The 54,638-nt window shown below is 67.0% G+C and carries 60 protein-coding genes (1 of these 60 running past the window's edge); 45 read left to right on the forward strand and 15 right to left on the reverse strand.

The annotated features are described in order from the left end of the window. The 32 genes from tuf to ASD69_RS00155 all read left to right on the forward strand — a co-directional run. On the forward strand, positions 1-1,187 hold a 1,187-nt coding region (gene tuf / locus ASD69_RS00005; RefSeq protein ID WP_235567117.1), incomplete at both ends, for an elongation factor Tu. A gap of 6 nt (positions 1,188-1,193) precedes the next feature. Next, positions 1,194-1,289, forward strand: coding sequence for a hypothetical protein (locus ASD69_RS20965; RefSeq protein ID WP_255357227.1), 96 nt, complete (start codon positions 1,194-1,196; stop codon positions 1,287-1,289). Between the two features lie 569 nt (positions 1,290-1,858). Continuing rightward, on the forward strand, positions 1,859-2,170 hold the full coding sequence (rpsJ, locus tag ASD69_RS00010) for a 30S ribosomal protein S10 (protein WP_022968186.1): 312 nt from the start codon (positions 1,859-1,861) through the stop codon (positions 2,168-2,170). A gap of 11 nt (positions 2,171-2,181) precedes the next feature. Next, positions 2,182-2,838: a 50S ribosomal protein L3 gene (gene rplC / locus ASD69_RS00015; RefSeq protein WP_056172304.1), complete on the forward strand. Its 657-nt coding sequence runs from the start codon at positions 2,182-2,184 to the stop codon at positions 2,836-2,838. 2 nt (positions 2,839-2,840) lie between these two features. Then, positions 2,841-3,446 (forward strand): 50S ribosomal protein L4, encoded by a 606-nt coding sequence (gene rplD, locus ASD69_RS00020; protein ID WP_055902318.1) that lies wholly within the window; start codon positions 2,841-2,843, stop codon positions 3,444-3,446. Further along, positions 3,443-3,739 carry a 50S ribosomal protein L23 gene (gene rplW / locus ASD69_RS00025; protein ID WP_056172307.1) on the forward strand — a complete coding sequence of 99 codons (297 nt, stop codon included), beginning with the start codon at positions 3,443-3,445 and terminating at the stop codon, positions 3,737-3,739. Before rplD ends, rplW begins: the two co-directional genes overlap by 4 nt. 10 nt (positions 3,740-3,749) lie before the next feature. Beyond that, a complete protein-coding gene (gene rplB / locus ASD69_RS00030) occupies positions 3,750-4,577 on the forward strand; it encodes a 50S ribosomal protein L2 (RefSeq protein WP_055902324.1) in 828 nt (275 codons plus the stop codon). A gap of 6 nt (positions 4,578-4,583) precedes the next feature. Beyond that, a complete protein-coding gene (gene rpsS, locus ASD69_RS00035; protein ID WP_056172311.1) occupies positions 4,584-4,853 on the forward strand; it encodes a 30S ribosomal protein S19 in 270 nt (89 codons plus the stop codon). A 10-nt stretch (positions 4,854-4,863) separates the two neighbouring features. Continuing rightward, positions 4,864-5,199 (forward strand): 50S ribosomal protein L22, encoded by a 336-nt coding sequence (gene rplV, locus ASD69_RS00040; RefSeq protein ID WP_056176302.1) that lies wholly within the window; start codon positions 4,864-4,866, stop codon positions 5,197-5,199. 14 nt (positions 5,200-5,213) lie between these two features. Further along, positions 5,214-5,957 carry a 30S ribosomal protein S3 gene (gene rpsC / locus ASD69_RS00045; protein ID WP_056172314.1) on the forward strand — a complete coding sequence of 248 codons (744 nt, stop codon included), beginning with the start codon at positions 5,214-5,216 and terminating at the stop codon, positions 5,955-5,957. A 6-nt stretch (positions 5,958-5,963) separates the two neighbouring features. Beyond that, a complete protein-coding gene (gene rplP, locus ASD69_RS00050) occupies positions 5,964-6,377 on the forward strand; it encodes a 50S ribosomal protein L16 (protein WP_055902334.1) in 414 nt (137 codons plus the stop codon). Continuing rightward, the gene (gene rpmC, locus ASD69_RS00055) at positions 6,377-6,562 is read left to right on the forward strand and encodes a 50S ribosomal protein L29 (RefSeq protein ID WP_056172318.1); all 186 of its coding nucleotides are present in this window, start codon (positions 6,377-6,379) and stop codon (positions 6,560-6,562) included. The genes rplP and rpmC overlap by 1 nt, the downstream gene beginning before the upstream one ends. 11 nt (positions 6,563-6,573) lie before the next feature. Beyond that, positions 6,574-6,843: a 30S ribosomal protein S17 gene (gene rpsQ, locus ASD69_RS00060; RefSeq protein WP_055902341.1), complete on the forward strand. Its 270-nt coding sequence runs from the start codon at positions 6,574-6,576 to the stop codon at positions 6,841-6,843. 14 nt (positions 6,844-6,857) lie between these two features. Beyond that, positions 6,858-7,226 carry a 50S ribosomal protein L14 gene (gene rplN / locus ASD69_RS00065; protein WP_056172322.1) on the forward strand — a complete coding sequence of 123 codons (369 nt, stop codon included), beginning with the start codon at positions 6,858-6,860 and terminating at the stop codon, positions 7,224-7,226. A gap of 16 nt (positions 7,227-7,242) precedes the next feature. Further along, entirely contained in the window at positions 7,243-7,557 is a 315-nt protein-coding gene (rplX, locus tag ASD69_RS00070) for a 50S ribosomal protein L24 (RefSeq protein ID WP_056172324.1), read from the forward strand. Positions 7,558-7,568: 11 nt separating this feature from the next. Beyond that, complete coding sequence (gene rplE / locus ASD69_RS00075; protein WP_056172328.1) at positions 7,569-8,111, forward strand: 50S ribosomal protein L5; 543 nt, start codon at positions 7,569-7,571, stop codon at positions 8,109-8,111. 15 nt (positions 8,112-8,126) lie between these two features. Next, the gene (gene rpsN / locus ASD69_RS00080) at positions 8,127-8,432 is read left to right on the forward strand and encodes a 30S ribosomal protein S14 (RefSeq protein ID WP_056172331.1); all 306 of its coding nucleotides are present in this window, start codon (positions 8,127-8,129) and stop codon (positions 8,430-8,432) included. 135 nt (positions 8,433-8,567) lie between these two features. Further along, positions 8,568-8,966, forward strand: coding sequence for a 30S ribosomal protein S8 (gene rpsH, locus ASD69_RS00085; protein ID WP_056172334.1), 399 nt, complete (start codon positions 8,568-8,570; stop codon positions 8,964-8,966). A gap of 13 nt (positions 8,967-8,979) precedes the next feature. Further along, entirely contained in the window at positions 8,980-9,507 is a 528-nt protein-coding gene (rplF, locus tag ASD69_RS00090; RefSeq protein WP_056172337.1) for a 50S ribosomal protein L6, read from the forward strand. Between the two features lie 59 nt (positions 9,508-9,566). Beyond that, entirely contained in the window at positions 9,567-9,920 is a 354-nt protein-coding gene (gene rplR / locus ASD69_RS00095) for a 50S ribosomal protein L18 (protein ID WP_056172342.1), read from the forward strand. Between the two features lie 163 nt (positions 9,921-10,083). Further along, entirely contained in the window at positions 10,084-10,626 is a 543-nt protein-coding gene (gene rpsE / locus ASD69_RS00100; protein ID WP_055902361.1) for a 30S ribosomal protein S5, read from the forward strand. Then, positions 10,619-10,825: a 50S ribosomal protein L30 gene (rpmD, locus tag ASD69_RS00105; RefSeq protein WP_036111762.1), complete on the forward strand. Its 207-nt coding sequence runs from the start codon at positions 10,619-10,621 to the stop codon at positions 10,823-10,825. Before rpsE ends, rpmD begins: the two co-directional genes overlap by 8 nt. A 10-nt stretch (positions 10,826-10,835) precedes the next feature. Further along, positions 10,836-11,273 carry a 50S ribosomal protein L15 gene (rplO, locus tag ASD69_RS00110; protein WP_056172345.1) on the forward strand — a complete coding sequence of 146 codons (438 nt, stop codon included), beginning with the start codon at positions 10,836-10,838 and terminating at the stop codon, positions 11,271-11,273. 7 nt (positions 11,274-11,280) lie between these two features. Further along, positions 11,281-12,642: a preprotein translocase subunit SecY gene (gene secY, locus ASD69_RS00115; protein ID WP_056172348.1), complete on the forward strand. Its 1,362-nt coding sequence runs from the start codon at positions 11,281-11,283 to the stop codon at positions 12,640-12,642. 232 nt (positions 12,643-12,874) lie between these two features. Next, on the forward strand, positions 12,875-13,231 hold the full coding sequence (gene rpsM, locus ASD69_RS00120) for a 30S ribosomal protein S13 (protein WP_056172351.1): 357 nt from the start codon (positions 12,875-12,877) through the stop codon (positions 13,229-13,231). A 10-nt stretch (positions 13,232-13,241) separates the two neighbouring features. Continuing rightward, positions 13,242-13,634 (forward strand): 30S ribosomal protein S11, encoded by a 393-nt coding sequence (gene rpsK / locus ASD69_RS00125; protein ID WP_055902370.1) that lies wholly within the window; start codon positions 13,242-13,244, stop codon positions 13,632-13,634. 14 nt (positions 13,635-13,648) lie between these two features. Then, the gene (gene rpsD, locus ASD69_RS00130) at positions 13,649-14,278 is read left to right on the forward strand and encodes a 30S ribosomal protein S4 (protein ID WP_055902372.1); all 630 of its coding nucleotides are present in this window, start codon (positions 13,649-13,651) and stop codon (positions 14,276-14,278) included. A gap of 50 nt (positions 14,279-14,328) precedes the next feature. Continuing rightward, positions 14,329-15,327, forward strand: a complete 999-nt coding sequence (gene rpoA, locus ASD69_RS00135; RefSeq protein ID WP_055902375.1) for a DNA-directed RNA polymerase subunit alpha — start codon at positions 14,329-14,331, stop codon at positions 15,325-15,327. Between the two features lie 290 nt (positions 15,328-15,617). Next, on the forward strand, positions 15,618-15,989 hold the full coding sequence (gene rplQ / locus ASD69_RS00140) for a 50S ribosomal protein L17 (RefSeq protein WP_056172353.1): 372 nt from the start codon (positions 15,618-15,620) through the stop codon (positions 15,987-15,989). A 235-nt stretch (positions 15,990-16,224) separates the two neighbouring features. Then, complete coding sequence (locus tag ASD69_RS00145; RefSeq protein WP_056172355.1) at positions 16,225-16,740, forward strand: disulfide bond formation protein B; 516 nt, start codon at positions 16,225-16,227, stop codon at positions 16,738-16,740. A 61-nt stretch (positions 16,741-16,801) separates the two neighbouring features. Further along, positions 16,802-18,190 (forward strand): 3-deoxy-7-phosphoheptulonate synthase class II, encoded by a 1,389-nt coding sequence (locus ASD69_RS00150; RefSeq protein WP_056172358.1) that lies wholly within the window; start codon positions 16,802-16,804, stop codon positions 18,188-18,190. Between the two features lie 85 nt (positions 18,191-18,275). Then, on the forward strand, positions 18,276-18,731 hold the full coding sequence (locus ASD69_RS00155) for a hypothetical protein (RefSeq protein WP_056172362.1): 456 nt from the start codon (positions 18,276-18,278) through the stop codon (positions 18,729-18,731). 219 nt (positions 18,732-18,950) lie between these two features. Here ASD69_RS00155 and ASD69_RS00160 read toward each other — a convergent pair whose 3' ends face one another. The 3 genes from ASD69_RS00160 to typA form a co-directional block, all read right to left on the reverse strand. Then, positions 18,951-20,597: an amidase gene (locus ASD69_RS00160; protein ID WP_082576181.1), complete on the reverse strand. Its 1,647-nt coding sequence runs from the start codon at positions 20,595-20,597 to the stop codon at positions 18,951-18,953. Positions 20,598-20,663: 66 nt separating this feature from the next. Beyond that, on the reverse strand, positions 20,664-21,134 hold the full coding sequence (locus tag ASD69_RS00165) for a DUF2127 domain-containing protein (RefSeq protein WP_056172365.1): 471 nt from the start codon (positions 21,132-21,134) through the stop codon (positions 20,664-20,666). A gap of 34 nt (positions 21,135-21,168) precedes the next feature. Further along, complete coding sequence (gene typA / locus ASD69_RS00170; RefSeq protein WP_056172367.1) at positions 21,169-22,998, reverse strand: translational GTPase TypA; 1,830 nt, start codon at positions 22,996-22,998, stop codon at positions 21,169-21,171. Between the two features lie 188 nt (positions 22,999-23,186). Here typA and ASD69_RS00175 point away from each other — a divergent pair, with 188 nt between their 5' ends. The 5 genes from ASD69_RS00175 (at position 23,187) to ASD69_RS00195 (ending at position 27,567) form a co-directional block, all read left to right on the forward strand. Next, entirely contained in the window at positions 23,187-23,681 is a 495-nt protein-coding gene (locus ASD69_RS00175; RefSeq protein ID WP_056172370.1) for a peptidylprolyl isomerase, read from the forward strand. Positions 23,682-24,096: 415 nt separating this feature from the next. After that, complete coding sequence (locus ASD69_RS00180) at positions 24,097-25,302, forward strand: aminotransferase class I/II-fold pyridoxal phosphate-dependent enzyme (protein ID WP_056172373.1); 1,206 nt, start codon at positions 24,097-24,099, stop codon at positions 25,300-25,302. A gap of 45 nt (positions 25,303-25,347) precedes the next feature. Beyond that, positions 25,348-25,737 carry a glutaredoxin domain-containing protein gene (locus ASD69_RS00185; RefSeq protein WP_056172376.1) on the forward strand — a complete coding sequence of 130 codons (390 nt, stop codon included), beginning with the start codon at positions 25,348-25,350 and terminating at the stop codon, positions 25,735-25,737. A 44-nt stretch (positions 25,738-25,781) separates the two neighbouring features. Beyond that, the gene (locus ASD69_RS00190) at positions 25,782-26,768 is read left to right on the forward strand and encodes a malate dehydrogenase (RefSeq protein WP_056172379.1); all 987 of its coding nucleotides are present in this window, start codon (positions 25,782-25,784) and stop codon (positions 26,766-26,768) included. A gap of 133 nt (positions 26,769-26,901) precedes the next feature. Then, the gene (locus ASD69_RS00195) at positions 26,902-27,567 is read left to right on the forward strand and encodes a response regulator transcription factor (protein WP_056172382.1); all 666 of its coding nucleotides are present in this window, start codon (positions 26,902-26,904) and stop codon (positions 27,565-27,567) included. 239 nt (positions 27,568-27,806) lie between these two features. Here ASD69_RS00195 and ASD69_RS00200 read toward each other — a convergent pair whose 3' ends face one another. The 4 genes from ASD69_RS00200 to ASD69_RS00215 form a co-directional block, all read right to left on the reverse strand. Further along, a complete protein-coding gene (locus ASD69_RS00200) occupies positions 27,807-30,374 on the reverse strand; it encodes a hybrid sensor histidine kinase/response regulator (protein WP_082576342.1) in 2,568 nt (855 codons plus the stop codon). A gap of 132 nt (positions 30,375-30,506) precedes the next feature. After that, positions 30,507-31,697 carry a porin gene (locus tag ASD69_RS00205; protein ID WP_056172388.1) on the reverse strand — a complete coding sequence of 397 codons (1,191 nt, stop codon included), beginning with the start codon at positions 31,695-31,697 and terminating at the stop codon, positions 30,507-30,509. 127 nt (positions 31,698-31,824) lie between these two features. After that, positions 31,825-33,156 (reverse strand): dicarboxylate/amino acid:cation symporter, encoded by a 1,332-nt coding sequence (locus tag ASD69_RS00210; RefSeq protein WP_056172390.1) that lies wholly within the window; start codon positions 33,154-33,156, stop codon positions 31,825-31,827. Between the two features lie 27 nt (positions 33,157-33,183). Beyond that, complete coding sequence (locus ASD69_RS00215; protein ID WP_056176309.1) at positions 33,184-34,512, reverse strand: MFS transporter; 1,329 nt, start codon at positions 34,510-34,512, stop codon at positions 33,184-33,186. A gap of 346 nt (positions 34,513-34,858) precedes the next feature. Here ASD69_RS00215 and prpE point away from each other — a divergent pair, with 346 nt between their 5' ends. The 5 genes from prpE (at position 34,859) to ASD69_RS00240 (ending at position 40,916) form a co-directional block, all read left to right on the forward strand. Next, positions 34,859-36,748 (forward strand): propionate--CoA ligase, encoded by a 1,890-nt coding sequence (prpE, locus tag ASD69_RS00220; RefSeq protein ID WP_056172395.1) that lies wholly within the window; start codon positions 34,859-34,861, stop codon positions 36,746-36,748. A 127-nt stretch (positions 36,749-36,875) separates the two neighbouring features. Beyond that, on the forward strand, positions 36,876-37,958 hold the full coding sequence (locus tag ASD69_RS00225) for a suppressor of fused domain protein (RefSeq protein ID WP_056172398.1): 1,083 nt from the start codon (positions 36,876-36,878) through the stop codon (positions 37,956-37,958). 131 nt (positions 37,959-38,089) lie between these two features. Next, positions 38,090-38,971: a methylisocitrate lyase gene (gene prpB, locus ASD69_RS00230; RefSeq protein WP_056172401.1), complete on the forward strand. Its 882-nt coding sequence runs from the start codon at positions 38,090-38,092 to the stop codon at positions 38,969-38,971. A gap of 12 nt (positions 38,972-38,983) precedes the next feature. After that, entirely contained in the window at positions 38,984-40,138 is a 1,155-nt protein-coding gene (prpC, locus tag ASD69_RS00235; protein WP_056172405.1) for a 2-methylcitrate synthase, read from the forward strand. A 241-nt stretch (positions 40,139-40,379) separates the two neighbouring features. Further along, positions 40,380-40,916 carry a hypothetical protein gene (locus tag ASD69_RS00240; protein WP_056172407.1) on the forward strand — a complete coding sequence of 179 codons (537 nt, stop codon included), beginning with the start codon at positions 40,380-40,382 and terminating at the stop codon, positions 40,914-40,916. 783 nt (positions 40,917-41,699) lie between these two features. On the opposite strand, the gene ASD69_RS00245 is transcribed toward ASD69_RS00240, so the two are convergent. The 3 genes from ASD69_RS00245 to ASD69_RS00255 all read right to left on the reverse strand — a co-directional run bounded on the left by ASD69_RS00245 (position 41,700) and on the right by ASD69_RS00255 (position 45,390). Continuing rightward, complete coding sequence (locus ASD69_RS00245) at positions 41,700-42,311, reverse strand: glutathione S-transferase N-terminal domain-containing protein (protein ID WP_056172410.1); 612 nt, start codon at positions 42,309-42,311, stop codon at positions 41,700-41,702. 178 nt (positions 42,312-42,489) lie between these two features. Further along, complete coding sequence (locus ASD69_RS00250) at positions 42,490-42,948, reverse strand: cell wall hydrolase (RefSeq protein ID WP_056172412.1); 459 nt, start codon at positions 42,946-42,948, stop codon at positions 42,490-42,492. Positions 42,949-43,323: 375 nt separating this feature from the next. Continuing rightward, positions 43,324-45,390 (reverse strand): NADPH-dependent 2,4-dienoyl-CoA reductase, encoded by a 2,067-nt coding sequence (locus ASD69_RS00255; RefSeq protein ID WP_056172415.1) that lies wholly within the window; start codon positions 45,388-45,390, stop codon positions 43,324-43,326. Between ASD69_RS00255 and ASD69_RS21595 the strand changes: the two genes are divergently transcribed. From ASD69_RS21595 to ASD69_RS00265, 3 genes are all read left to right on the forward strand, one after another. Beyond that, positions 45,389-45,706: a hypothetical protein gene (locus ASD69_RS21595; protein ID WP_157498854.1), complete on the forward strand. Its 318-nt coding sequence runs from the start codon at positions 45,389-45,391 to the stop codon at positions 45,704-45,706. The genes ASD69_RS00255 and ASD69_RS21595 overlap by 2 nt on opposite strands. A gap of 232 nt (positions 45,707-45,938) precedes the next feature. Beyond that, a complete protein-coding gene (gene fusA, locus ASD69_RS00260; protein ID WP_056172417.1) occupies positions 45,939-47,975 on the forward strand; it encodes an elongation factor G in 2,037 nt (678 codons plus the stop codon). Between the two features lie 421 nt (positions 47,976-48,396). Then, a complete protein-coding gene (locus ASD69_RS00265) occupies positions 48,397-50,190 on the forward strand; it encodes a patatin-like phospholipase family protein (protein WP_056172420.1) in 1,794 nt (597 codons plus the stop codon). Between the two features lie 104 nt (positions 50,191-50,294). Here ASD69_RS00265 and ASD69_RS00270 read toward each other — a convergent pair whose 3' ends face one another. From ASD69_RS00270 to ASD69_RS00290, 5 genes are all read right to left on the reverse strand, one after another. Continuing rightward, the gene (locus tag ASD69_RS00270; protein WP_056172423.1) at positions 50,295-50,927 is read right to left on the reverse strand and encodes a LysE family translocator; all 633 of its coding nucleotides are present in this window, start codon (positions 50,925-50,927) and stop codon (positions 50,295-50,297) included. Positions 50,928-50,946: 19 nt separating this feature from the next. Beyond that, entirely contained in the window at positions 50,947-51,966 is a 1,020-nt protein-coding gene (locus ASD69_RS00275) for a zinc-binding alcohol dehydrogenase family protein (protein WP_056172426.1), read from the reverse strand. 43 nt (positions 51,967-52,009) lie between these two features. After that, positions 52,010-52,804 carry an SDR family oxidoreductase gene (locus ASD69_RS00280; protein ID WP_056172429.1) on the reverse strand — a complete coding sequence of 265 codons (795 nt, stop codon included), beginning with the start codon at positions 52,802-52,804 and terminating at the stop codon, positions 52,010-52,012. 59 nt (positions 52,805-52,863) lie between these two features. Continuing rightward, positions 52,864-53,895: an aldo/keto reductase gene (locus ASD69_RS00285; RefSeq protein WP_056172431.1), complete on the reverse strand. Its 1,032-nt coding sequence runs from the start codon at positions 53,893-53,895 to the stop codon at positions 52,864-52,866. Positions 53,896-53,960: 65 nt separating this feature from the next. Next, positions 53,961-54,638 carry the 3' portion of an MFS transporter gene (locus ASD69_RS00290; RefSeq protein WP_056176312.1) on the reverse strand. 513 nt of this gene lie beyond the right edge of the window, so only the last 678 of its 1,191 coding nucleotides appear in the window; its start codon lies off the right edge, out of view; the stop codon is at positions 53,961-53,963.

Raw genomic sequence — 54,638 nt, forward strand, 5'->3', positions numbered from 1 at the left:
GGCTAAGGGTAAATTCGAGCGCACCAAGCCGCACGTGAACGTGGGCACCATCGGCCACGTGGACCACGGCAAGACCACGCTGACCGCAGCGCTGACCAAGGTGGGCGCGGAGCGTTTCGGCGGCGAGTTCAAGGCGTACGACGCGATCGACGCGGCGCCGGAAGAGAAGGCGCGCGGCATCACGATTTCGACGGCGCACGTCGAGTACGAATCGGCGAAYCGCCACTACGCGCACGTGGATTGCCCGGGCCACGCCGACTACGTGAAGAACATGATCACGGGTGCGGCGCAGATGGACGGCGCGATTCTGGTGTGCTCGGCCGCTGACGGCCCGATGCCGCAGACCCGCGAGCACATYCTGCTGTCGCGTCAGGTCGGCGTGCCGTACATCGTCGTGTTCCTGAACAAGGCCGACATGGTGGACGACGCCGAGCTGCTCGAGCTGGTCGAGATGGAAGTTCGCGAGCTGCTGACCAAGTACGAGTTCCCGGGCGACGACACCCCGATCATCCACGGTTCGGCCCGTCTGGCGCTGGAAGGCGACCAGTCGGAGATCGGCGTGCCGTCGATCCTGCGTCTGGTGGAYGCGCTGGACACGTTCATTCCGCAGCCGGAGCGYGCGATCGACAAGCCGTTCCTGATGCCGGTGGAAGACGTGTTCTCGATCTCGGGCCGCGGCACCGTGGTGACCGGTCGTATCGAGCGCGGCATCATCAAGGTGGGCGACGAAATCGAAATCGTCGGTATCCGTCCGACCCAGAAGACCACGGTCACGGGCGTSGAGATGTTCCGCAAGCTGCTGGACCAGGGTCAGGCGGGCGACAAYGCCGGTCTGCTGCTGCGCGGCACCAAGCGTGACGACGTCGAGCGCGGCCAGGTGCTGGCCAAGCCGGGTTCGATCACCCCGCACACCGAGTTCGAAGCCGAAGTCTACGTGCTGTCGAAGGACGAAGGCGGCCGTCACACCCCGTTCTTCAAGGGTTACCGTCCGCAGTTCTACTTCCGCACGACCGACATCACCGGCGCGGTGACGCTGCCGGACGGCGTGGAGATGGTCATGCCGGGCGACAACATCAAGATGGTCGTGTCGCTGATCAACCCGGTGGCGATGGACGACGGCCTGCGCTTCGCGATCCGCGAAGGCGGTCGTACGGTCGGCGCCGGCGTGGTGGCGAAGATCATCAAGTNCGCTGATCAACCCGGTGGCGATGGACGACGGCCTGCGCTTCGCGATCCGCGAAGGCGGTCGTACGGTCGGCGCCGGCGTGGTGGCGAAGATCATCAAGTGACCCTTTGACCCGGGCGCCTCTGGCGCCCGGCCTTGTCAAAGGGTCATTCCCGCGAAGGCGGGAATCCAGGTCGCCCGCGTAGTTTGGGCCCTGGCAGATCCAGTCTCACCGCAACATGCAACACAGGAGCCGGGGTTCGCGCCCCGGTTCCGGGTCCTCCGGGCCGGCCCTTTCGGGGCGCCGACCCGGGCATCCGCCGCCGATCGGGCGGGGCGCTTGCGTCCCTCCCGGCAATACGGTTAGAATGCTCGACCACCGCGCCAGGTCTGTTAATTCAGGCCGGCACGACCAGCGAAATGAGGAGCAGGACGCACCTCGTATTCGCCAGACAGGGATATGTCGCACGGCAGCGCTCCGTACGTTCCGGGCCCTCGAGGCTTCCAAGGAACGCACACGGGGCCCTTCGTGCGTTCTGCTCAGTCTGGGCGGATCGGGAAACCGGTCTGCCTTAGTTTTTTCCAGGCAAGGAAGCTCCGGGGCGAGGGTGCTGCTCTGGAGTGTTTGCGTTTTCGTGGGGTTCGGCACACCCAGAAGCCGGCCCGTCGCTCTTTCAACCAAGGAATTCCGTCATGGCGGACCAAAAGATCCGGATTCGGCTGAAGGCGTACGATCATCGTTTGATCGACCGCTCGGCCAGCGAGATCGTCGAGACGGCTAAGCGGACCGGCGCGCAAGTGCGCGGCCCGATCCCGCTGCCGACCAAGATCGAGCGTTACACCGTTCTGGTTTCCCCGCACGTCGATAAGGACGCGCGCGACCAGTACGAGACCCGCACGCACAAGCGCGTGCTCGACATCGTCGACCCCAACGACAAGACCGTGGACGCGCTGATGAAGCTCGAACTCGCGGCTGGCGTCGACGTGCAGATCAAGCTGACCTGAGGCAAGCCACCATGACCGCGAAGAAATATTCGTTGGGCATCGTCGGCCGTAAGGCCGGCATGAGCCGCGTCTTCCTCGCCGACGGTAAGTCGGTGCCGGTGACGCTGATCGAAGCCACTCCGAACCGTATCACCCAGATCAAGACCACCGACACCGACGGCTACAGCGCCGTGCAGGTGACGGTCGGCGTGCGCCGCGCTGCGCTCGTCAACAAGCCGGAAGCCGGTCACCTCGCCAAGGCGAAGGTCGAAGCCGGTCGCGGCCTGTGGGAGCTGCGCGTGGAAGCCGACCAGATCGGCGCTTTCGAAGTGGGCGGCGAGATCAAGGCCGACATCTTCTCCGAAGGCCAGATCGTCGACGTCCAGGGCATCACCAAGGGCAAGGGCTTCCAGGGCACCATCAAGCGCTGGAATTTCCGCATGGGCGACGCGACGCACGGTAACTCGCTGTCGCACCGCTCGCCGGGTTCGATCGGCCAGCGCCAGACGCCGGGCCGCGTTTTCCCGGGCAAGAAGATGTCCGGTCACATGGGCGCCGTCCAGCAGAGCACGCAGGGCCTGGAAGTGGTCAAGGTCGACGCCGAGCGCGGCCTGATCGCCATCAAGGGCGCCGTGCCGGGCGCGCCGGGCGGCGACGTGATCGTCCGTCCGACGAGCAAGGGAGCATAACGATGGAACTTGCCATCAACGGTAGCGACAAGAAGCTGTCGGTTTCCGACGCCATCTTCGATCGCGAATTCAGCGAAGACCTGGTCCACCAGGTCGTTGTGGCCTACCGCAACGCGGGCCGCGCCGGCACCAAGGCGCAGAAGACGCGTTCGGAAGTCAACGGCACCACCAAGAAGTCGAAGAAGCAGAAGGGCGGCGGTGCGCGTCACGGCGCGCTGACGGCTCCGATCTTCGTCGGCGGCGGCGTGACCTTCGCGGCCAAGCCGCGCAGCTTCGCGCAGAAGGTCAACCGCAAGATGTACCGCGCAGCGATGGCTGCGATCCTGTCGGAGTTGAACCGTCAGGGCCGCATCACCGTCGTCGAGACGCTGGACATCGACTCGCCGAAGACCTCGGGCATGGTCGCCAAGCTGAAGTCGCTCGAAATGGGCCGTCGTCCGCTGCTCGTCACCGAGGAAGCCTCCGAGAACCTGTACCTCTCGGCGCGCAACCTGCCTTACGTTGAAGTCCGCGACGTTCAGGGACTCGATCCGGTCGCCCTCGTCGGCGCCGATTCGATCGTGTTCACGACCGATGCGGTCAAGAAGATCGAGGAGTGGCTGGCATGAACGACGCCAAGCTCTACAGCATCATCCGTGCGCCGCGCGTGTCCGAAAAGACCGCGCGTCTGCAGGAAGTTTCCAACCAATACGTCTTCGAAGTCGCGACGGACGCTACCAAGGCCGACATCAAGGTCGCCGTGGAAAAGCTGTTCGACGTGAAGGTCGAGGCGGTGAATGTGGTCAACGTGAAGGGCAAGAACAAGGCCTTCAAGTTCCGCATGGGCCGTCGCGCCGACTGGCGTAAGGCGTACGTGAAGCTGGCCGCTGGCCAGTCGATCGACGTGATTGCCAAGCCCTGAGGAAAGACCCATGGCATTGATGACTTTCAAGCCCACTTCCCCCGGCCGCCGTAGCGCGGTCCGCGTGGTGACGCCGGGCCTGCATAAGGGCGCGCCGCACGCGGCGTTGGTCGAGAAGCAGAGCAAGAGCGGCGGCCGTAACCACCACGGTCGCATCACCACCCGTCATATCGGCGGTGGCCACAAGCAGCATTACCGCATCATCGACTTCAAGCGCGACAAGGTCGGCATCCCCGCCCGCGTCGAGCGGATCGAATACGATCCGAACCGCACCGCGCACATCGCGCTGCTGTGCTACGTCGATGGCGAGCGTCGTTACATCATCGCCCCCAAGGGCCTGAAGGACGGCGACCAGGTGATCGCGGGCCGCGACGCCCCGATCCGCGTCGGCAACACGCTGCCGCTGAGCAACATCCCGGTCGGCACCACCGTGTGCTGCGTCGAGATGAAGCCGGGCAAGGGCGCCCAGCTGGCCCGCGCGGCCGGCGCCAGCGCCTACCTGGTGGCTCGCGAGCAGGGCTACGCCACGCTGCGTCTTCGCTCCGGCGAAATGCGCAAGGTGCCGTCGGAATGCGGCGCCACGATCGGCGAAGTCGGCAACGACGAGCACAGCCTCGAGAAGCTCGGCAAGGCCGGCGCCAAGCGCTGGCGCGGTATCAAGCCGACCGTCCGCGGCGCGGCCATGAACCCGGTCGACCATCCGCACGGCGGTGGTGAGGCCAAGGCTGGCCAGGGCAACCCGCATCCGGTCACGCCGTGGGGCGTGCCGACCAAGGGTTACAAGACGCGTAAGAACAAGCGTACGCAGCAGTTCATCGTTCGCGATCGCAGGAGCTAATCGGCCATGGCACGTTCACTCAAAAAGGGTCCGTTCGTCGACCACCATCTCGCAAAGAAGGTGGAGACCGCGGGCAACAACAAGAAGCCGATCAAGACCTGGTCGCGTCGCTCGATGGTGCTGCCGGAGATGGTGGGTTTCACCATCGCGGTGCACAACGGCAAGAACCACATCCCGGTGTTGGTCAACGAGAATATGGTTGGCCACAAGCTTGGCGAATTCGCCCTGACCCGTACGTTTAAGGGTCACGGCGGCGACAAGAAGTCGGGCAAGTAAGGAGATGACCATGGAAGCGAAAGCCATCCTGCGCACCGCGCGCATCTCCCCGCAGAAGGCCCGCCTGGTCGCCGACCAGGTGCGCGGTCTGTCCGCCGAACGCGCCGTCAACCTGCTGAAGTTCTCGGATAAGAAGGCAGCTGCACTGATCCGCAAGGTCGTGGAGTCCGCCATCGCCAACGCCGAGAACAACCAGGGCGCCGACGTCGACGAGCTCAAGGTCAAGACCATCATGGTGGACGAGGGTCCCGCACTGAAGCGCTTCATGGCGCGTGCGAAGGGCCGCGGCACCCGCATCCTCAAGCGCACCAGCCACATTACTGTGGTTGTGGGCGCGGGCAAGTAAGGCGGAGTCAGACAATGGGTCATAAAGTTCATCCGACCGGTATCCGCCTTGGTATCTCCAAGGACTGGAACTCCAAGTGGTTCGCCGGCAAGAAGCAGTACGCCGAGTACCTGGCCGCCGATCTCAAGGTCCGCGAGATGCTTCGCAAGAAGCTCGCGCAGGCCGGTATCTCGAAGATCTTCATCGAGCGTCCGGCCAACAACGCCCGCGTCACGATCCACACCGCCCGTCCGGGCGTGGTGATCGGCAAGCGCGGCGAGGACATCGAGAAGCTGCGTAAGGAAGTCAGCGCGCTGATGGGCGTTCCGGCGCACATCAACGTGACCGAGGTCCGCAAGCCGGAACTCGACGCGCAGCTGGTCGCCGAGTCGATCGCTCAGCAGCTCGAGCGCCGCATCATGTTCCGTCGCGCGATGAAGCGCGCCGTGGGCAACGCGATGCGCCTGGGTGCCCTGGGCATCAAGGTCAACGTCGCCGGCCGTCTCAACGGCGCCGAGATCGCGCGTTCGGAGTGGTACCGCGAAGGCCGCGTGCCTCTGCACACCCTGCGCGCCGACATCGACTACGGCTTCGCTGAAGCCAAGACGACGTACGGCATCATCGGCATCAAAGTCTGGGTCTACCGCGGCGAAATCTTCGATTTCTCGCAGGTCGGCCAGGAAAAGCAGGACGATTCGCCGCGCAGCGATCGTGGTGACCGCGGCGACCGCGGCGACCGTAACGACCGTCCGGGCCGTCCTGCCCGCGAACAGAGGTAATCCGCCATGTTGCAACCCAAGCGAACCAAGTACCGCAAGGTACACAAGGGCCGCAATGAGGGCCTGAGCTGGAACGGCAATGCCGTCAGCTTCGGCGAATACGGCCTCAAGGCGACCGCACACGGCCAGCTGACCGCGCGTCAGATCGAAGCGGCTCGCCGCTCGATCAGCCGCTACGTCAAGCGCGGCGGCAAGATGTGGATCCGCGTGTTCCCGGACAAGCCGATCACCAAGAAGCCGATCGAAGTCCGAATGGGCTCCGGTAAGGGCAACGTCGAGTACTGGGTCGCTCAGATCCAGCCCGGTCGCATGATTTACGAGATCGAAGGTGTCGCAGAGGACGTCGCGCGCGAAGCGTTCCGTCTGGCGGCCGCCAAGCTCTCGGTGACCACCACTTTCGTTACCCGGACGGTGCGCTAATGGAACTCAAGCAACTGCGCGAGAAGTCGGCTGACGAGCTCAAGGCTCATCTGGTCGACCTGCACAAGGAGAGCTTCGCCCTCCGCATGCAGAAGGCCACCGGTCAGCTCGCTAAGACTCATGAGGCCCGCCGTGTTCGCCGCGAGATCGCTCGCGTGAACATGCTGCTGGGTCAGAAGAAGTAAGGACCCACGCCATGACCGACAACAACACAGAGAAGGCGCTGCGCACGGTTGAAGGCCGGGTCGTCAGCAACAAGATGGACAAGACCGTCACCGTGCTCGTCGAGCGTCAGGTCAAGCACGCGCTGTACGGCAAGTACATCCGTCGCTCGACCAAGCTCCACGCCCACGACGCCGAGAACGCCTGCAAAGAAGGCGACATCGTGCGAGTGAAGGAAATTGCGCCGATGTCGAAGACCAAGAACTGGAGCGTGGTTGAGATCGTCAGCCGCGTGGCCGAATAAGAGGAGGCTGAACCATGATCCAGATGCAAAGCTACCTCGCCGTGGCCGACAACTCCGGTGCTAAAGAAGTGATGTGCATCAAGGTGCTCGGCGGCTCCAAGCGCCGTTACGCGCACATTGGCGACATCATCAAGGTCACCGTCAAGGACGCGATCCCGCGCGGCAAGGTCAAGAAGGGCGACGTCTACGACGCCGTCGTGGTCCGTACCCGCAAGGGCGTTCGTCGCCCGGACGGTTCGCTGATCCGCTTCGATGGCAACGCTGCGGTGTTGCTCAACAACAAGCATGAGCCGATCGGCACCCGTATCTTCGGGCCCGTGACTCGCGAGCTGCGCTCGGAGAAGTTCATGAAGATCGTCTCGCTCGCGCCTGAAGTGCTCTGAGCGGAGGAACTAGACCATGAACCGTATCAAGAAGGGCGATCAGGTGATCGTCACCGCCGGCAAGGACAAGGGCAAGAAGGGCGACGTCGTGCGCGTTCTCGGCGACAAGGTCGTCGTGGCGAACATCAACATCGTCAAGCGCCACACCAAGCCGAATCCGCAGGCCAACCAGCCGGGCGGCGTGATCGAGCGCGAAGCGCCGATCCACATTTCCAACGTCATGCTGTTCAACCCGGCCACCGGCAAGGGCGAACGCATCGGTTTCAAGGTGCTGGAGGATGGACGCAAACTGCGTGTGTTCCGCTCCAGCGGTGAGGCGGTTGACGCCTGAGGAATGCTGAAATGACCACCCGGCTCGAAGAGTTCTACAAGAATGAAGTGGTTCCTGCGCTGACCGAGAAGTTCGGTTACAAGAACCCGATGGAAGTGCCGCGCCTGAGCAAGATCACGCTGAACATGGGCGTGGGCGAGGCTGCGACCAACAAGAAGATCCTGGAAAATGCCGTCGCCGACATGGCCAAGATCTCCGGCCAGAAGCCGATCGTGACGAAGACCCGCGTGTCGGTGGCTTCGTTCAAGATCCGCGACGGCTGGCCGATCGGCGCCAAGGTCACCCTGCGCCGCGCCAAGATGTACGAGTTCATGGACCGCCTGATCAACATCTCGCTGCCGCGCGTGCGCGACTTCCGCGGTGTCTCGGGTCGTTCGTTCGACGGCCGTGGCAACTACAACATGGGCGTCAAGGAACAGATCATCTTCCCGGAAATCGATTTCGATCAGGTCGACGCGCTGCGCGGCATGGACATCGCGATCACCACGACCGCGAAGACCGATGCCGAGGCCAAAGCCCTGCTCGAAGCCTTCCGCTTCCCGTTCCGCAACTGAGTCTAGGATTGAACTATGGCTAAGACCTCCATGATCAACCGCGACATCAAGCGGACCAAGCTGGTGAAGAAGTTCGCCGGCAAGCGTGATGCGCTGAAGAAGATCATCTCCAGCGACAGCTCCTCCTACGAGGAGAAGCTGGAAGCCGCCGTCAAGCTGCAGAAGCTGCCGCGCGACTCCTCGCCGAGCCGCCAGCGCAACCGCTGCGCCCTGACCGGCCGTTCGCGCGGCGTCTACCAGAAGTTCGGCCTCGGCCGCAACAAGCTGCGTGAAGCCACCATGCGCGGCGACGTGCCTGGTCTTCGCAAGGCAAGCTGGTAAGATAGTCGGCTGTCCCAGCTGTACCGCCGCGGCCCTCGGGTCGCGGCGGCGCTGTTGAAAGTGTCGTAACCCGTTGTATCTATTACTGAAATTCGCAATCCCGCGGATATCGGTGCTACTCATAGGTGATATTCAATGAGCATGACTGATCCCATCGCCGACATGCTGGTCCGCATCAAGAATGCGGCGGCTGTTCGGAAGCAGACGGTGAAGATGCCGTCGTCCAAGGTGAAGGTGGCCATCGCCGCCGTTCTCAAGGACGAGGGCTACATCCTGGACTCGCGCGTGACCCAAACCACGCCGGGCAAGGCCGAACTCGAAATTTCGCTGAAGTACTACGAAGGCAAGCCGGTGATCGAGCGCCTCCAGCGCTACTCCCGTTCGGGCCTGCGCCAGTACCGCGGCAAGGAAGCGCTGCCCAAGGTCCTCGGCGGCCTGGGTATCGCCATCATCTCCACCTCGAAGGGCATCATGACCGATGCGCAGGCGCGCCAGCAGGGCGTCGGCGGTGAAGTCCTGTGCTTCGTGGCCTAAGGGAGGAATCGTAATGTCCCGAGTTGCCAAGAAGCCGGTCGCCCTCCCGAAGGGTGTCGAAGTGAACGTGCAGGCCGACAACGTCAGCGCCAAGGGCCCGAAGGGCACCTTGTCGATCGCGAAGCCGGCGGCCATCAACCTGCAGATCGAAAACGGCGAAGCCGTGTTCACCACCGAAGACGCCGCGCTGATCCCGTTGACGGGCACCCTGCGCGCGATCCTCGCGAACATGGTCAAGGGCGTCTCCGAAGGCTTCGAGCGCAAGCTCGAGCTGGTCGGCGTCGGCTACCGCGCCTCGATGCAGGGTCAGGACCTCAGCCTCGCGCTGGGTTTCTCGCACCCGGTGCTGTTCAAGGCTCCGGAAGGCATCACCATCGCTACCCCCACCCAGACCGAGATCGTGGTCCAGGGCGCGGACAAGCAGCGCGTCGGTGAAGTCGCCGCCAAGATTCGTGGTTTCCGTCCGCCGGAGCCCTACAAGGGCAAGGGCGTGAAGTACGCCGGCGAAGTCATCATCCGCAAGGAAGCCAAGAAGGCCTAAGGAACGCATCGCCCTCGCAGGGCCGTGCCGACCCCCCTTCAGCTTTCGGAGATCAGAACATGAACAAGAACATTTCCCGCCTGCGTCGCGCCAAGTCCACCCGCGCGCACATCCGCGAACTCGGCGTGCCGCGCCTGTCGGTGCTGCGCACCGGTCAGCACCTGTACGCCCAGGTCTTCACCGCCGACGGCTCCAAGGTCCTGGCTGCCGCCTCGACCGTGCAGGCCGACGTCAAGGAAGGCCTGAAGAACGGCAAGAACGCCGAGGCCGCCGTCAAGGTCGGTCACGCGATCGCCGCCAAGGCCAAGGCCGCCGGCATCGAGAAGGTCGCGTTCGACCGTTCGGGCTACCGCTACCACGGTCGCATCAAGGCTCTGGCCGATGCGGCGCGCGAAGGCGGCCTGAAGTTCTAAGGCTTGAAGGCGAGGGGATTCGTCCCCACGCCTGAACCAGACAACTGCCGGCGCGGTCTGCGCCGGGCGTCAGGACGGGTTCCCGTCCTGATCGCGGCACCCGATGCATATCACAACCATAAGCGGCGACGCCGCAAATCCCATAAACCTACGAGATATCGAAATGGCTGAAGAACAGCGTGCACCGCGGGGTCGTGATCGCGACCGTAACCGCGAAGAGATCGACGACGGCATGATCGAGAAGCTGATCGCGGTCAACCGCGTCAGCAAGACCGTCAAGGGCGGTCGCCAGTTCACCTTCACCGCGCTGACGGTGGTGGGCGACGGCAACGGCAAGGTCGGCTTCGGCTACGGCAAGGCGCGCGAAGTGCCGGTCGCGATCCAGAAGTCGATGGAATACGCCCGCAAGGCGATGAACAACGTCGATCTGAACAACGGCACCTTGTGGCACGCCGTGAAGTCGGGCCACGGCGCGGCGCATGTGTTCATGCAGCCGGCGTCGGAAGGTACCGGCGTGATCGCCGGCGGCGCGATGCGCGCTGTGCTGGAAGCGGTCGGCGTCAAGAACGTGCTGGCCAAGGCCACCGGTTCGCGCAACCCGATCAACCTGGTTCGCGCCACGCTGAAGGGTCTCACCGGCATGCATTCGCCGGCCAAGATCGCGGCCAAGCGCGGCAAGAAGGTGGAGGATCTCAACCATGGCTAAGGCTGCTAACAAGCCGGTCGAAGGCGGCACCGTCACGGTGCGCCTCGTCAAGGGTCTGCGTGGCTGCCAGTCGCGTCACCGTCTGTCGGTGAAGGCGCTGGGCCTGAACAAGCTCAACGACGTGCGGACGCTGAAGGACAGCCCGCAGGTTCGTGGCCTGATCAACACGGTCCACTACCTGGTTCAGGTCGAGGGCTAAGGAGAACATCATGCGTCTCAATACACTCAAGCCGGCTGACGGCGCCCGCGAAGACCGCAAGCGCGTCGGTCGCGGTATCGGTTCCGGCCTCGGCAAGACCGCCGGCCGCGGCCACAAGGGTTCGTTCGCTCGTTCGGGCAAGGGCAAGATCAAGGCCGGCTTCGAAGGCGGTCAGACCCCGATGCAGCGTCGTCTGCCGAAGATCGGCTTCCGCTCCAAGACCAAGAAGGACACCGCCGAAGTGCTGTCCTACCAGTTGGACAAGCTGGAAGCCGGCGAGATCGATTTCGCCAAGTTGCTGGCGGCCAAGCTGGTTCCGACCACGGCCAAGCAGGCGAAGATCGTGAAGAAGGGCGAGCTGAACAAGGCGTTCGTGCTCAAGGGCGTGCTGGCCACGGCCGGTGCTAAGGCCGCTATCGAAGCGGCCGGCGGCAAGGTCGAGGAGTAAGCGATACATGGCGCGGAGCAGCAACGCGATGGCCGGTCTCGGCGGCGGTCTCGGTAAGTTCACCGAGCTCCGCCAACGTCTGCTGTTCGTAGTCGGCGCATTGATCGTCTACCGCATCGGTTGCTACATCCCGGTGCCGGGCGTCAATCCCGAGGCGATGCTCAAGCTCATGGAATCGCAGAAGGGCACGATCGTGGACATGTTCAACATGTTCTCGGGCGGCGCCCTTCACCGTTTCAGCCTGTTCGCGCTGAACGTGATGCCGTACATCTCGGCGTCGATCATCGTGCAGCTGCTGGTGCAGATCGTGCCCAGCCTGAAGGCCATCCAGAAGGAAGGCGAGTCGGGCCGGCGCAAGATCAACCAGTGGTCGCGCATGGGTGCGATCCCCCTGGCCGTGTTCCAGGCCTGGGGTATCGCGACGGCCTTGCAGGCCGGTGGCGCCAGCCAGGGCATTCCGGTGGTCTACAACCCGGGTCCGGGCTTCATCCTGACCGCGGTGATCGCGTTGACCGCGGGCACCATGTTCCTGATGTGGATCGGCGAGCAGGTGACCGAGCGCGGCATCGGCAACGGCGTGTCGTTGATCATCTTCGCCGGCATCGTCGCGGGCCTGCCCGCCGCGGTGATCACGATGTTCACCCAGATCAACGACGGCACCATGAACCCCATGACCGCGATCGCGGTGGTGGCCATCGTGGTGGTGTTCACCTACCTGGTGGTGTTCGTCGAGCGCGGCCAGCGGCGGATCACGGTCAATTACGCCCGTCGTCAGGGCGGCCGTAACGCCTACATGAACCAGTCGTCGTTCCTGCCGTTGAAGCTCAACATGTCCGGCGTGATCCCGGCCATCTTCGCCTCGAGCATCGTGATGTTCCCGGCGACGGCGGCCACCTGGTTCAGCCAGAGCAGCTCGGCCACCTGGCTGCAGCGGGTCAGCCAGTGGCTGAACCCGGGCGAGCCGCTGCATATGATCCTGTATGCGGCCCTGATCATCGGTTTCGCCTTCTTCTATACGGCGCTGGTGTTCAACTCGCAGGAAACGGCCGACAATCTGAAGAAGTCGGGCGCGCTGATTCCGGGCATTCGCCCGGGCAAGGCGACGGCCGACTATGTCGACGGCGTGCTGACCCGCCTCACGGCGGCCGGCGCGGCTTATCTGGTGATCGTCTGTCTCCTCCCGGAGATCATGCGCACCCAACTGGGCACCTCGTTCTACTTCGGCGGCACTTCGTTGCTGATCGTGGTGGTGGTGGTGATGGATTTCATCGCTCAAATCCAGGCTCATCTGATGTCCCATCAGTACGAGAGCCTGTTGAAGAAGGCGAACTTGAAGGGCGGCTCGCGCGGCGGTCTCGCGCGCGGGTGAGTCGGGGCCATTCCGCGCGCCAGAGTAGCGCGCGGGGCGAGTAGGGCGGGATCGCCCTGTTCAGCCAGTCCCGATTCGTCGCCGGAGCATGGGCACACTCCCCATGCCGTGGTTCCGTGGCACCCCTGGGTGCCGCGGGGCTTCCTATTAACCCGAGACCTTGTTAAAATTTCCAGTTCACTCCGCCGGGATTAATCCGTCTCGGCCGCCAAACTCAGTTGGAGATCGCGTTATGGCGCGTATTGCGGGCGTCAATTTGCCTGCCCAGAAGCATGTCTGGGTCGGTTTGCAAAGCATTTTCGGCATCGGCCGTACCCGTTCGAAGAAGGTCTGCGATGCCGCAGGCGTGAATTCTTCGACCAAGATCCGTGACCTGTCCGAGCCGGAAGTCGAGCGCCTGCGCGCCGAAGTCGGTAAGTACGTGGTCGAAGGCGACCTGCGTCGCGAGGTCGGTATCGCTATCAAGCGTCTGATGGACCTGGGCTGCTACCGCGGCCTGCGTCACCGCCGCGGCTTGCCGCTGCGCGGTCAGCGCACGCGTACCAATGCACGTACCCGTAAGGGTCCGCGCAAGGCCATCAGGAAGTAAGGGGTAGACCATGGCTAAGCCGGCAGCTGCAAAAACCAAGAAGAAGATCAAGCGCGTCGTCACCGACGGCATCGCCCACGTCCACGCTTCTTTCAACAACACGATCATCACGATCACCGACCGCCAGGGCAACGCGCTCTCGTGGGCGACTTCGGGCGGCGCGGGTTTCCGCGGCTCGCGTAAGTCGACCCCGTTCGCCGCTCAGGTCGCCGCCGAAAAGGCAGGCCGTGCTGCGCTCGACTACGGCGTGAAGTCGCTGGAAGTGCGCATCAAGGGTCCGGGTCCGGGCCGTGAGTCCGCCGTTCGTTCTTTGAACAACGTCGGTTACAAGATCATGAACATCATCGACGTGACGCCTATCCCGCACAACGGGTGCCGTCCGCCGAAGAAGCGTCGCGTCTGAGGAGCTGAAGAAAAATGGCTCGTTATATCGGTCCCACCTGTAAGCTCGCTCGTCGCGAAGGCGCCGACCTCGGCTTGAAGTCGTCCGCTCGCGCACTCGATTCGAAGTGCAAGCTCGAGCAGAAGCCCGGCCAACACGGCCCCACCGCCCGCAAGGGCAAGCTGTCCGACTACGCCACCCAGCTTCGCGAGAAGCAGAAGGTCAAGCGTATTTACGGCCTGCTGGAACGTCAGTTCCGCAACTACTACAAGAAGGCTTCGACCAAGAAGGGCAACACCGGCGAAAACCTGCTGCAGCTCCTGGAGACGCGTCTCGACAACGTGATCTACCGCATGGGCTTCGCGGTCACCCGTCCGGCCGCCCGTCAGTTGGTCTCGCACCGCGGCGTTACGGTTAACGGCAAGTCCGTCAATCTGCCGTCCTACCAGGTCAAGGCCGGCGACGCGATCGCGTTGTCCGAGCGGGCCCAGAAGCAGCTGCGCGTGCAGGAATCCCTGACCGTGGCCTCGCAGATGGACCTCTCGCCGTCCTGGGTCGAGGTCGACAGCAAGAAGTTCAGCGGTGTGTTCAAGGCTGTGCCGGATCGTGCCGATCTGCCGGCCGATATCAACGAAGCGCTGATCGTCGAGCTGTACTCGAAGTAATTATCTTTTGAAGCCCCGGTTCGCCGGGGCCTCGCAGGAGACACCGAAACATGACGGTTACCGCCAACCAGGTACTGCGTCCGCGCGGTCCCCAGATCGAACGCCTTGCCGGCAATCGCGCCAAGGTCGTGATCGAGCCGCTGGAACGCGGCTACGGCCACACCCTCGGCAATGCGCTGCGCCGTGTGCTGCTGTCTTCGATCCCGGGTTTCGCCATCACCGAAGTCGAAATCGATGGCGTGCTCCACGAGTACACCACCGTTGAAGGTCTCGAAGAGGACGTGCTTGAAGTCCTGTTGAACCTCAAGGACGTCGCCATCCGCATGCACACCGGCGACGCTTCCACGCTGTCGCTGGCCAAGCAGGGTCCTGGCATCGTCACCGCCGGCGACATCAAGACCGACCACAACGTCGAAATCTTGAACACCGAGCACGTGATCTGCCACCTGACCAAGGACACGGCGATCAACATGCGTCTGAAGATCGAGCGTGGCTTCGGCTATCAGCCGGCCGCCGCGCGCCGTCGTCCGGACGAAGAAACCCGCACCATCGGCCGCCTGATGCTGGATGCCAGCTTCTCGCCGGTCCGTCGCGTCGCCTATGCCGTCGAAGCCGCGCGCGTCGAACAGCGTACCGACCTCGACAAGCTGGTGCTGGACATCGAAACCAACGGCACGATCGACGCCGAGGAAGCCGTGCGCACCGCCGCCGACATCCTCACCGACCAGCTGTCGGTGTTCGGCGATTTCACCCACCGCGACCGCGGTGCGGCGAAGCCGGCCACCAGCGGCATCGATCCGATCCTGCTGCGTCCGATCGACGACCTCGAGCTCACCGTTCGTTCGGCCAACTGCCTCAAGGCCGAGAGCATCTACTACGTCGGCGATCTGATTCAGAAGACCGAAGTCGAGCTGCTCAAGACCCCGAACCTGGGCAAGAAGTCGCTCACCGAGATCAAGGAAGTGCTGGCTCAGCGCGGCCTGTCCCTCGGCATGAAGCTGGAAAACTGGCCGCCGGCCGGGATCGCTCAGCACGGCATGATGGGGTGAGCCCCAGCCTCGCTCGCGCGGCACTGCCGCGCGGCTGGGGCGAACGCCCGACGCACTGCGTCGGGCAGGGGAGCGACAAGGGTCCACGCCGAAGCTAGCCGAAGCGTGGACTCTTGATCCATCGGCAGTATCGCAACACCGCAACACGCAACACAGACGTCGACGGGCCGCAGGCCCGCGACGATGCCCGATCAGGACGAACGGGCTCGGACCATCCGCAGTCCATGCAACAACGCCATGAAGGCGACAGCGAACCTCAATAGCGACACCATTCATCAGGAATCACGACCATGCGCCACCAGAAATCCGGACGTAAGTTCAGCCGCACCAGTGCCCATCGCGATGCGATGTTCACCAACATGGCTGCGTCCCTCATCAAGCACGGCCTCATCCGCACCACCCTGCCCAAGGCCAAGGAACTGCGCCGCGTCGCAGAGCCGCTGATCACCTTGGCCAAGGTCGACGGCGTCGCCAACCGCCGCCTTGCCTTCTCGCGCCTGCGCGACAAGGAAGCCGTGGGCACGCTGTTCACGACCCTGGGTCCGCGCTATCAGGCGCGTCCGGGTGGTTATCTGCGCATCCTCAAGTGCGGTTTCCGCGCTGGCGACAATGCGCCGATGGCCTACGTCGAGCTGGTCGACCGTCCCGAAGCCGCCGAGTAATCGACGGCGCGGAGATCGATCCGCAGCGATACCCCGCAACGTCGCGCCAGCGGCGATGCGAGCGAGAGCCCCGGCCCAGGCCGGGGCTTTTGCGTTCTGGCGACGGTTACGACAGCAACGGTTTCGCGGGCAACGAAAGGCAACTTTTGCCGCCTGTCGGAGTCTTCTGACGACATAACCGAACCGGCGCCGCTGCCCGCTAGGCACGGCGCTGCCCACGACGTAAGGTGACCACATGACCGCCAGTCCATTTTCCGCCTCGTTCCGCGTCCAATACCTGCTCGGCTTCCTGGCCTGCGCGGGCCTGCTGGGCTACGCCTTCTACCTGCAATTGCACGACGGCCTGGAGCCGTGCCCGCTGTGCATCTTCCAGCGCGTGGCCTTCTTCGCGCTCGGCCTGGTGTTCCTGATCGGCGCGATCCACGGCCCCAAGGGCGCGCGCGGCCGCAAGATCTACGGCGTGTTCGCGCTGCTGGCCGCGCTGGGCGGCATCCTGGTGGCCGGCAATCACGTCCGCCTGCAGCACCTGCCGCCGGACCAGGTTCCGGCCTGCGGCCCGGGCCTGGACTACATGCTCGAGGCCATGCCGATCGCCGGCGTGATCCGCAAGGTCATGACCGGTTCCGGCGAATGCGCCGCGGTCGACTGGACCTTCCTGGGCCTGGCCATGCCGGCCTGGAGCCTGATCTGCTTCCTGGTGTTGGCTGCCTGGGCCGCCTACGCCGCGTTCCGCAAGCGCGTTACCGTTTGATCGCCGACGCGCCCTGCGCGCGTCCTTCGCAATTCGTACCGCAACCACTGGATCCAAGGAAATGAGCGCCACCGACCGCAACCTCCGAGCCGTCAACCTGCCAGCCAACTGGACGCCCACGTCCTGGCGCGAGCGCACCGCGCTGCAGTTGCCGACCTATCCGGACGCGGCCGAACTCGCCGACGCCCTGCAGGAACTGCGCAACCTGCCGCCGCTGGTGACCTCGTGGGAGATCCTCGCGCTCAAGCAGCAGCTGGCGGAGGCCCAGGAGGGCAAGCGCTTCCTGCTGCAGGGCGGCGACTGCGCCGAGAGCTTCGATCAGTGCTCCTCGGACGTGATTTCCAACCGGCTCAAGGTGCTGCTGCAGATGAGCCTGGTGCTGGTGCACGGCATGCGCAAGCCGGTGGTGCGGGTCGGGCGTTTCGCCGGCCAGTACGCCAAGCCGCGTTCGGCCGACACCGAGACCATCGGCGACGTGACCCTGCCCAGCTACCGCGGCGACATGGTCAACGCGCCGGCCTTCACCGAGGCCGCGCGCCGCCCCGATCCGCGCCGCATGATCAAGGCGCATGCGCGCTCGGCGATGACGATGAACTTCGTGCGCGCCCTGATCGACGGCGGTTTCGCCGACCTGCATCACCCCGAGTACTGGAACCTGAACTGGGTCGGGCATTCGCCGCTCGCCGACGAGTACCGGCGCATGGTCAATGCGATCGGCGATGCGGTGCGCTTCATGGAGACCCTGTCGGGCTCGGAAGTGCACAACCTCAACCGGGTCGACTTCTACACCTCGCACGAAGCCCTGCTGCTGCCCTACGAAGAGTCGCTGACCCGGCAGGTGCCGCGTCACTGGGGCTACTTCAACCTCAGCACCCATTACCCGTGGATCGGCATGCGCACCGCCGCCGCCGACGGCGCCCACGCCGAATACTTCCGCGGCATCCGCAATCCGATCGCGCTCAAGGTCGGTCCCTCGGTTACGTCGGATCAGTTGCTGCGCACGATCGACCTGCTCAACCCCGAGGACGAGCCGGGCCGCCTGAGCTTCATCCATCGCATGGGCGCGGGCACGATCGCCGACAAGCTGCCGCCGCTGCTGGACGCGGTGCGCCGCGACGGTCGCCGCGTGCTGTGGGTCTGCGATCCGATGCACGGCAACACCGAGAGCACCAGCAACGGCTACAAGACCCGCCGCTTCCGCAACATCCGCAGCGAGATCGAGCAGGCCTTCGAGCTGCATGCCGCGGCCGGCACCCGCCTGGGCGGCGTGCATCTGGAGCTGACCGGTGAGGACGTGACCGAATGCCTGGGTGGCGCACGCGAGCTCACCGAGAGCGATCTGGAACGCGCCTACCACTCCACGGTCGATCCGCGCCTGAACTACGAGCAGGCGCTGGAAGTGGCGATGCTGATCGTGCGCAAGCAGGCGCAGATCGCCGCGCCGGCCTGAGCCCGATGGCTAGACCAGAACCGGCTGCGATACGCCGCCGGTTCGGGTCTTACTTGGCCCGACGCTTGCCGACACGGGACCTCGAATGACGCACGAGCGCGCCAACCGCTGGCTGATCGCGGCCGGCCTCGGCAGCGCGTTGGCGGCGCTGCTGCACCTGGGCTGCATCGCGTTCGGCGCGCCCTGGTACCGGTTCTTCGGCGCCGGCGAGCGGATGGCGCAGCTGGCGATCGCGGGCAGTCCGTATCCGACGGTCGTGACCCTGTTGATCGCCGGCGTGCTCGCTATCTGGGCCTTGTACGCGCTGTCCGGCGCGGGTGCGATCCGGCGTCTGCCCTTGTTGCGCAGTGCTTTGTGCGCGATCATCGCGGTCTACCTGCTGCGCGGCGTGATCGCGCTGCCGTTCGTCGCGCAAATGCCGGAGCGCAGCCCGGCGTTCTGGTACTGGAGTTCGGCGATCTGCTTCGTCCTGGGCGCGTTGCATCTGATCGGCCTGCGCCAGGCCTGGGCGCACCTGTCGGCCAGTCGCAGCGTGCGGTGAACCGCATCGTTCGCGCAGCCGCCCGCTCGTAGTGAGATGGCGATGGTGCGGTTATCACCGCACCCTACGAATCCGAGAGGCCGGCCGTAGGATGTGGTGAGCGCAGCGAACCGCATCGTCGCGTAGCCACGCGCATTGGACGAGACGGCGGTGGCGCGGTTACATCGCCGCAGCCAACGCCGCTGCGATTGTCGCCGCGCCCTACGGCGCCCGCACCGATTACATCGATACGCTGGGCAGATAACGCGGCGCTATGCGCGCGCGCGTGAGTTGCTCGAAGGCGTAACCGTAGCTGAGCAGCTTGGCCTCGCTCCATTTGGGTCCCAGAAAGGCCAGGCCCACCGGCAGGCCGCGGACGTCGCCCATCGGAACGGTCAGGCTGGGATAGCCCGAGACCGCGGCCGCGCCGTAACCGGCGCCGCCGAAATGGTCGCCGTTGATCGGGTCGACCAGGAACGCCGGGCCGGTCGTCGGCGCGACCAGGGCGTCGAGCTGGTGGCGTTTGAGCGTGGCGTCGATGCCTTGAGGGCCGGCCAGCCGTCGCGCTTTCGCCGCGGCCTGGCGGTAGGCCGCATCGCTGAGCGGGCCCATCTTGGCGGCGCTTTCGAACAGTTCCTGGCCGAACAACGGCATCTCCTGCTCGGCATGCGCGCGGTTGTAGGCGATCAGCTCGTCCAGCGTGCGCACCGGCGCCTGGCTGTCGCGCAGATAGCGCTCCAGGCCGTCCTTGAACTCGTACAGCAGCACCTGGTACTCGGCCTCGTCCCACTGCCCGGCGGTGGGGATCTCGACTTCGATCACGGTGGCGCCGGCCTTGCGCAGGCTTGCGATCGCGCGCTCCAGCGCGGCGTTGAGCTCGGGTTGATAGCGCACGCCGGAGTTGTGCAGGAAACCGATGCGCGCGCCTTGCAAGGCGCCCGGATCGAGTGCGGCGCCGTAGTCGGCGAGGCGGTGCCCGTCGGCGCGGCGCGCGGCTTCGTCGCCGCCGGCGTCGGCCGCGGCCAGCGCGCTCAGCAGACGCGCCGCATCGGCGACGCTGCGCGCCATCGGGCCGGCGGTGTCCTGGCTGGCCGAGATCGGGATGATGCCGCTGCGGCTGATCAGGCCCACGGTCGGCTTCAGGCCGACCAGGCCGTTCATGGCCGAGGGGCACAGGATGCTGCCGTCGGTTTCGGTGCCCACGCCGACCGCGGCCAGGCTGGACGCGATCGCCACGCCGCTGCCGCTGCTGGAGCCGCAAGCCGTGCGATCCAATGCATAGGGGTTGCGGGTGAGCAGGCCGCGCCCGCTCCAACCCGAGCTCGAACGGCTGGAACGGAAGTTGGCCCATTCGCTGAGGTTGGTCTTGCCCAGGATCACCGCGCCGGCGGCGCGCAACGCGGCGACCAGCGGCGCGTCGGTCTTGGGCTTGTGCGCGGCCAGCGCCAGCGATCCGGCCGAGTTGGCCATCGGCGTGGCATCGATGTTGTCCTTCAACAGCACCGGGATCCCGTGCAGCGGGCCGCGGAGTTTGCCGGCCTTGCGCTCGGCGTCGAGGCGATCGGCTTCGAGCAAGGCATCGGGATTGAGTTCGATCACCGCATTGAGCAGCGGGCCGTCGTCGTCGAGCGCGGCGATGCGGTCGAGGTAGGCCTGGGTCAGCTGGACGCTGCTGAGGCGGCCGTCGCGCAGGCGGGCGGCGAGATCGTCGAGCGTGGCTTCGACGACGCGGTGCGGGTCGGACAGCGCGCCGACCCTTGATGTGGCCGCCGAGGGTTCGCGCTTGGGCGCGGCGTCGTGGCTGCCGCGAGGGGCGCTCGCGCAGGCGGCCAGGGTCAATGCGAGTGCGAGCGCGGACAGTCGCGGCACAAACGGCGTGGAGTGCATCGGGCTAGCCCCCTTTCGGACGGCTACGAGTATGCACGAGCGCCTCTGCGGCGCTACGCAGCCGCCTCAGTGGCGGCGTTTGAACAGGTCGCGGCCCAGCACCCAGACCACGATCAGATTGATCACCAGCACCGCGACCGCGACCCAGCCCGGGTGCTTGAACAAGGCGTAGAGATCGAAGGGCAGATAGGCGGCGGCGCCTATGCAGCCCAGCCACGAGGCCCAGGCCTTGGCGCGCCACAGGCCCCAGGCTTCGATCACGTGCAGCACGCCGTAGGCCAGCACCGCGAGCGCGGCCAGGTGCACCGAGTGCGGGCTGATCGCGTCGGCGAACTTGGCCAGCCCGCCGTGCTCGGGATTGAGGTGGAAGCGCGTGATCAGTTCGTGGATCCAGCGCTGCAGCGGCGCCGGACCCAGCAGTTCCAGCCCGCTCGCGGCGAGCAGGCCCAGCAGGCCCTTGGCCGCTTCGACCAGCGCGATCACATGCAGGCCCGGGTGGGCCTGCGGTCGTGGATCGTAGTGAGCCTCGTCGCTCACGCGATGCGCTTGTGTGCGCCGGCTTGGATCGCGATCAGGCCGCGCGCGAGGCGCGCTTGCGATCGCTTTCGCTGAGGAACTTCTTGCGCAGGCGGATTTCCTTCGGGGTGACTTCGACCAGCTCGTCGTCCTCGATGAAGTCCAGCGCCTGCTCCAGCGTGTACTTGATCGCCGGGGTCAGCTTGATCGCGTCGTCCTTGCCCGAGGCGCGCATGTTGGTCAGCGGCTTGGGCTTGATCGCGTTGACGGTCAGGTCGTTGTCCTTGGAGTGGATACCGACCAGCTGGCCTTCGTACACCTGATCGCCTTCGGCGGCGAACAGGCGGCCGCGCTCTTCCAGCGGGCCCAGCGAGTAGGCCGGGGTGGTGCCGGCGGCATTGGCGATCATCACGCCGTTGATGCGCTTGGCGATCGCGCCGGTTTCCTTCGGACCGTAATGGTCGAACACGTGGAACAGCAGGCCCGAGCCCTGGGTCAGGGTGCGGAACTCGTTCTGGAAGCCGATCAGGCCACGCGCCGGGATCATGTAGTCCAGGCGCACGCGGCCCTTGCCGTCGGATTCCATATTCTTGAGCTGCGCCTTGCGGGTGCCCAACTTCTCCATCACGCCGCCCTGGTGCTGCTCTTCGATGTCGACCACGAGCTGCTCGACCGGCTCCATCAGCTGGCCGTCGATTTCCTTGATGATCACTTCCGGGCGCGACACCGCCAGCTCGAAGCCTTCGCGGCGCATGTTCTCGATCAGCACCGACAGGTGCAGCTCGCCGCGGCCGGAGACCAGGAACTTGTCGGGGTCGGAACCTTCCTCGACCTTCAGCGCCACGTTATGCAGGGTCTCGCGCTCGAGGCGCTCGCGCAGCTGGCGGCTGGTCAGGAACTTGCCACCGCTGAGTTCCTTGTGACCGGCGAACGGCGAATTGTTGACCTGGAAGGTCATGCTGATCGTCGGTTCGTCGACGGTCAGGGCGGGCAGGGCTTCCGGGGTATCCAGGGCGCAGACGGTGTCGGAGATCGACAGGTCGGCGACGCCGGAGATGGCGACGATGTCGCCGGCCTCGGCTTCCTCGGCCTCGATGCGCTCCAGGCCCATGAAGCCCAGCACCTGCAGGACCTTGCCCTGACGCTTCTTGCCTTCGCGGTCGACCACGCTGACCGGCATGTTGCGGCGGACCTTGCCGCGCTGGATGCGGCCGATGCCGATCAGGCCGACGAAGTTGCTGTAGTCCAGCTGGCTGATGCGCATCTGGAACGGGCCGTCCAGGTCGACCTGCGGCGGCGCCACGTGCTTCATGATCGCTTCGTACAGCGGGGTCATGTCGCCGTCGCGCGCGGAGTCGTCCAGGCTGGCGTAGCCGTGCAGCGCCGAGGCGTACACGATCGGGAAATCGAGCTGCTCGTTGGTGGCGCCGAGCTTGTCGAACAGGTCGAACACCTGATCGATCACCCAGTCTGGGCGCGCGCCGGGGCGGTCGATCTTGTTGACCACCACGATCGGCTTGAAGCCCATCGCGAAGGCCTTCTGGGTCACGAAGCGGGTCTGCGGCATCGGGCCGTCCATCGCGTCGACCAGGATCAGCACCGAGTCCACCATCGACAGCACGCGCTCGACCTCGCCGCCGAAGTCGGCGTGTCCCGGGGTGTCGACGATGTTGATGCGGTTGCCCTGCCAGGTGATGGCGGTGTTCTTGGCCAGGATCGTGATGCCACGTTCCTTTTCCTGGTCGTTGCTGTCCATCGCGCGTTCGGCCAGCACCGTACGTTCCGACAGGGTGCCCGATTGCTTCAACAGGCAGTCGACGAGGGTGGTCTTGCCATGGTCGACGTGGGCGACGATGGCGATATTGCGGAGGTTTTGGATGGACATGCGGAGAGCGCCCTGGGTGTAGAGCGTGGAGGCCTGGAGAGAAGCCGATCATTATACCTGTCAAATGCGACGGCTGCCCGTTCAGCTGAACGGGGTGGGGTATCCTTGTGGATTGGCCCGGCCGTCGCCATGTCGGCGGCAGGTTTCCGGACCCGAACACCCCCTCCATCCACTCCCAGGAGACGGCTATGAGCCTGACCGCCACTTTCGACACCGACCGCGGCCCGATCCGCATCGAGCTCGCCGCCGACAAGGCCCCGCTCACCGTCGCCAACTTCGTCAACCTGGCCCAGCGCGGCTTCTACGACGGCCTGAACTTCCACCGCGTGATCGCCGACTTCATGGTCCAGGGCGGCTGCCCGCTGGGCACCGGCACCGGCGGCCCCGGCTACCGCTTCGAGGACGAGACCCGCAACGGCCTGCCCCACGAGCGCGGCGTGCTGTCCATGGCCAATGCCGGCCCGGGCACCAACGGCAGCCAGTTCTTCATCACCCACATCCCCTGCGCCTGGCTGGACGGCAAGCACACCGTGTTCGGCAAGGTCGTCGAAGGCCTGGACGTGGTCGACGCGATCAAGCAGGGCGACAAGATCAAGTCGGTGAAGATCGACGGCGACGCCGCTGGCGCGCTGGCGGCCAAGGCCGACCGCGTCGCCGAGTGGAACAAGATCCTGTCGCCCTGAGCGGACCCTGAGCTAACCGGCCCCGCGGTCCGAGCGACCGCGGCGGCCGCGCCGGCCGCCCCTGCGGCGCGCCGGCCTCCTGTGGGAGCGGCGTAAGCCGCGATTCGACCGGCCCCGTGGCTGCGAATCGCGGCTTACGCCGCTCCCACAGCATTTGCGGCGAGAGGCTCTCCCCTGCGGTCCCGACGCGGCCTGTTTGCCGATCCCACGCGGTGCGCGTGCGGATCCGGCCCGTGCCCGCGCCGACGCCGCTGCCGCGGGTTTCGCGGTTCGCGCCGGCCGGCGCCGGGATGCCGCTGTGCTACCATTTTGCGGCTCGATTCCGGTGGTTCCGGACGCATTCGGACACCGTACGCAGCGCGTTCGCTCGCACACCTCCCCGCATCCGTCGTACACCACCCCACGAGGTTTCACGATGCCCCAGCTTGCCCGGCGCATCGGTCGCGCCAAGCCCAGCGCGATCATGCAAGTTGCCGAAAAGGCCAAGCGGCTCAAGTCCGAAGGCCGCGACATCATCAGCTTCTCCATCGGCGTCCCCAACTTCCTGCCCGGCGAGCACGTCTACGCCGCGGTGCGCGAGGCGCTGAGCAAGGACAGCGGCCAGTACGGCAGCAACCGCGGCGCCGACGTGCTGCTCGATGCCTTCCTCGAACACATCGGCAAGATCGGTCTGACCGGCTACGGCCGCGTCAACGTGGCCACCGGCATCGGCGCCAAGCACGTGATCTACAACATCGCCGAGGCGCTGTTGGACGAAGGCGACACCATCGTCTTCCCGACCCCGTACTGGACCAGCTATCTCGACATCGCCGAGATCGTCAACGCCAAGATCGACCTGCTGCCGTGCCCGGCCGAGCAGGACTACAAGCTCACGCCCGCGCAGCTCGACGCCGCGCTGGCGCGCAAGCCCAAGGTGTTCCTGTTCAACAATCCGTCCAACCCGACCGGCATGGTCTACGGCAAGGACGAGATCGATGCGCTGGCCGATGTGCTGGTGAAGTATCCGGACACCTGGATCATCACCGACGACATCTACAACCGCATGGTGTTCGACGGCCTGGGCTATCACAACTTCGTGCACGCGCGCCCCGAGCTGCGCGACCGGGTGATCTTCCTGGACTCGCTGTCCAAGACCTACGGCATGCCGGGTTGGCGCGTGGGCTTCATGGCCGGTCCGGAGTCGGTGGCGCAGGCCCTGGCCACGATGAACTCCAACCACATCACCAACATCCCCGAGATGGTCACCGCGGCCGCGGTCGCCGCGTTGAACGGTCCGCAGGACATCCCGACCCAGAAGTGCGCCGAGTTCCAGGCCAAGCGCGATCAGGTCATGGCGGTGATGGACGCGATTCCGGGCGTGATCTGCCCGCGTCCGCAGGGTGCGTTCTACGTGTTCCCGGACATCAGCGTCGCCTACGGCAAGACCCATGCGCCCAGCGGCCAGAAGATCGGCAACGACATGGACTTCTGCAACGTGCTGCTGGAAACCAAGGGCGTGGCCTGCGTGCCGGGCTCGGCCTTCGGCGAACCGCGCGCGTTGCGCATCAGCTACACCTGTCCGACGCCGCAGCTGGCGCCGGGTCTGCAGCGCTTCCAGGAGTTCTTCGCCGAACTCGTCTGAGTCCGGCGCGGAACCGTCAGCGGCGATCGGAGAAGGAATCTCGACATGCGCGTGGTCACCGTCCTGTGGATCGCCGGCGCGCTCGCGCTCGGCGTGGTCGGTTACAAGGCGCTCGGCGGCGACGTCGGCGCGATGCTCGGCATGGGTCCGGAACAACTGCACCCGGACGACCCGCGCCAGCTCACCGGCGACACCAAGATCGTGATGCTGGCGGCGGAATGGTGCGGCTACTGCCGCAAGCAGCAACAAGATTTCGAGCAGGCGAACGTGCGGTATCGCGTGCTCGACGTCGACACACCGGAAGGCGAGCGCGCGGCGCGCGCGCTCGGCTCGCGCGGCGTGCCGGTGACCGTGATCGGGCAGAACGTGATCCACGGTTACCAGACCGACGCGCTCAAGGAAAAACTGACCCCTCTGGGTTACTCCATCTACTGAAGCGGGCCCGCCCGCACCTCACTCCAGCGTAAGGAACCACCCCCATGAAGAATCCCGTCCGCGTTGCCGTCACCGGTGCTGCCGGCCAGATCGGCTACTCGCTGCTGTTCCGCATCGCCTCCGGCGAAATGCTGGGCAAGGACCAGCCCGTGATCCTGCAGTTGCTGGAGCTGCCGCTGGACAAGGCCCAGGCCGCGCTCAAGGGCGTGATGATGGAGCTGGAGGACTGCGCGTTCCCGCTGCTGGCCGGCATGGTCGGCACCGACGACGCCGAGGTCGCGTTCAAGGACGCCGACATCGCCCTGCTGGTCGGCGCGCGTCCGCGCGGCCCGGGCATGGAGCGCAAGGACCTGCTGCTGGAGAACGCCAAGATCTTCACCGCCCAGGGCGCGGCGCTGAACAAGGTCGCCTCGCGCAACGTCAAGGTGCTGGTGGTCGGCAATCCGGCCAACACCAACGCCTACATCGCCATGAAGTCGGCGCCGGATCTGCCGGCCAAGAACTTCACCGCCATGCTGCGCCTGGACCACAACCGCGCGCTGAGCCAGCTCGCCGCCAAGGCCGGCGTCGCCGTGGGCGACATCGAGAACCTGATCGTGTGGGGCAACCACAGCCCGACCATGTACCCGGACTACCGCTTCGCCACCGTCAACGGCCAGTCGCTGAAGGACAAGATCAACGACGCCGACTGGAACGCCAACACCTTCATCCCGCAGGTCGGCAAGCGCGGCGCCGCGATCATCGAGGCGCGCGGTCTGTCCTCGGCCGCCTCGGCCGCCAACGCCGCCATCGACCACATCCGCGACTGGGTGCTGGGCAGCAACGGCAAGTGGGTCACCATGGGCGTGCCCTCGGACGGCAGCTACGGCATCCCGGAGACGGTGATGTACGGCGTGCCGGTGATCACCGCCAACGGCGAGTACACCCGCGTCGAGGGCCTGGAAGTCGACGCCTTCAGCCGCGCCGCGATGGACAAGACCCTGGCCGAGCTCGAGGAAGAGCGCGCCGGCGTCGCCCACCTGCTGGGCTGATCCGCCGCGTCATCGCTGCGAAACGAACGGGGCGGCTTCGGCCGCCCTGTTTTTTTGTGCGGCGCAAAGTCCGTCCGCGCGCACGCCGTGTAGGATCGGTCTGCGCCGCGCCGGCGCGCCGAACCACGCCACGATGGATCAGGGCCCGTACCTGCTGATCGCCGACGACCACCCGATGTTCCGGGCGGCGCTGCGGCATGCCTTGGTCGAGATCGCGCCCGGCGCGCGAATCAGCGAAGTCGCCAGCCGCAGCGCCCTGGAAACCGCGGTAGCCGACGGCACGCCCTACGACCTGGCGATGCTGGACCTGACCATGCCCGGCGCGATGGGCTTCTCCTCGCTGGTCTACCTGCGCGGCGAGCGGCCCGAGCTGCCGGTGTTGATCGTCTCCTCCGACGACCATCCGCGCACGATACGGCGCGCCCAGCAGTTCGGCGCCGCCGGTTTCGTGCCCAAGTCGGCGCCGGCCGAGGCCTTGGGCGAGGCGGTGACCGCGGTGCTCGCCGGTGGCCTGTGGTTTCCGCCGCAGCAGGCCGAACGCAACGAGGCCGACGCGCAACTCGCGCAGCGCCTGGCCCAGCTCACGCCGCAGCAGTTGCGCGTGCTGATGCGCATGGCCGACGGTCTGCTCAACAAGCAGATCGCGCACGAACTGTCGCTGGCCGAGAACACGGTCAAGATCCACGTCACCGCGGTGCTGCGCAAACTCGGCTGCCACTCGCGCACGCAGGCGGCGGTGCTGGTGAAGGCGCTGGCGCTGGACGGTGAAGGCGCGGGTGAGGACGATGCTGGCGGCTGATCGGAACGTCTAGAAGCAAATCCCCCTCAGTCCCCCTTTTTCAAAGGGGGAGGTCCGACACGCGGCGACGCAGGCCGCTGGTCTTCCCCTTCAGCAAAGGGGGAGGTCCGACACGCGGCGGCGAAGGCCGCTGGTTTCCTCCTTCAGCAAAGGGGGAGGTTCTACACCCAGCGACGAAGGCCGCTGGTCTTCCCCCTTTGAAAAAGGGGGATTGAGGGGGATTTGCTCTTGCTCTTCCCTCACCCCAACGCGCGCATCATCAGCGCGCGCAAGGCCGCCGGCCGCAGCGGCTTGGGCAGGAAGCTCCAGCCCAGTTCCTCCGCGCGCTGGCGCAACGATGCGTCGATGTCGGCCGACATCAGGATCACCGGCGGCAGGCCCTGCCAGGCGCGCTGCAGGCGCGGCGCCAGGGCCAGGCCGGTGTCTTCGCCCAGGCGATAGTCGAGCAGCAGCAGGTCCGGCATCGGCGATATCCGCGCCTGCATCTCCGCATCGGCGGCCGAGCCGGCCGCGGTGGTCGCGCAGCCCCAGTCGGCGAGCAGGCGCGCGGCGGCGTCGCGCGAAGCCGCATCGTCGTCGATCACCCAGACCCGGCGCCCGCTGAGGGGCGCCTCGTCCGTGGACGTCGCATCGACTTTCGCGGCGATCAACGCGGCGGCGTCGCCGTACGGCAGCTCCACGGAGAACACGCTGCCGCGTCCCGGCCAGGAGCGCACCCGCACCGGATGCTCCAGCAGCAGCGCGATCCGGCGCACGATCGCCAGGCCCAGGCCGGCGCCGCGCGCGGGCGCGTCGATGCCGCTGTCCAGGCGCTGGAACTCCTCGAAGATGGCCTCGAGCTTGTGCTCGGGGATGCCGGTGCCGCTGTCCCAGACATCCACCCGCACGCCGCCGGCGGTGCGACGCGCGCCGAGCACGACGCGGCCGCCGCGTGGGGTGAACTGCAGCGCGTTGGACACGAAGTTCTGCACGATCCGGCGCAGCAAGGCTTCGTCGCTGTCGACGACGGCGCGGCTGGCGATCACGTGCAGGCGCAGCCCGCGCGCCTGCGCCAGGATCCGGAACGGCCCCTCGATGGCCGCGAACAAGCGCGCCAGCGGGAACGCGCCGCGGCGTACCTGCAGCGCGCCCGACTCCAGGCGCGCGATATCCAGCAGGCTGGCCAGGATGTCGTCCTGCGCCGACAGCGCGGCGTCGATGTGCTCGACCAGTTCCACGCCTTCGCCGTCGACGCGCCGGCGCAGCGAGGACAAGTACATGCGCGCCGCGTTCAAGGGCTGCAGCAGGTCGTGCACGGCGGCGGCGACGAAGCGGGTCTTGGAACGGTTGGCGCGCTCGGCCTCGCCCTTGGCCTCGCGCAGATCGCCGGTGCGTTCCTCGATGCGCCGCTCCAGGCTGTCGGCGAGCGTGCGCAGGTCGCGCGCGGCCTGCTTGTAGGCGGTGATGTCGGCGTAGCTGGTGACGAAGCCGCCGTCGGGCATGGGATTGCCGCGGATCTCGATCACGGTGCCGTCGCCGCGCTCGCGTTCGTGCAGATAAGGCTGGGCGCGTTGCAGGTGGTCGAGGCGGCGCTTGATCGCCTCTTCCGGATCGTCGCCGAGCAGGCCGCGGCGCGCGTTGTAGCGGATCAGGTCCTCGATCGGGCGTCCGACCTGCAGCAACTCCGGCGGGTAGCGGAACAGTTCGGCGTAGCGCTGGTTCCAGGCCACCAAGCGCAGCTGCGCGTCGACTACGCTCACGCCCTGCGGCAAGTGCTCCAGACTCTGGCCTTCGCCGGTGCTGGCGCGGTGCGCGGCCTGGACCACGCCGTCCTGGGCGGTGCGCAGGGCCTGCGCGTGCTGCTCGACCATCTGCTCCAGTTCCAGGCGGCTGCGCAGGCGCAGGCGCGCGATGCGGTGGCGCTGCCACAGCAGCAGCGCCAGCGACACCAGCAGCAGCCAGGCGCCGGCGGCCATCGCGCGCGCCACCCAGGCCGCGCGCACGCTGGGGCCGGTGTCGCGCAGCAGGTGCAGGGTCCAGCCTTCGCGCGCCAGGCGCAGCGATTGCCAGACCAGATCGCGACGGCCGCCGAACTCGCGCACGCGCACCACGCGCGCGTCGACGTCCAGCGTGCGCTGCTGCGCGATCGAGACCGGTCGCAGCGATTGGCCGCGGTACTGCTGGGTGCGTTGCAACTGCGCGCGCTGCGCTGGCTGCAGCGGCGCGAGCATGCGGTAGCGCCACTCCGGGCGGCCGGTCAGGAACACGATGCCGTTGGCGTCGCTGAGCAGGATCAGATCGCCGCGCTCGCTCCAGTCGGACTGGATGTCGTCCAGCACCACCTTCACCGCCACCGCGCCGATCGCGCGGCCCTGCGGATCGCGCACCGCGCGTGCGATGAAGTGACCCGGGCGCTGGGTGGTCACGCCGATCGCGTAGAACTCGCCGCTGCCGCGCGCCATCGCCTGCTGGAAGTAGGGGCGGAACGCGTAGGAGTGACCGACGTTGCTGCTGGGCAGGGTCCAATTGCTGGCAGCGATGCCGATGCCGTTGCGGTCGATCAGGGTCAGGGTGCTGGTGCGATTGGCGAAGTTGAGCTGGACCAAGCGTTCGTTGGCGCGCTGGCGCTGGACCTGGTCCTGCGGGTCCAGCAGGGTCGCTTTGAGCTGCGGATCCAGCGACAGCACCGCCGGCATGATGCGGTAGCGGTCGATGTGCTGTTCCAGCGCCTGCGCGCGCGGCACCAGCACGGCGCGCGCTTCGCTGGCCTGGGCTTGCAGCGCCCGCGCGTAGGCGATGCGCCCGGCGATCAGCATCGACAGCAGCATGCCGGCCAGGATCAGGGCGATCCACAGCACGGTGTGCAACTGGCGGCGACGCGGGATCACGGTCAGGGTCGGTGGGTGGCGGGCCTAGGCCAAGACTAGCGGCTCTGCGCGCGGCGCGCCCAGGCCTGGCGCCTAGAAATTGACCTGCGCGCGCAGTTCCAGCACGCGTGGGTCCGCCGCCAGCGCGCCGCGCTCGGCGGCCACGCGCACGTAGTTGGCCTGGAACTTGAAATGCGTGCTGAGATACCAGTTCAGGCCCAAGGTGAGATCGCGCTGATGACCGCCGGCGATGCCGGCATGGTCGAGGTCGAGTTCGCCGTAGCGCAGCAGCGCCTCGACCGCGCCGTAACCGTGCGCGGGTTTGACGTTGCCGACGTTGCCGGCCGCGTAAGGGCGGGTCTCGCCGGTGAGCACCCAGCTGCCGGTGACGTAATAGCCATTCGCGGTGTAGTCCTCCAGGCCGTTCTCGCGTTGCGCGGTGGCGCGCAGGACCTCGGCCTGCACCGACAGCGGGCCGTCGATCCACAAGGCCTCGAAGCCGTTGCGCACGATGCGGTCGACCTCGCGCAGGCTGCCGCTGTCGACCAGACGCACCGCGGTCAGGCCGGCCTCGGGCCGCGCGCGGAAACGCGCCGACGGGCCGAACCAGGTGCCGCGACCGTCGCGGTAGCCGTGCGGGTTCTCGACCGAGCCCGACAGCGCCAGATGGATCACCTGGTCCTTGTCCTTGACCGGCGTCCAGATCGCGCGCGCCGCGGCGGTGGTGCCGGGGTTGTCGCCTTGCAGGTCGGTGCCGAAGAAGTACGCCGCGCTGAGACCGTAGCGCGCGCGGTCCAGGGACCATTCCACGCCGGTGCGGCGGCCTTCGTAGATCGCCTGCGAGGCCGCCGAGGCTTCCAGCATGCTGCCCGCGCGCGAGGCGGCGGTACTTTCCATGCTGACCGGGGTCTTGAAGTAGCCGATGCGGATCTTGCCGTAGTCGCGATCGAACAGGGCGCGCGTTTCCACTCGCAGGGCCACGTCCAGCCAGAGCTTGGACTGGAAATCCATGACCGCGGTGAAGTCGTACACGTCCTTCTTCTTGACCACGATGCCGAACTCCTTGCGCCGGTTGGTGTGCGCGTCCTCCAGCGTGGTCGCGGCGGTGCCGTAGCCGTCGTCGCCGGAGAAATCGTCGAGGTCCCAGGCGTAGTTCAGGGTGCCGGAAATCTCGGTGCCGTCGGCGAGGGCGAACTTGGTTGGCCAGTCGTCGCCGGCGTGGGCGGCGGTGGCGGCGGACAGGGCGAAGGCGAACAGACAGGCGCGACGGGGCAGGGGGGGCATGGTCGGTCTCTCCGGTACGCGACGCGCAGGCGCGCGCCGCCGGCGGGCGTGGCGGCGCCCGGGGCTTGCGGGTGGGGATGGAGCGCGCGCGGGGCGATCCCGCGCGCAGGGGATCGGCGGGCGCCGATCAGCCGCTGGTTTCGGACACGCGCGGCGCGCGTTCCAAGGCCAACTCGGCGTCGAGGTCGGCGACGCTGGGCGGATTGAGCAGTTCGTGCTGCAGGCGGTCGCGGTCGAGCTCGTTCTCCCAGCGCGCGACCACGATGGTGGCCACGCCGTTGCCGATGATGTTGGTCAGCGCGCGCGCTTCGCTCATGAAGCGGTCGATGCCCAGGATCAGCGCCAGCCCGGCCACCGGCACCGACGGCACCACGGTCAGGGTCGCGGCCAGGGTGATGAAACCGGCGCCGGTCACGCCCGAGGCGCCCTTGGAGGTCAGCATCGCCACCGCCAGCAGGGTCAGTTCCTGGGTCAGGGTGAGCTCGACGTTGAGCGCCTGGGCGACGAAGATCGCGGCCATGGTCAGGTAGATGTTGGTGCCGTCGAGATTGAAGGAATAACCGCTGGGCACGACCAGCCCGACCACCGGCTTGGAGCAGCCCAGGCGTTCGAGCTTGCGCATCAGCGGCACCAGCGCCGACTCCGAGGACGAGGTGCCCAGCACCAGCAGCAGTTCGTCGCGGATGTAGCGGATGAAGCGCAGGATGCTGAAGCCGGTGAGACGCGCGATCAGGCCCAGTACCACCAGCACGAACAGCGCGCAGGTCAGGTAGAAGCTGCCCATCAGCTTGAGCAGCGGGCCCAGCGATTCGATGCCGAACTTGCCGATGGTGAAGGCCATCGCCGCGCCGGCGCCGATCGGGGCCAGCTTCATGATCATGCTCATGATGCCGAAGAAGGCCTTCGACAGCGTCTCGAACAGGTCCATGACCTTCTCGCCCGCCTTGCCCATGTGCAGCAGGGCGAAGCCGAACAGCACCGCCAGCAGCAGCACCTGCAACAGGCTGCCTTCGCCGGTGAAGGCGTCGGTGAAGGTCTTGGGGATGATGTGGAGCAGGAAATCGACCGTGCTTTGTTCCTCGGCCTTATGCGCGTAGCCGATCGCCTCGGCGACCTTCTTGGGATCGAGGTCGGCGACGTTGACGTTGAAACCGGCGCCGGGCTTGAGCGTATTGACCACGACCAGGCCGATCACCAGGGCGAAGGTCGATACGACCTCGAAATACAGAATCGCCTTCGCGCCGACGCGCCCCACCTTCTTGACGTCGGCCACGCCGGCGATGCCCAGCACCACGGTCAGGAAGATGATCGGCGCGATCAGCATCTTGATCAGGCCGATGAAGCCGTCGCCCAGCGGCTTGAGCTTGACGCCGAAGTCGGGGAAGAAATGGCCGACGGCGCCGCCCAGCACGATCGCGCCGAGCACCCAGAGATAGAAACGCGAGCCGGGAGATTTCATGGGGTCAGTTCCGAGGCGTGAGGGGGTTCAGTCGCGGTCGATGTGCGAGGTCTTGCGGGTGTCGGGCATCAGCGCGTAGACCAGCAGCGAGCAGAAGATGCAGGCGCTGACGTACCAGAAGAAGCCGCTTTCCATGCCCAGTTGCTTGAACTTGATCGCGATCGGTTCGGCGGTGCCGCCGAACAAGGCCACGGTGAGCGCGTAGGGCAGGCCCACGCCGAGCGCGCGGATCTCCACCGGGAACAGCTCGGCCTTCACCACCGCGTTGATCGCGGTGTAGCCGCTGACCGCGCTGAGCAGGATCATGATCAGCCAGAACGCCTCCATCGGCGTCTGCGCATCCTGAATCAGATGCATCACCGGCACCGTCAACACCGTGCCCAGCACGCCGAACGCGATCAGCAGCGGGCGCCGGCCGATCCGGTCCGAGAGCGCGCCCACCAGCGGCTGCATCAGCATGTAGACGAACAGGCTGCCGGCGTTGATCAGCGACGCGGTCTCCTTGTCGAAGCCGGCGCTGAGGGTGAGGTACTTCAGCATGTAGTTGGTGTAGGTGTAGAACGCCAGCGTGCCGCCCATGGTCAGGCCGATCACGGTCAGCACCGCGCGCGGGTGGCGCATCAGGGTGCGCAGCGAGCCTTCGCGCGGCTTGGCGGCCTCGTTGTTCTGCAGCTTCGTGAAGGACTCGGTCTCCATCATGTTGCGGCGCAGGTACAGCGCGATGATCGCGGCCAACGCACCGATCGCGAACGGGATGCGCCAGCCCCAAGCCTTGAGCTGGGCCTCGTCGAGCACGAACTGCTGCAGCACGATCAGCACCAGCAGGGCCAGCAGCTGGCCCATGATCAGGGTCACGTACAGAAAACTGGACCAGAAGCCGCGGTTCTCGCGCGTGGCCATCTCGCTCAGATAGGTCGCCGAGCTGCCGTACTCGCCACCCACGCTCAGGCCCTGCAGCAGGCGAGCGAACACCAGCAGGATCGGCGCGAGCACGCCGATGGTCTCGTAGCCCGGGGTGAAGGTGATGATCAGCGAGCCGCCGCACATCAGCAGCACCGACAGCATCAGCGCCGCCTTGCGACCGTGGCGGTCGGCGTAGCGACCGAACACCCAGCCGCCCAGCGGCCGCATCAGGAAGCCCACCGCGAAGATCGCCGCGGTATTCAGGGCCTGCGACAAACTGTCGCCCGCTGGGAAGAAGGTCTTGGCGAAATACAACGAGAAGGCGGTGTAGACGTACCAGTCGTAGTACTCGACCAAGTTGCCGATCGAACCGCTGAAGATCGACTTCAAACGCTGCCCGGCGCCGATCGGCGCGGCCTGGGGGAGGGCGGAGGCGGGGCTGATGGCGCTCAAGGACGGCTCCTGCGGTTGCGGCGGCGGGACGGACCGACCCATCGCGACGCCGGGGACGATGGTGGACGCGGGGGCGCGGGCGGCCAATAGCACCTTAAGGCTAGCCGGAAAGGCTTAGGGGGCGGGGGGCTCGCGTTGTGACCCCGGAGCGCCCAGCCCAACCGCGCCGATGGCCGTAGGGTGCGGCGAGCGAACGCGAACCGCACCATCGCGCCATTCCGAGCCCCCGCGACGGTGCGGTTGTCACCGCACCCTACGGGCGAGCCGGCGCCTATACCAAGGTCGTAACGCGCCCTTGCGCGCCTTGGTCTAGCCTGCCGTGAGACCCGGACCGTACAGGCGCCGCATGAGCTACGAGGAGTTCTACCGTCGTTCGATCGAGCAGCCCGAGGCGTTCTGGGCCGAACAGGCGCGCGCGATCCATTGGCACAAGCCGCCCGAACGCATCCTCGACTACGACCGGCCGCCGTTCCGGCGCTGGTTCGTCGGCGGCGAAACCAATCTTTGCTACAACGCGCTCGACCGGCACCTGGAGGCGCGCGGCGATCAGCTCGCGCTGGTCGCGATTTCCAGCGAAACCGGGCAGACCCGCGAGCTCAGCTATCGCGAGCTGCACCGCGAGGTCAACGCCTTCGCCGCGGTGCTGAAGTCCCTGGACGTGGTCCGCGGCGACCGGGTGGTGATCTACATGCCGAACATGGCCGAGGCGGTGTTCGCGATGCTGGCCTGCGCGCGCATCGGCGCGGTGCATTCGGTGGTGTTCGGCGGCTTCGCCGCGCACAACCTGGCCCTGCGCATCGACGACGCCACGCCCAAGCTGTTGATCTGCGCCGACGCCGGCATGCGCGGCGGCAAGGTGATCCCCTACAAGCCGCTGGTCGATGCCGCCTGCGCCGAAGCTGCCTCGCCGCCGCCGCGGGTGCTGGTGGTGAATCGCGGGCTGGACCCGGAACTGCGGCTGATCGCCGGACGCGACCTCGACTACGCCGAGCTACGTGCGCGCCACGCCGACGCGACCGTCGCTGTGGAATGGCTGGAATCCAACGAACCCAGCTACCTGCTCTACACCTCCGGCACCACCGGCAAGCCCAAGGGCGTGCAGCGCGATGTCGGCGGCTATGCGGTCGCGCTGGCCCTGTCGATGTGGTCGATCTACGACGTGCGCGCCGGCCAGGTCATGTTTTCGACCTCGGACGTAGGCTGGGCGGTGGGGCATTCCTACAACGTCTACGGGCCGCTGATCGCGGGCGCGACCTCGGTGCTGTACGAAGGCCTGCCCACCCACCCCGACCCCGGCATCTGGTGGCGCATCTGCGAGCAGTACGGCGTGCGCACCATGTTCTCCTCGCCGACCGGCATCCGCGTGCTCAAGAAGCAGGATGCGGCCTGGTTGAAGGCGCACGACCTGTCGCGCCTGCACTGGCTGTTCCTGGCCGGCGAGCCGCTGGACGAGCCGACCGCGCACTGGATCACCGACGGCATCGGCAAGCCCATCATCGACAACTACTGGCAGACCGAGACCGGCTGGCCGGTGCTGGCGCTGATGCCCGGCCTGGACATGCGGCCGATCAAGTTCGGCTCGCCCGGCCTGCCCACGCCGGGCTACCGCCTGCGCGTGATCGACGAGGCCACGGGCCGCGATGTCGGCGCCAACGAGAAGGGCGTGCTGGTGATCGTGCCGCCGCTGCCGCCGGGCTGCATGAGCACGGTCTGGAACGACGACGCGCGCTTCCTGTCCAGCTACTTCGGCCATTTCAAGGAGCTGCTGTACAGCTCGCTGGATTGGGCGATCCGCGACGACGACGGCTACACCTTCATCCTCGGTCGCACCGACGACGTGATCAACGTCGCCGGGCACCGCCTGGGCACGCGCGAGATCGAGGAGTCGGTGGCCTCGCATCCGGCCGTGGCCGAGGCGGCGGTGGTCGGCGTGCACGACGAGCTCAAGGGCCAGGTGCCGGTGGTGTTCGCCACCCTCAAGCAGGCCGGCGATCAGGACCCCGCGCGCGCCGCCGCCGGCATGCGTCAGTGCGTGGTCGATCAACTCGGTGCGGTGGCGCGGCCGGCGCGGGTGTACGTGGTCGCGGCCCTGCCCAAGACGCGTTCGGGCAAGCTGCTGCGGCGTTCGATCCAGGCCTTGGCGGAAAGCCGCGACCCCGGCGATCTGTCGACCCTGGACGATCCGGCAGCGCTGGACGAGGTACAACGCGCATTGGCACGCGGCGAGGACGCTTGAGGCGCACCGCGGCATCGCGTTTGGGTAAAACGGGCCGATCGCATCCGCCGCGCCCCGCGTTTGACGCCGCCTTGCTGCGCGCTCCGCTACCATGACGCCTTCACTGCCACGGAACGCGGCCGACACGATGGAACACGACGAGGGCGGTAACGACGACCGCAACCCGGACCAGGCCGGCTGGGACGCGATCGATCGCGCGCTGGCGCCGTTGTACGGCGAGCAGGAACCGCGCCACTACGGCACCTTGATCAAACACGCGCTGGGCGGCCCGGATCCGCTGGACGGCATCAGCGCCTACAAGCGCGAGCAGCCGGTGCCGCACTGGCACTTCGTCAGCTACGGCCTGTCCGAGTTGTACGCCAAGGAATCCGAGGACCCCGAGCGCAGCGGTTGGGGCTTCGAGCTGACCTTCCGCCTGCGCGACGACAGCGATGCGAGCGAGCCACCGGTGTGGGCGCTGAACTTCCTGCAGAACCTCGCGCGCTACGTCTTCGGCAGCGGCAACGCCTTCGCCGACGGCCACTACCTCAACGCCAACGGCCCGATCGCGGCGGACAGCGATACCCGCATCCGCTCGGTGGCGTTCGTGCGCGATCCCGAACTGGGCGAGATCGACAGCCCGCACGGAAAGCTCGAGTTCCTGCAGGTGGTCGGCCTGACCAATGAGGAGGAACTCGCGCTTAAGCGCTGGTCGACGCGCAAGGTGCTGCAGGCGTTCGAGCCGCACATGCCGCTGTGGATCACCGATCTGGAGCGCGACTCGTTGATGCAGGAATCGGAGATCGCCGCCGAGATCGCCGCCGGCACCGCCAGTGACGGCTCCGACACCGGCTTCGTGTTCGTCGACGGCCTGTCCTGGCAGCAACAGGCACGGCGCTGGCGCAAGCCGCTGACCACGGTGGTGCTGGGCGCGCGCCAGGTCGGCGAGTTGCTGGCGCTGCTGCCGCTGCGGCTGCCGTTCGCCAAGCCGTTCGCGCTGGTCGGGGCGGAGTGCCGGATCGAGTTCGAGCACGCCCGGCGCAATGCCGCCACGGCCGACGGCGCGGACCTGCGCCTGAGCCTGACCGCCGACACCCTGCGCGAGCTGGTCGCGAACCTGCAGGCGCGCGAGGGCCAGTACCCCCTGCGCAGTTTCGACCTGCTGTCCTTCCTGGTGCGCAAGACCCAGATCAAGGACGCCGAAGGCCGGGTGGTCCAGACCATAGGCTGAGCGCCCGGGGTGGCCCCAACAGCCGGACTCGGCGTGGTCGGCCGGGGCGGAGGGCGCCGGCCGGCTCGGACGGCTGGGGTAAAATGGCCGGATCGCCCCTGAGTCCCGGGGCCGATCACAACGGAGCCAGCATGAGCCATCCTTCCGCCGGCGCGCAGTTCCGCGCCGCTCTAGCCGCCGAATCGCCCTTGCAGGTGATGGGCGCGATCACCGCCTATGCCGGCCTGATGGCCAAGCGCACCGGTTACAAGGCGCTGTACCTGTCCGGCGGCGGCGTCGCCGCCAATTCGCTGGGCGTGCCCGATCTGGGCATCAGCACCATGGAAGACGTGCTCACCGACGCGCGCCGCATCGTCGACGCCACCGGCCTGCCGCTGCTGGTCGACATCGACACCGGCTGGGGCGGCGCCTTCAACATCGGCCGCACCATCCGTTCCTTCATCAACGTCGGCGTCGCCGCCGTGCACATGGAAGACCAGGTCGGCCAGAAGCGCTGCGGCCACCGTCCGGGCAAGGAAGTGGTGAGCAAGCAGGAAATGGTCGACCGGGTGAAGTCCGCGGTCGACGCGCGCACCGACGAGCAGTTCGTGATCATGGCGCGTACCGACGCGGCCGCGGTCGAGGGCATCGACTCGGCGATCGAGCGCGCGGTGGCCTACGTCGAGGCCGGCGCCGACATGATCTTCCCCGAGGCCATGAACACGCTCGAGGACTACCGCCGCTTCAAGGCCGCGGTGAAGGTGCCGATCCTGGCCAACCTGACCGAATTCGGCTCCACCCCGTTTTTCACCACCGACGAGCTGCGCGACGCCGGCGTCGATATCGCCCTGTACTGCTGCGGCGCCTATCGCGCCATGAACAAGGCCGCGCTGCATTTCTACGAGACCGTGCGCCGCGAAGGCACGCAGAAGAACATCGTCGATACCCTGCAGACGCGCGCGCAGCTGTACGACTTCCTCAACTATCACGCTTACGAAGACAAGCTCGACCAGCTCTTCGCGCAAGACAAATAACAAGGAATTCCGATGAGCGACAACGCCACCCAAGTTCTGCCCAAGGCCAAGAAGTCGGTCGCCCTCAGCGGCACCGCGGCCGGCAACACCGCCCTGTGCACGGTCGGCCGCAGCGGCAACGATCTGCATTACCGCGGCTACGACATCCACGACCTGGCGACCCAGTCGACCTTCGAGGAAGTCGCGCACCTGCTGGTCCACGGCGCGCTGCCGACCGCCTCCCAGCTCAAGGCCTACAAGCTCAAGCTCAAGCGTCTGCGCGGCCTGCCCGCGATCGTGACCGAGGCGCTGGAGCTGGTGCCGGCCAACGCCCACCCGATGGACGTGATGCGCACCGGCTGCTCGGTGCTGGGCACGGTGCTGCCCGAGCGCGAAGGCCACCCGGCCAGCGAGGCGCGCGACATCGCCGACCGCCTGATCGCCAGCTTCGGTTCGATGCTGTTGTACTGGTGGCACTTCACCCGCAACGGCCGCCGCATCGACTGCGAGACCGACGACGACAGCGTCGCCGCGCATTTCCTGCACTTGCTGCACGGCGAGGAGCCCAGCGCGCTGCACGCAGACTCGCTGGACAAGTCGCTGATCCTGTACGCCGAGCACGAGTTCAACGCCTCGACCTTCACCGCGCGCGTGATCGCCGGCACCGGTTCGGACCTGCATTCGTGCATCACCGGCGCGATCGGCGCGCTGCGCGGTCCCAAGCACGGCGGCGCCAACGAAGTCGCGATGGACATCATCTCGCGCTACTCCAGCGCCGACGAAGCTGAGGCCGACATCCGCGCCCGGGTCGAACGCAAGGAAATCGTGATCGGCTTCGGCCACCCGGTCTACACCATCGGCGACCCGCGCAATCCCATCATCAAGGAGCTGTCGCGCGCGCTGTGCAAGGACGGCGGCAACCAGGTCCTGTTCGACGTCAGCGAGCGCATCGAGACGCTGATGTGGGACCTGAAGAAGATGTTCCCGAACCTAGATTGGTACTCGGCGTCGGCCTATCACATGATGGGCATCCCGACCCCGATGTTCACCCCGCTGTTCGTGATCGCGCGCACCACCGGCTGGGCCGCGCACGTGATCGAGCAGCGCGAGGACGGCAAGATCATCCGCCCCAGCGCCAACTACACCGGCCCGGAAGATCGCGCCTACGTGCCGATCGAGCAGCGCTGAGCCGCGTCGGCGTTCGCGCCGCGCCCGCAGGACCCGACAGGCCGCGCCACTGCGCGGCCTGCTTTTTTTGTGCCTCGTTCTTTGGTCTAACGACGCCGGAAGCGCGAACGGCGCATGGCATAGTCGGCCGGCGCGCTCGCAAAGCGCGAACGGGATCGCATCGCGGGCGCATCGATAGGCGTAGCGTCGGCCCTGCGGCCGGCCGCTATGCCGGCCATGCCGATGCGTGCCGGAGGGGGCCATGCGCGACCAGGACATCTTGAACAAGACGGAAGCGGGGCGCGACGAAATCGAGCACCGCACGCGCAAGCTGCCGACCGTCCTGCGCTCCTTGTTGTTGTTGGTCGACGGGCAGCGCGATGTGGCGCAGTTGCGCGCAGTGGCGGCGGGTCTGCATGGGCCGTCGGACGCGCTGGATCAATTGGTCGCCTTGGGATTGATCGGCATCGGCGCGCAGGCGCCGGCGGCGGCCAGGCCGACGCTGGCGGCCGCGAACGTGCCGAACCCGGCCGGCGCCCCTGGTACGGAGGCTGCGCAACGGCTGGCCATGGCCGATACTGCGAATCGTTACGGCGTGCTGTACGCCATGATGTCCGACGCGGTGCGCGAACAATTGGGTCTGCGCGGTTACTTCCTGCAGCTCAAGATCGAGCGTTCCACCGATCTGGCTGAGCTGGCGAAATTGTTGCCGGACCTGCGCGCGGCGGTGACCAAGGCGCGCGATGCGGCCTGGGCGGACGAGCTGGACCGGCGCTTGCGCGCGGCTGCGCAGCTGTAGCGACGCGGTAGCCGGGTGGCCTTTATCGCCACGCTCTACAAGCGAGCCGTGGGATGTGGCGCGCCATGGGCGGGTCGCATCGTCGCGCAGCTCCGGGCTCTGCGTCTTCGCTTCTTTGGCTCCCTCCTTTGGAAAAGGGTGAAGCCGTGCGGCTTACGAGCCGCAGGTTCGTGCGCGGCTGAACGCCAGGAGGTTCTTGCTCCTAGCTCCCTCCTTTATCAAAGGAGGGTTGGGGAGGATTTGCTGTTGCTTCGCTTTCGTCTTTTCTGACCGAAGGTCAAGCAGCTTCCGCTGCTGCGCATGCGTGTCACTTTCTCTTGCTCCTAGCTCCCTCCTTTATCAAAGGAGGGTTGGGGAGGCTGCTGCGCATGCGGGTCACTTTCTCTTGCTAGCCCAAGAGAAAGTAACCAAAGAGAAGGGCTAGCGTGACCAACCCTCCCCTGCGAGTTCGAGGCTTGCGCCGGGATTTTTCGAATGGACATCCCTGTCCATTCGAAAAACGGCGCGCGTCCTGCGCGCCGCCCTACGGGTCTACGACTGGTCGTGTAAGTGCGGTGCCTTTGGATTTCAATGCCGCGGCAACGGCAACGGCAACGGCAACGGCAACGGCAACGGCAACGGCAATCGCAGCTCCGTGAAAGGCGGCATTCGTAGGATGTGGTGAGCCGAAGGCGAACCGCATCGTCGCGCGGCTTCGGGGTTCCGCGATAGCGCGGTTGCCGCCGCGCACGAATCTTCGTCGCGATGCGCGCAACGCAAGCTGCGCGCATCGCCGCTCGCCTCTTAGGCCAAACCTTCCGCCTGCAACGCCGCGTGTACGCCCGCATCGGCTTCCATCCGCTGCTTGAACGCAGCCAGATTATTCAAGCCGCTGAGGTCGATCTTCTGCCCGTCGGCCCAACGCAGGGTGATGTACAGATACGGATCGGCGTAGCTGCGGAAACCGGCCAGCCACTGCTTGCCTTCGAGCTGGCGGTCGGCGGCTTCGTACAGCGCGCGCAGGCGCTTGTGCGCGGCGTCCTTGAGCGCGGGCTGGTCGCTCGTGTCTTCGGAGAAACGCGTGGGCGCGAACAGCGGCAGGAAGGCCGGGTGCAGGTCGGAGTTCACGAACGCGAGCCAGCGCGCCGCGGTCGCGCGCTGCTGGATGCTGCCGTCGCCGGCGAGCTGTGCGTCCGGATAACTGTCGGCGATGTAGCCCATGATCGCGGCGTTCTGGGTCAGCACGAAATCGCCGTCCTCGATCGCGGGCACGGCGCCGGCCGGATTGATCGCCAGGAACGCGGGCGCCTTCATCGCGTCGCGCGTCATCACCTGCACCTCGAACGGCTGCCCGGTCCACTGCAAGGCGATGTGGTCGGCGGTCGAACACGCGCCGGGCTTGGTGTAGAGCTTCATGGGCGGACTCCTTTGGGCGAGGAAAGCGTCCAGAGTAAAGAGGAACGAGTGAGTAGCGCTACTACTCGTACCGCGTTCCTTCGCTGCACCGGTGCGCCGACGCGCATGCCCCAAAAAAGCAAAAGGAACGAGCGCATTCCACTCGTTCCTCTTTCTTATTTACGCGTTACCCGCTTGCTCAGGTCTTGCGCGGCTTCAGCTTCTGCACCTGATAGAAGGTGTGATCGCCGATGGTCGCGACCTGGTAGGCGTTGCGCCAGCTCGGGCTGGCGATCGCGTGGGCGGCGAAGTGGCTGGCGCCCGGCACGATCTCCTTGCGCTGGCCGGCCGGCAGGGCCCAGTTGCGCTCGGCTTCCAGGGCGATCTGCACCGACTCGGCCCAGGCCTCGGTGTTGCTCAGGCGCGTGCCCGGCGATACCAGGGTCGGCGCGAACTGCTTGCGGGCGGTGACCACCTCGCAGACCGAATCGCCCCACAGACCGCTGTCGCGGCGACGCAGGGCGACCTCGGCCACGGCCTTCTGGCCGCGGATGGACTGGTCGCGGGCTTCCAGGTAGACGGTGGTGCTCAAACACAGCGAATCGGCGGGCTGCGGCGGAAGCACTGAGGCCAGCCACAGGATCCAGGCGAGTTTCATATTGACTCCTTGCTCCGTTGCGCTGGACCGCACTGGGGCTTCCGTTCCCTCCTAGCGGGGACGGACGACACGGCGTGGACCGGCATGGCGTACTGGGGAGGGCAGCGGCTCTGCGGCGCGCTTTTGCCCCGTGCCGTGAACCGCGTGGACGACGCGGGCGGCGAGGGTTGCCACCTGAAGCGGTGGCGGGAAAGTTGGCGCACGGTAGCCGCGACTAACTAAACGCCCGCTGAATCTAAAAACCTAAGTGCGCGAAAAAACTCAAGTTTTTACTCTGAATAGGCGCTAAGGCCTTGCCAGGGAAGGGTATCTCCGGGGCGCGAGACGCCCCTGGGAGCGTGACGCTCACCACTGTTCAGCTGCCCTGAAAACGCTTTACAGCGCCGCCGCGACCCGGCTGCCCTGGGCAATGGCGCGCTTGGCGTCCAGTTCCGCGGCCACGTCGGCGCCGCCGATCACGTGCACGGGGCGGCCGTCGCCGGCCAGCTGCGCGGCCAGCGGCTTGAACGGCTCCTGGCCGGCGCAGATCACGACATGATCGACCGCCAGCACCTGTTCGCTGCCGTCGACGCGGATGCGGAAGCCTTCGTCGTCCACGCCCAGGTACTCGACGCCGCCCAGCATGCGCACCTGCTTGGCTTTGAGGGTGGCGCGGTGGATCCAGCCGGTGGTCTTGCCCAGGCGCGCGCCGGGCTTGCCGGCGCTGCGCTGCAGCAGCCAGACCTGGCGCGCGGGCGGTTCCGGCCGCGCTTCGGCCAGGCCGCCGCGGTTGTCGCCGTAGCCCAGGTCCACGCCCCATTCGGCGCGCCAGCGCGCCGGATCCAGGCTGGAGCTGTCGTGGCCGGCCGGGTGCACCAGGTATTCGGCCACGTCGAAGCCGATGCCGCCGGCGCCGACGATCGCGACCTTGGCGCCGGGCACCACGCCGCCGCGCAGCACGTCCAGGTAGCTGAGCACCTTGGGATGGTCGGCGCCGGGGAAATCGACCGCGCGCGGGGCGATGCCGGTGGCCAGCACGATCTCGTCGTACCCGGCCAGCGCGGCCGCGTCGGCGCGCGTGTTCAGACGCAGCTCGACGCCGCTGGTTTCGATTTTGCGCGCGAAGTAACGCAGGGTCTCGTGGAACTCTTCCTTGCCCGGGATCCGCTTGGCCAGGTTGAACTGGCCGCCGATTTCGTGGGCGGCGTCGAACAGGGTGACACGGTGACCGCGTTCGGCCGCCACCGTCGCGCAGGCCAGGCCGGCCGGGCCCGCGCCGACCACCGCCACCCGCTTGGGCGCCGCGGTCGGGGTGTAGTTGAGCTCGGTCTCGGCGCAGGCGCGCGGATTGACCAGGCAGCTGGCGTGCTTGTTCTCGAACACGTGGTCCAGGCAGGCCTGGTTGCAGGCGATGCAGGTGTTGATCTCGTCGCTGCGGCGGTCGCGGGCCTTGGCGACCCAGGCCGGGTCGGCCAGCAGCGGCCGCGCCATCGAGACCATGTCGGCCTCGCCCTCGCGCAGGATGCGTTCGGCCACGTCGGGCATGTTGATGCGGTTGGTGGCGATCAGCGGCAGGCCCACGTGCGGCTTCAGGCGCGCGGTGATGCCGGTGAAGGCCGCGCGCGGCACCGAGGTGGCGATGGTGGGGATGCGCGCCTCGTGCCAACCGATGCCGGTGTTGATCAGGCTGGCGCCCGCGGCCTCGATCGCCTGGGCCTGGGCGATCACGTCCTCCCAGGTCGAACCGCCATCGACCAGGTCGATCATCGACAGCCGGTAGATGATGATGAAATCCGGGCCGCAGGCCTCGCGGATGCCGCGCACGATCCGGGTCACGAACGCGATCCGGCGCGCGGCGTCGCCGCCCCATTCGTCCTCGCGCTTATTGGTGCGCGGCACGGTGAACTGGTTGAGCAGATAGCCTTCCGAGCCCATCACCTCGACGCCGTCATAGCCGGCCTCGCGTGCGAGCCTGGCGCTGTTGACGAAGGCGCGGATCTGCGCGCGCACACCCATGCCCGACAGCGCGCGCGGCGTGAACGGGTTGATCGGCGCCTTGAGCTTGGACGGCGCGACCTGCAGCGGGTGATAGCCGTAGCGGCCGGCATGCAGGATCTGCAGGCAGATGCGGCCGCCGTGGCCGTGCACGGCCTGGGTGACCTGGCGGTGCTTGCCGACTTCCCAGCGCCAGCTCAGCTTGCCGCCGAAGGGCTTGAGCCAGCCGACGATGTTGGGCGCGAAGCCGCCGGTCACGATCAGGCCGACGCCGCCGGCCGCGCGCTCGCCGAAATAGGCCGCCAGCTTCGGGAAGTCGGCGGCCTTGTCCTCCAGCCCCGTATGCATCGAGCCCATCAGCACGCGGTTGGGCAGGACGCAGTGGCCCAGGTCCAGCGGCTCGAACAGCTTGGGATACAAGGGGTGCGGGGCGGCGGGGCTTGCGGGCGGGGAGCTGGCGGCCGTCATGCTCGAATACGCTGGCGTATGGAGCGCGCACGATGCCGGTAAAACGGCCGCGATTCAACCACGGCGTGCGGCGGGCGCCCGTGCGCCCGCCCAGGAGGTGCGCCGGCCGGCGCGCGCCGCCGCAACGCTGCATCCCAGACATCGCATCGCGCGGACGATTGACTCCGGCGCGGCCGCCCCTACTCTTATGAGCACCCGAAACCCGGCCACGCCGCCCATGAAGTCGTTCCCGCTACTGATATCGCTGCATGCCCAGCGCGAGAGCGCGGGCCGGGTGCGCCTGCCTCCTGTGATCTGCGAGCGCGTGTCGAGCTGATTCGACCGCGCCGCCGCCACACGATACCTAGCACCCGCAAGGGTGCTTTTTTATTGCCCGTCGTTCGGCCCGGCGCTGCGCTCCGGCGCCGGTTTTCCATCCACCGCAGTCCCGTGCATTCCAAGGAGAACGTGTCGTGAATACCGCGGCCGAGACCGAAACCTAGCCGCGCGCCCCGTCGCCAACCGGGTCGCGCGGCCTCCCGAGTTGGCAACGAATAGCGAAAAATCTCATGAACACCACCACTGTCTCCCGCTGGCGCAATCTCGGCATCATCGCCCACGTCGATGCGGGCAAAACCACGCTCACCGAACGCCTGTTGTGGAAAACGGGCGCGATCCATCGCACCGGCGAAGTCCACGACGGCGCCGCCACCACCGACTTCAGTCCGATCGAGAAGGACCGCGGCATCACCATCGGCGCCGCGGCCGTGCAGACGCATTGGGCGCCGCAGGGTCGGGCCGAGCATCGCCTGACCATCATCGACACGCCCGGCCACATCGACTTCGCGATCGAAGTCGAACGCTCGCTGCGCGTGCTCGACGGCGCAGTCGCCGTGTTCAGCGCGGTCGACGGCGTGCAGCCGCAATCGGAAACCGTGTGGCGCCAGGCGCGCCGGCACGGCGTGCCGATGATCGCGTTCGTCAACAAGATGGACCGGGTCGGCGCCTCGCTGGACTTCGTGCTGGCGCAGATGCGCGACAAGCTCGATGCGCAGCCGTGGCCGCTGGGCCAGGCGATCGGCGCCGAGGGCGAGCTGCGCGGCTGGGTCGACTACGTGGCGCGCGAGATCGTGCTGTGGGGCCCCGACGACGCCATCGCGCGCCGGCCCTGGGACGGCGACGACAGCCGCGCTTACGAGCCGCTGCGCCAGCGCCTGATCGAGGCCGTCGCCGATCACGACGACGAACTCGCCCAGGCCTACCTGGAAGCGCGCGCGATCGACGCTGGCCTGCTCAAGGCCGCGTTGCGTCGCGCCACGCTGCTCGGCGCGGGCACGCCCGTGCTGGCCGGCTCCGCGTTCAAGAACAAGGGCGTGGAGCCGCTGCTGGACGCGATCGTCGACTACCTGCCGTCGCCGCTGGATCGGCCGTGGGTGCGCGCCGAGAGCGAGCAGGGCGAGGTCGCGCTGGCCCCGGACGCGTCCGGTCCCTTGGCCGGCCTGGTGTTCAAGATCGTGCACAAGGAGCACGGCGCGCTGTCGTTCGTGCGCCTGTACTCGGGCACGCTGCGGGTCGGCGACACCGTCTGGGCTTCGCGACGCGAACGCGCGCTGCGGGTCGGCCGCCTGGTCGTGGTGCAGGCCGACCGCGGCCGCGACGTCGAGGCCGCGTATGCGGGCGAGATCGTCGCGGTGCAGGGCTGGAAGGACGCGGTCAGCGGCGAAACCTTGAGCGCGGTCGATCGCAAGCTGGTGCTGGACGCGATCCAGGCCCAGCCGGCGGTGCTGTCCTGGCGTCTGAGCGCGGCCAACGCGGGCGATCTGATCCGTCTCGGCCAGGGCTTGGCCAGCCTGGCCCAGGAGGATCCGTCGTTCCACGTCGGCAGCGACGAGGACACCGGCGAAACCCTGATCTGGGGCATGGGCGAACTGCACCTGGAGGTGATGGTGGAACGCCTGCGCCAGGAGTGGAAGGTCGAGGTGCGCACCGGTTCGCCGCGCGTGGCCTATCAGGAAACGCCGAGCCGCGCCGTCATGGGCGTCGAAGGCAAGTTGTCGAAGCAAAACGGCGGCATCGGACAATTCGCGCGCGTGCTCATCGATGTCGAGCCGCGCACGGACGGTCGCTTCGAGTTCGTCGACCGCACCAGCGGCGGCGTGGTCCCGCGCAACTTCGTCAATGCGACGGAAAAGGGACTGCGCAGCGCGCTAACGGAAGGCCCGCGCGGCTATCCGGTGGTCGGGCTCACGGTGACCCTGGTCGACGGCGAGACGCATGCGGTGGATTCGTCCGAACTCGCGTTCCAACGCGCGGCGGGCGAGGCCCTGAAGGCGGCGCTGGCGCTCAGCGGCACCACGGTGCTGGAGCCGGTGATGACGCTGGTCGTGGACACGCCCGCCGGCAACGTCGGCGACGTGGTCGGCGACCTGCAACGTCGCTCCGGCCGGGTGCTGGCGATCGACGACCGTGGCACCCGCGCCGATGTCTCCGCGCGCGCGCCGCTGGCGCAGCTGTCGGGTTACACCACCGCGCTGCGTTCGCTGACCCAGGGACGGGCCTCGGCCTCGCTGGTCTTCAACGGCTACGAGGCCGCGCGCAACGTCTGAGTGCGTGAGCTTGTTTGAAAGCGCAGGGGCCGGCATCGCCGGCCCCTTTTTTTGCTTCAGTGAATTTTCCAATCTCGCATTCCAATAGCTTAAGAATGCGCAGGGCGCGGCAGCGCGAACAGCGAGATTTTGTGGTGTCACTGCCGATCGTCAACACAAAGTCATCATTTTTGGTGCCGGTCAATGTGGACGAATGCGCTTAGCCATCACGTTGCTCCTCCCCGCCTGCCTCCGGAGCGCAGTTGACTGGAGTGATGGAGTCCTAAAAGATGGACGCGACGCGATCGACTGCGGTGCGGTGGTCAGGCAGCAGCACGGCAGGTCTGAGATAGGCGCCGATAGCGTCCGTCGCGCACTGCGACAGGGAAATCGTTGCGACAGGAATCGCTGCCTATGCCGCAGCAGCCAGGGAGGCTATGCCATGTCCGACTCGAATACTTCGCGTACCGACGATGCGTCGCTGGCGCTGTGTCTGTCGGGCGGGGGGCTGCGCGCTACGCTGTTTCATCTGGGGGTAATCCAGAGTCTGCGCGCTGCGCGGCGCGGCGACCGGTCGGCGCTTGAAAGTATCGGCGAAATCTATTCGGTGTCCGGTGGCAGCATCCTGGCCGCGCATCTGGTCCTGAATTGGGAAAAGTACTGTGGGTCGGAGGACGACTTCCAGTCGATGGCCAAACAGATCCGCGCGCTGGCCTATCGCGATATCCGTAACCGCGTAGTGCGGCGGTGGATTGGATCGATCTTGCTCGTGCTGCCCAGGCTTCTAGGCCGGGGCAGCCGCACCTATTGGCTGGAAAGGGAATACGAATCGTTGTATCGCGGCGCCAAGTTGAAGGATCTTGCGGGCGACGACACGCGGGCCAGGCCGCGGCTGCATATCCTGTCCACCAGCTTCAAGTCCGGGGAAATGTGCAGTTTCTCGGCCGGGCGTTTCGAGATCAGCAAGCTCGCGCGCGACGATCGCCCGCTCCAGTCTGACGGGGCCCCTGCGGAATCGATCCGGGTCGCGTTCGCCGTCACTGCGTCCAGCGCATTCCCGCCAATGTTCCCGCCTCTGCGGCTCAGCGAACGCATGCTGGATAAGGTCGAAGTCTCGGATCTGCAAGGCGTCATCGATCTGTCCGACGGCGGTGTATACGACAACCTCGGCGCCGAAAAGCTCATCCACGACAAGGCTACCGGACAAAGCCGGGCCGACGCTGTCGTGCTGAGTAATGCCGGCGCGTCGTTCCGTACGGAGCAGAATGCTTCGTTGTGGGACATCGTCTCACGCAACGTGCGCGCGTCGGACATCATGATGCGGCGCGTGGCCGACAACACCGATCACCGCATAGCGCTGACAGGGATGCAGTTGGTGGATATCCGTATCCGAGCAGAGGCGGATGAATCCGGTCTGGACTCTGAGACTCAGAAAAAACTCAACAAGATTAGGACCGACCTCGATCGGTTCCCACCGTTGTTGGCGGACATGCTGATCGTACATGGGCATGCTGTAGGGCTGCGTATGTTGCGTAAGGCCGGCTTCGAAGCGTGCGGCTCGGAGCCAATGCGGCCGCGGGCGTCGGCAAAGCGTCTGGGTGAGGAGGCCGAGTATGCTGCGAGGCGTGCGGCAATTACTCTGGGCGCTTCCGATTGGATGACCTACGCTCTCAGCGCGTTCGTCCTAGCTTTGTTTACCGCCTTTTTTTGGTCGGCGGCCACGTCTCGGCTCACCTATTTGCTGGCCGAGCAGCAAGAGACGGACCTGAAAGCCGCGCAGATTGCGAGGATTGCGGCTGCCGAAGAGCGTGCGACGAACGAGTCTCAACTGCGCGAAAGGCTGGATGTTGAGCGCAAGACCTTGTTGACCGAAAACGAAGGCTTGAAGGCGAAGTTGGAGGCGATGGGCAAGCCCGTGGCCGAACCGGGTAAGGACAACGCCGACTATCAGGTGTGGATCCAGTTCGCGGGATCGCTCACGCGCGAGCAAATGAAGGAGTTTGGGCGGAGCGTACAACGCAAGTGGCCGAACGCGCCCGGTGCGCAACGTGGCGGCGAACGGATCGCAAGCGCGGCGGGCAAGCGTGAAGTCCGCTACGGCGACCGGGACGATGAAGACGCGGCCAAAAGGCTGACGGCCGATATCGTAGCCACCGGGTTGGTGCCGTCGATGGAAAGTCCGAAGTTTATAAAGGGAATTTCACCGCGTTCTCTTGAGATTTGGGTGAGTCCGTAGCGCAGCCCCCCCTTCGACCGCGTCGAAGGTTCGCCGGAACATAACCAGGTGCGCCGCAGGCCGAGTCCGGTCTTTCATGGCGGCGCCTGCTTCGTGCGCGCGGCTCAAACAGCAGCCGGCCGTAGCCGTAACAGACTCAACCCCATCGCCGCGTAACCGGTGCCCAGCGCACGGTTGAACCAGCGCGCGCGGCGCGGCTGCGCGAACCAGCCGCGCAAGGCGCCGGCCAGCACCACGTAACACAGGTGCGAGAGCACGGTGCAGGCGGCGAAGGTCAGGGTCAGGGCGAAGAACTGCGGCAGCAGCGCGGCGTCGGCGCGCATGAACTGCGGCAGCAGGGCGGTGAAGAACAGGATGCTCTTGGGGTTGGTGGTCGCCACCAGCAGACCTTGCAGGAACATGCGCCGCGGCGCGCCGGCCTGGGCGGGCGAGGGCGCACGCGCGAACAGGTCGTCGCGCGCGCGCCATTGGCGCAGGCCCAGCCAGATCAGATAGGCCGCGCCGGCCAGCTTGAGCGCGCCGAACAACCAGGCCGAGGTCTGGAGCAGGGCGCCCAAGCCCAGCATCGCGGTCGCCGAGACCAGGAACACGCCCAGGGCGTTGCCGACCGAGCCCAGCAGGGCGCGGCGCGCGCCGTGCGCGGCGGTGTTGGATACCGCCAGCAACACCGCCGGCCCGGGGCTGAATGCGGTCAACAGCGCGAGGCTGCAGAACAGCAGCCAGGACGTAGCGTTCATGCGCGCGCCCTCGTCGCGATCACCAGCCGGCCAGGGTCAGCTTGCCGACGGTGCTGCCCGATTCGAGGCGGCGATGCGCTTCGCGCAGGGTCGCCGCGTCGATCTTGCCCAGGGTCGCGCTGTGGGTGCCGCGCAGTTCGCCGGCGTCGATCAGCTTGGCGACGCGGTCCAGGATGCGCGCCTGCTCGACCATGTCGGCGGTCTGGAAGCGCGGACGCGCGAACATCATTTCCCAATGGATGCTGATGCACTTGGCCTTGTAGGGGTCGCCGATCTTGAGCGCGCCGCTGGGCTCGACGATCAGGCCGACATGGCCCTGCGGCGCCAGCAGTTCGCCGATCGCGTCCCAGTAGCGGTCGGTGTCGGCCAGGTTCAGCACCGCCTCGACCTGGGCATGGCCCAGCGCCTGCAACTGCGGCAGCAGCGGTTGGCGGTGGTCGATCACTTCGTGCGCGCCCATCGCGCGGCACCAGTCGATCGTCTCCTGACGCGAGGCGGTGGCGATCACGTTGAAGCCGGCGCGGCGCGCGAGCTGGATCGCGATCGAGCCGACGCCGCCGGCGCCGGCGATCACCAGCACGGTCTTGCCGATGCCGCCCTGGTCGGCGTCGTAGGGCATGCGCTGGAACAGCAGCTCCCAGGCGGTAATCGCGGTCAGCGGCAGGGCCGCGGCCTGGGCCGCGTCCAGCGAGCGCGGCGCATGGCCGGTCACGCGCTCGTCGACCAGCTGCAACTGCGCGTTGCTGCCGGGGCGGGTGATGTCGCCGGCGTAGTAGACGCGGTCGCCGACCTTGAAGCGGGTGACCGCGTCGCCGACCGCGAGCACGATGCCGGCGGCGTCGTAGCCGAGCACGCGCGGCTGCGCTTCCACGTTCGGCTTGGGCGCGCGCACTTTGGTGTCGACCGGATTGACCGAGATCGCCTCGACCTGGATCAACAGGTCGTGGCCCTGCGGCGCGGCGGGGTCGGGCAGTTCGACGTCGAGCAGGGATTCGGGATCGTCGATGGGCAGGTAGCGGGTGAGGGCGACGGCTTTCATAAGTGGCTCCAAACGGTTCGGTCGTTGAATGCGGATGAGGGAATCAGAACGCGGACAGCACCAGGCCGCCTTCGGCGCGGATCGCCGAGCCGTTGACCACCGAGGCCGCCGGGCTGGCGACGAAGGCGACCACGCGCGCGATCTCTGCCGGTTCGGCGAAGCGGCGCAGCAGCGAGGTCGGGCGTACGGTCTGGAAGAACTGCTTTTCGAACTCGGCCGCGCTCACGCCCTGTTGCTCGGCGAGCTGCTCGACGAACACGCCCACGCCCTCGGAACGGGTCGGGCCGGCCAGCACCGAGTTGACGGTGACCTGGGTGCCGGCGGTGAGCTGGGCCATGCCGCGCGCCAGCGCGATCTGCGCGGCCTTGGTCACGCCGTAATGGATCATCTCGGCCGGGATCTGCAGGCCCGACTCGCTGGACAGGAACACCACCCGGCCGCGATCGCGCGCGAGCATGCCGCTGAAGTAATGGCGCGACAGGCGCACGCCGCTCATCACGTTGGCATCCCACAGGCGCTGCCATTCCTCGTCTTCGATGTTGGCGAAATCGGTGGGCACGAAGATGCCGAGGTTGTTGATCAGGATGTCGGTCTGCGGCACCGTGGCGATGAACTCGGCCGCGCCCTGGGCGCTGGCGAGATCGGCGGCGACGCCGCTGAGCTGTGCGCCCGGCACGGCGGCGCGCAGCGAAGCCAGCGCGGCATCGACGCGGGCCTGGCTGCGGCCGTTGACGACCACGGCGGCGCCGGCGCGCGCGAGTTCTTCGGCGATGGCATAGCCGATGCCCGCGGTGGAACCGGTGACGACGGCGGTGGAACCGGAAAGGGAGGCGCTCATGTCGGTGCTCGCGTTGAAGTGGGGAAGGGATTCGAGAACAGGCTGAAGCATCGGACGGTTCAGACCGGCGCGGGCGTGCGCTCGGAGAACATGCCGTTCCAATACGGGTAGTAGGGATAAGGCGGCGTGACGCGGCTGGCGTCGTCGAGCCTGGCGACCTGCTCGGCGCTGAGGCTCCAGCCGACCGCGCCCAGGTTCTGGCGCAGTTGTTCCTCGTTGCGCGCACCGATCAGCACGCTGGACACCGTCGGGCGCCGCAGCAGCCAGTTCAGGGCGATCTGCGGCACGCTCTTGCCGGTTTCGGCGGCGACCTCGTCCAGCGCGCCGACGATGCGGTACAGGCGCTCCTCCTCCACCGGCGGCGCGAAGCCAGCGGTGTCGTGCAAGCGGCTGCCCTCGGGCAGCGGCTGGCCGCGGCGGATCTTGCCGGTCAGCCGGCCCCAGCCCAGCGGGCTCCACACCACCGCGCCCACGCCCTGATCCTGCGCCAGCGGCATCAGCTCCCATTCGTAGTCGCGGCCGACCAGCGAGTAATAGGTCTGGTTGGCGACGAAGCGCGAATAGCCGTAGCGATCGGCGACCGCCTGCGACTTCATCAGCTGCCAGCCGGAATAGTTGGACACGCCCAGGTAGCGCAGCTTGCCGGCGCGGACCAGGTCGTCGAGCGTGGACATGACCTGCTCGACCGGCGTTTGCGCATCGAAGTGATGCAGCTGCAGCAGGTCGATGTAGTCGGTGCCCAGGCGCTGCAGGGCGCGATCGACGGCGCGGATCAGATGATGACGCGAGGCGCCGACGTCGTTGGCGCCTTCGCCGGCGCGCAGGCTGATCTTGGTCGACAGGATGACTTCATCGCGGCGGCCCTGGATGGCGGCGCCGAGTATCGATTCGGAGGCGCCGTCGGAATACACGTCGGCGGTGTCGAACAGATTAACGCCGGCCTCCAGGCAGATCTCGATCAGGCGCCGCGCCTCGGCGACGTCGGTATTGCCCCAGGCGCTGAACAGCGGGCCCTTGCCGCCGAAAGTGCCGGCGCCGAAGCCCAGGACCGGCACCTTGAAGCCGGAGTTGCCGAGAAAGCGGGTGTCCATGACGGTGTTCCTTGCGATTAAGGCGTGCGTTTGCGAGGCGCCTGGCGAATGAGGGGAGAGCGGAATCAGGCGGCCGGGCAGGCCGCGGCGGCTTGCGGCGTCGGCTTGCGCGGTGCGTCCAGGCGCGCCGCCCACACCGCCAGCACGATGCCCGTCACCGTCACCAACGCGGCCACCCAAGTCACCGCGCCCAAGCCTAGGCCTACGTTGATCACCGCGCCGCCCAGCCAGGCGCCGAGTGCGTTGCCGAGGTTGAAGGCGCCGATGTTGAGGCTGGAGGCGAGGTTGCGGCCGGCGCTGTCGGTCTTCTGCAACACCCACAGCTGGATCGGCGACACCGTGGCGAAGGCGGCGATGCCGAGCAGGGCGACGAAGATCACCGCGGCGATCTTGCTGTGCAGGGCGAAGGTCATCAGGCCCAACACCACCGCCAGCGCGACCAGGGTGCCGATCAGGGCCGGCGCCAGGCGACGGTCGGCGAGACGGCCGCCGAGCAGGTTGCCGGCGATCAGGCCGACGCCGAACACCAGCAGGATCGGCGACACCGCGCTTTCGGCGAAGCCGGTGACCTGGGTCAGGATCGGCTGGATGTAGGTGAACACGGTGAACACGCCGGCGAAGCCGAGCACGGTCATGGCCAGGCCCAGCAGCACCTGCGGATGGGTCACCGCCTTGATCTCGTCGCGCAGCGCGGCGTTCTCCTGCTGGCCGTTGTCCTTGGGCACCAGCGCCGCGATCACGAT

The organism is Lysobacter sp. Root604 (assembly GCF_001427505.1).
Lineage (GTDB): Bacteria > Pseudomonadota > Gammaproteobacteria > Xanthomonadales > Xanthomonadaceae > Lysobacter.

What these genes read in the sequence shown, in the direction of transcription:
- rpsJ (WP_022968186.1), top strand. Translation starts at nt 1,859, where the DNA reads ATGGCGGACCAAAAGATCCGGATTCGGCTGAAGGCGTACGATCATCGT.
- rplC (WP_056172304.1), top strand. Translation starts at nt 2,182, where the DNA reads ATGACCGCGAAGAAATATTCGTTGGGCATCGTCGGCCGTAAGGCCGGC.
- rplD (WP_055902318.1), top strand. Translation starts at nt 2,841, where the DNA reads ATGGAACTTGCCATCAACGGTAGCGACAAGAAGCTGTCGGTTTCCGAC.
- rplW (WP_056172307.1), top strand. Translation starts at nt 3,443, where the DNA reads ATGAACGACGCCAAGCTCTACAGCATCATCCGTGCGCCGCGCGTGTCC.
- rplB (WP_055902324.1), top strand. Translation starts at nt 3,750, where the DNA reads ATGGCATTGATGACTTTCAAGCCCACTTCCCCCGGCCGCCGTAGCGCG.
- rpsS (WP_056172311.1), top strand. Translation starts at nt 4,584, where the DNA reads ATGGCACGTTCACTCAAAAAGGGTCCGTTCGTCGACCACCATCTCGCA.
- rplV (WP_056176302.1), top strand. Translation starts at nt 4,864, where the DNA reads ATGGAAGCGAAAGCCATCCTGCGCACCGCGCGCATCTCCCCGCAGAAG.
- rpsC (WP_056172314.1), top strand. Translation starts at nt 5,214, where the DNA reads ATGGGTCATAAAGTTCATCCGACCGGTATCCGCCTTGGTATCTCCAAG.
- rplP (WP_055902334.1), top strand. Translation starts at nt 5,964, where the DNA reads ATGTTGCAACCCAAGCGAACCAAGTACCGCAAGGTACACAAGGGCCGC.
- rpmC (WP_056172318.1), top strand. Translation starts at nt 6,377, where the DNA reads ATGGAACTCAAGCAACTGCGCGAGAAGTCGGCTGACGAGCTCAAGGCT.
- rpsQ (WP_055902341.1), top strand. Translation starts at nt 6,574, where the DNA reads ATGACCGACAACAACACAGAGAAGGCGCTGCGCACGGTTGAAGGCCGG.
- rplN (WP_056172322.1), top strand. Translation starts at nt 6,858, where the DNA reads ATGATCCAGATGCAAAGCTACCTCGCCGTGGCCGACAACTCCGGTGCT.
- rplX (WP_056172324.1), top strand. Translation starts at nt 7,243, where the DNA reads ATGAACCGTATCAAGAAGGGCGATCAGGTGATCGTCACCGCCGGCAAG.
- rplE (WP_056172328.1), top strand. Translation starts at nt 7,569, where the DNA reads ATGACCACCCGGCTCGAAGAGTTCTACAAGAATGAAGTGGTTCCTGCG.
- rpsN (WP_056172331.1), top strand. Translation starts at nt 8,127, where the DNA reads ATGGCTAAGACCTCCATGATCAACCGCGACATCAAGCGGACCAAGCTG.
- rpsH (WP_056172334.1), top strand. Translation starts at nt 8,568, where the DNA reads ATGAGCATGACTGATCCCATCGCCGACATGCTGGTCCGCATCAAGAAT.
- rplF (WP_056172337.1), top strand. Translation starts at nt 8,980, where the DNA reads ATGTCCCGAGTTGCCAAGAAGCCGGTCGCCCTCCCGAAGGGTGTCGAA.
- rplR (WP_056172342.1), top strand. Translation starts at nt 9,567, where the DNA reads ATGAACAAGAACATTTCCCGCCTGCGTCGCGCCAAGTCCACCCGCGCG.
- rpsE (WP_055902361.1), top strand. Translation starts at nt 10,084, where the DNA reads ATGGCTGAAGAACAGCGTGCACCGCGGGGTCGTGATCGCGACCGTAAC.
- rpmD (WP_036111762.1), top strand. Translation starts at nt 10,619, where the DNA reads ATGGCTAAGGCTGCTAACAAGCCGGTCGAAGGCGGCACCGTCACGGTG.
- rplO (WP_056172345.1), top strand. Translation starts at nt 10,836, where the DNA reads ATGCGTCTCAATACACTCAAGCCGGCTGACGGCGCCCGCGAAGACCGC.
- secY (WP_056172348.1), top strand. Translation starts at nt 11,281, where the DNA reads ATGGCGCGGAGCAGCAACGCGATGGCCGGTCTCGGCGGCGGTCTCGGT.
- rpsM (WP_056172351.1), top strand. Translation starts at nt 12,875, where the DNA reads ATGGCGCGTATTGCGGGCGTCAATTTGCCTGCCCAGAAGCATGTCTGG.
- rpsK (WP_055902370.1), top strand. Translation starts at nt 13,242, where the DNA reads ATGGCTAAGCCGGCAGCTGCAAAAACCAAGAAGAAGATCAAGCGCGTC.
- rpsD (WP_055902372.1), top strand. Translation starts at nt 13,649, where the DNA reads ATGGCTCGTTATATCGGTCCCACCTGTAAGCTCGCTCGTCGCGAAGGC.
- rpoA (WP_055902375.1), top strand. Translation starts at nt 14,329, where the DNA reads ATGACGGTTACCGCCAACCAGGTACTGCGTCCGCGCGGTCCCCAGATC.
- rplQ (WP_056172353.1), top strand. Translation starts at nt 15,618, where the DNA reads ATGCGCCACCAGAAATCCGGACGTAAGTTCAGCCGCACCAGTGCCCAT.
- ASD69_RS00145 (WP_056172355.1), top strand. Translation starts at nt 16,225, where the DNA reads ATGACCGCCAGTCCATTTTCCGCCTCGTTCCGCGTCCAATACCTGCTC.
- ASD69_RS00150 (WP_056172358.1), top strand. Translation starts at nt 16,802, where the DNA reads ATGAGCGCCACCGACCGCAACCTCCGAGCCGTCAACCTGCCAGCCAAC.
- ASD69_RS00155 (WP_056172362.1), top strand. Translation starts at nt 18,276, where the DNA reads ATGACGCACGAGCGCGCCAACCGCTGGCTGATCGCGGCCGGCCTCGGC.
- ASD69_RS00160 (WP_082576181.1), bottom strand. Translation starts at nt 20,597, where the DNA reads ATGCACTCCACGCCGTTTGTGCCGCGACTGTCCGCGCTCGCACTCGCA.
- typA (WP_056172367.1), bottom strand. Translation starts at nt 22,998, where the DNA reads ATGTCCATCCAAAACCTCCGCAATATCGCCATCGTCGCCCACGTCGAC.
- ASD69_RS00175 (WP_056172370.1), top strand. Translation starts at nt 23,187, where the DNA reads ATGAGCCTGACCGCCACTTTCGACACCGACCGCGGCCCGATCCGCATC.
- ASD69_RS00180 (WP_056172373.1), top strand. Translation starts at nt 24,097, where the DNA reads ATGCCCCAGCTTGCCCGGCGCATCGGTCGCGCCAAGCCCAGCGCGATC.
- ASD69_RS00185 (WP_056172376.1), top strand. Translation starts at nt 25,348, where the DNA reads ATGCGCGTGGTCACCGTCCTGTGGATCGCCGGCGCGCTCGCGCTCGGC.
- ASD69_RS00190 (WP_056172379.1), top strand. Translation starts at nt 25,782, where the DNA reads ATGAAGAATCCCGTCCGCGTTGCCGTCACCGGTGCTGCCGGCCAGATC.
- ASD69_RS00195 (WP_056172382.1), top strand. Translation starts at nt 26,902, where the DNA reads ATGGATCAGGGCCCGTACCTGCTGATCGCCGACGACCACCCGATGTTC.
- ASD69_RS00200 (WP_082576342.1), bottom strand. Translation starts at nt 30,374, where the DNA reads ATGCTGCTGTCGATGCTGATCGCCGGGCGCATCGCCTACGCGCGGGCG.
- ASD69_RS00205 (WP_056172388.1), bottom strand. Translation starts at nt 31,697, where the DNA reads ATGCCCCCCCTGCCCCGTCGCGCCTGTCTGTTCGCCTTCGCCCTGTCC.
- ASD69_RS00210 (WP_056172390.1), bottom strand. Translation starts at nt 33,156, where the DNA reads ATGAAATCTCCCGGCTCGCGTTTCTATCTCTGGGTGCTCGGCGCGATC.
- prpE (WP_056172395.1), top strand. Translation starts at nt 34,859, where the DNA reads ATGAGCTACGAGGAGTTCTACCGTCGTTCGATCGAGCAGCCCGAGGCG.
- ASD69_RS00225 (WP_056172398.1), top strand. Translation starts at nt 36,876, where the DNA reads ATGGAACACGACGAGGGCGGTAACGACGACCGCAACCCGGACCAGGCC.
- prpB (WP_056172401.1), top strand. Translation starts at nt 38,090, where the DNA reads ATGAGCCATCCTTCCGCCGGCGCGCAGTTCCGCGCCGCTCTAGCCGCC.
- prpC (WP_056172405.1), top strand. Translation starts at nt 38,984, where the DNA reads ATGAGCGACAACGCCACCCAAGTTCTGCCCAAGGCCAAGAAGTCGGTC.
- ASD69_RS00240 (WP_056172407.1), top strand. Translation starts at nt 40,380, where the DNA reads ATGCGCGACCAGGACATCTTGAACAAGACGGAAGCGGGGCGCGACGAA.
- ASD69_RS00245 (WP_056172410.1), bottom strand. Translation starts at nt 42,311, where the DNA reads ATGAAGCTCTACACCAAGCCCGGCGCGTGTTCGACCGCCGACCACATC.
- ASD69_RS00250 (WP_056172412.1), bottom strand. Translation starts at nt 42,948, where the DNA reads ATGAAACTCGCCTGGATCCTGTGGCTGGCCTCAGTGCTTCCGCCGCAG.
- ASD69_RS21595 (WP_157498854.1), top strand. Translation starts at nt 45,389, where the DNA reads ATGCTCGAATACGCTGGCGTATGGAGCGCGCACGATGCCGGTAAAACG.
- ASD69_RS00255 (WP_056172415.1), bottom strand. Translation starts at nt 45,390, where the DNA reads ATGACGGCCGCCAGCTCCCCGCCCGCAAGCCCCGCCGCCCCGCACCCC.
- fusA (WP_056172417.1), top strand. Translation starts at nt 45,939, where the DNA reads ATGAACACCACCACTGTCTCCCGCTGGCGCAATCTCGGCATCATCGCC.
- ASD69_RS00265 (WP_056172420.1), top strand. Translation starts at nt 48,397, where the DNA reads ATGTCCGACTCGAATACTTCGCGTACCGACGATGCGTCGCTGGCGCTG.
- ASD69_RS00270 (WP_056172423.1), bottom strand. Translation starts at nt 50,927, where the DNA reads ATGAACGCTACGTCCTGGCTGCTGTTCTGCAGCCTCGCGCTGTTGACC.
- ASD69_RS00275 (WP_056172426.1), bottom strand. Translation starts at nt 51,966, where the DNA reads ATGAAAGCCGTCGCCCTCACCCGCTACCTGCCCATCGACGATCCCGAA.
- ASD69_RS00280 (WP_056172429.1), bottom strand. Translation starts at nt 52,804, where the DNA reads ATGAGCGCCTCCCTTTCCGGTTCCACCGCCGTCGTCACCGGTTCCACC.
- ASD69_RS00285 (WP_056172431.1), bottom strand. Translation starts at nt 53,895, where the DNA reads ATGGACACCCGCTTTCTCGGCAACTCCGGCTTCAAGGTGCCGGTCCTG.